The sequence below is a fragment of the Oryzophilus luti genome (genome assembly GCF_059726245.1).
Genome location: NZ_AP040874.1, coordinates 3,482,501 through 3,540,020, shown reverse-complemented (window position 1 = coordinate 3,540,020; position 57,520 = coordinate 3,482,501). Strand labels below are relative to the sequence as shown.

47 protein-coding genes, 1 tRNA gene and 2 rRNA genes (1 of these 50 only partly in view) are annotated in these 57,520 nt (G+C 61.8%); 23 read left to right on the top strand and 27 right to left on the bottom strand.

The genetic code is table 11. The annotated features are described in order from the left end of the window. Positions 1-23: 23 nt before the first annotated feature. Both AC6IZO_RS15100 and AC6IZO_RS15095 read right to left on the bottom strand, forming a co-directional pair. Complete coding sequence (locus AC6IZO_RS15100) at positions 24-437, bottom strand: phospholipase D-like domain-containing protein (RefSeq protein ID WP_497806085.1); 414 nt, start codon at positions 435-437, stop codon at positions 24-26. A gap of 180 nt (positions 438-617) precedes the next feature. After that, the gene (locus AC6IZO_RS15095) at positions 618-3,383 is read right to left on the bottom strand and encodes a PAS domain S-box protein (protein ID WP_497809974.1); all 2,766 of its coding nucleotides are present in this window, start codon (positions 3,381-3,383) and stop codon (positions 618-620) included. 452 nt (positions 3,384-3,835) lie between these two features. On the opposite strand from AC6IZO_RS15095, the gene AC6IZO_RS15090 reads away from it, so the two are divergent. The 3 genes from AC6IZO_RS15090 (at position 3,836) to AC6IZO_RS15080 (ending at position 6,552) form a co-directional block, all read left to right on the top strand. Further along, on the top strand, positions 3,836-4,483 hold the full coding sequence (locus tag AC6IZO_RS15090) for a trimeric intracellular cation channel family protein (protein ID WP_497806083.1): 648 nt from the start codon (positions 3,836-3,838) through the stop codon (positions 4,481-4,483). A gap of 103 nt (positions 4,484-4,586) precedes the next feature. Beyond that, on the top strand, positions 4,587-4,949 hold the full coding sequence (locus AC6IZO_RS15085) for a hypothetical protein (RefSeq protein ID WP_497806081.1): 363 nt from the start codon (positions 4,587-4,589) through the stop codon (positions 4,947-4,949). Between the two features lie 178 nt (positions 4,950-5,127). Then, on the top strand, positions 5,128-6,552 hold the full coding sequence (locus AC6IZO_RS15080; protein ID WP_497806079.1) for a sodium:solute symporter family protein: 1,425 nt from the start codon (positions 5,128-5,130) through the stop codon (positions 6,550-6,552). 18 nt (positions 6,553-6,570) lie between these two features. On the opposite strand, the gene AC6IZO_RS15075 is transcribed toward AC6IZO_RS15080, so the two are convergent. The 5 genes from AC6IZO_RS15075 to AC6IZO_RS15055 all read right to left on the bottom strand — a co-directional run bounded on the left by AC6IZO_RS15075 (position 6,571) and on the right by AC6IZO_RS15055 (position 9,892). After that, positions 6,571-7,146 (bottom strand): Swt1 family HEPN domain-containing protein, encoded by a 576-nt coding sequence (locus AC6IZO_RS15075; protein WP_497806077.1) that lies wholly within the window; start codon positions 7,144-7,146, stop codon positions 6,571-6,573. Between the two features lie 7 nt (positions 7,147-7,153). Further along, positions 7,154-7,777: a DUF5343 domain-containing protein gene (locus AC6IZO_RS15070; protein ID WP_497806075.1), complete on the bottom strand. Its 624-nt coding sequence runs from the start codon at positions 7,775-7,777 to the stop codon at positions 7,154-7,156. A gap of 177 nt (positions 7,778-7,954) precedes the next feature. Continuing rightward, positions 7,955-8,581 carry a LysE family translocator gene (locus AC6IZO_RS15065; protein WP_497806073.1) on the bottom strand — a complete coding sequence of 209 codons (627 nt, stop codon included), beginning with the start codon at positions 8,579-8,581 and terminating at the stop codon, positions 7,955-7,957. A gap of 91 nt (positions 8,582-8,672) precedes the next feature. Next, positions 8,673-8,762, bottom strand: a tRNA-Ser gene (locus tag AC6IZO_RS15060). Between the two features lie 185 nt (positions 8,763-8,947). Further along, a complete protein-coding gene (locus AC6IZO_RS15055) occupies positions 8,948-9,892 on the bottom strand; it encodes an HD-GYP domain-containing protein (protein WP_497806071.1) in 945 nt (314 codons plus the stop codon). A gap of 320 nt (positions 9,893-10,212) precedes the next feature. Between AC6IZO_RS15055 and AC6IZO_RS15050 the strand changes: the two genes are divergently transcribed. Beyond that, positions 10,213-11,670, top strand: a complete 1,458-nt coding sequence (locus AC6IZO_RS15050; RefSeq protein WP_497806069.1) for a CapA family protein — start codon at positions 10,213-10,215, stop codon at positions 11,668-11,670. A gap of 67 nt (positions 11,671-11,737) precedes the next feature. Here AC6IZO_RS15050 and AC6IZO_RS15045 read toward each other — a convergent pair whose 3' ends face one another. Further along, entirely contained in the window at positions 11,738-11,938 is a 201-nt protein-coding gene (locus AC6IZO_RS15045; protein WP_497806067.1) for a cold-shock protein, read from the bottom strand. A 256-nt stretch (positions 11,939-12,194) separates the two neighbouring features. Here AC6IZO_RS15045 and AC6IZO_RS15040 point away from each other — a divergent pair, with 256 nt between their 5' ends. Next, positions 12,195-12,776: a hemerythrin domain-containing protein gene (locus AC6IZO_RS15040; RefSeq protein WP_497806065.1), complete on the top strand. Its 582-nt coding sequence runs from the start codon at positions 12,195-12,197 to the stop codon at positions 12,774-12,776. Here the strand turns inward: AC6IZO_RS15040 and AC6IZO_RS15035 are convergent. The 4 genes from AC6IZO_RS15035 to AC6IZO_RS15020 form a co-directional block, all read right to left on the bottom strand. Beyond that, entirely contained in the window at positions 12,773-14,491 is a 1,719-nt protein-coding gene (locus tag AC6IZO_RS15035) for an ArnT family glycosyltransferase (RefSeq protein ID WP_497806063.1), read from the bottom strand. The genes AC6IZO_RS15040 and AC6IZO_RS15035 overlap by 4 nt on opposite strands. A 56-nt stretch (positions 14,492-14,547) precedes the next feature. Beyond that, positions 14,548-15,780: an ABC transporter permease gene (locus tag AC6IZO_RS15030; protein WP_497806061.1), complete on the bottom strand. Its 1,233-nt coding sequence runs from the start codon at positions 15,778-15,780 to the stop codon at positions 14,548-14,550. A 63-nt stretch (positions 15,781-15,843) separates the two neighbouring features. Beyond that, positions 15,844-17,079, bottom strand: coding sequence for an ABC transporter permease (locus AC6IZO_RS15025; RefSeq protein ID WP_497806059.1), 1,236 nt, complete (start codon positions 17,077-17,079; stop codon positions 15,844-15,846). Positions 17,080-17,161: 82 nt separating this feature from the next. Further along, positions 17,162-18,715, bottom strand: a complete 1,554-nt coding sequence (locus AC6IZO_RS15020) for a hypothetical protein (protein WP_497806057.1) — start codon at positions 18,713-18,715, stop codon at positions 17,162-17,164. Between the two features lie 206 nt (positions 18,716-18,921). Between AC6IZO_RS15020 and AC6IZO_RS15015 the strand changes: the two genes are divergently transcribed. Further along, positions 18,922-21,747 carry a tetratricopeptide repeat protein gene (locus tag AC6IZO_RS15015; protein WP_497806055.1) on the top strand — a complete coding sequence of 942 codons (2,826 nt, stop codon included), beginning with the start codon at positions 18,922-18,924 and terminating at the stop codon, positions 21,745-21,747. A gap of 7 nt (positions 21,748-21,754) precedes the next feature. Here AC6IZO_RS15015 and AC6IZO_RS15010 read toward each other — a convergent pair whose 3' ends face one another. Continuing rightward, positions 21,755-23,482: a tetratricopeptide repeat protein gene (locus AC6IZO_RS15010; protein ID WP_497806053.1), complete on the bottom strand. Its 1,728-nt coding sequence runs from the start codon at positions 23,480-23,482 to the stop codon at positions 21,755-21,757. 151 nt (positions 23,483-23,633) lie between these two features. Further along, complete coding sequence (locus tag AC6IZO_RS15005) at positions 23,634-24,320, bottom strand: lipid-binding SYLF domain-containing protein (RefSeq protein ID WP_497806051.1); 687 nt, start codon at positions 24,318-24,320, stop codon at positions 23,634-23,636. Positions 24,321-24,528: 208 nt separating this feature from the next. On the opposite strand from AC6IZO_RS15005, the gene AC6IZO_RS15000 reads away from it, so the two are divergent. The 4 genes from AC6IZO_RS15000 (at position 24,529) to AC6IZO_RS14985 (ending at position 28,243) form a co-directional block, all read left to right on the top strand. Continuing rightward, positions 24,529-25,956, top strand: a complete 1,428-nt coding sequence (locus AC6IZO_RS15000; protein WP_497806049.1) for a DUF389 domain-containing protein — start codon at positions 24,529-24,531, stop codon at positions 25,954-25,956. A 95-nt stretch (positions 25,957-26,051) separates the two neighbouring features. Further along, complete coding sequence (locus AC6IZO_RS14995; RefSeq protein ID WP_497806047.1) at positions 26,052-26,456, top strand: hypothetical protein; 405 nt, start codon at positions 26,052-26,054, stop codon at positions 26,454-26,456. Between the two features lie 128 nt (positions 26,457-26,584). After that, the gene (locus AC6IZO_RS14990) at positions 26,585-27,472 is read left to right on the top strand and encodes an LOG family protein (protein ID WP_497806045.1); all 888 of its coding nucleotides are present in this window, start codon (positions 26,585-26,587) and stop codon (positions 27,470-27,472) included. 3 nt (positions 27,473-27,475) lie between these two features. Continuing rightward, positions 27,476-28,243, top strand: a complete 768-nt coding sequence (locus AC6IZO_RS14985; protein WP_497806043.1) for a DUF4184 family protein — start codon at positions 27,476-27,478, stop codon at positions 28,241-28,243. A 98-nt stretch (positions 28,244-28,341) separates the two neighbouring features. Here the strand turns inward: AC6IZO_RS14985 and guaA are convergent, their stop codons facing one another. Further along, positions 28,342-29,916, bottom strand: a complete 1,575-nt coding sequence (guaA, locus tag AC6IZO_RS14980) for a glutamine-hydrolyzing GMP synthase (protein WP_497806041.1) — start codon at positions 29,914-29,916, stop codon at positions 28,342-28,344. 45 nt (positions 29,917-29,961) lie between these two features. Next, positions 29,962-30,903 carry a hypothetical protein gene (locus tag AC6IZO_RS14975; RefSeq protein ID WP_497806039.1) on the bottom strand — a complete coding sequence of 314 codons (942 nt, stop codon included), beginning with the start codon at positions 30,901-30,903 and terminating at the stop codon, positions 29,962-29,964. Positions 30,904-30,984: 81 nt separating this feature from the next. On the opposite strand from AC6IZO_RS14975, the gene AC6IZO_RS14970 reads away from it, so the two are divergent. Together AC6IZO_RS14970 and AC6IZO_RS14965 are read left to right on the top strand one after the other, a co-directional pair. After that, positions 30,985-31,917 carry a deoxyribonuclease IV gene (locus tag AC6IZO_RS14970; RefSeq protein WP_497806037.1) on the top strand — a complete coding sequence of 311 codons (933 nt, stop codon included), beginning with the start codon at positions 30,985-30,987 and terminating at the stop codon, positions 31,915-31,917. Positions 31,918-32,005: 88 nt separating this feature from the next. Continuing rightward, positions 32,006-32,953 (top strand): aldo/keto reductase, encoded by a 948-nt coding sequence (locus AC6IZO_RS14965; protein WP_497806035.1) that lies wholly within the window; start codon positions 32,006-32,008, stop codon positions 32,951-32,953. Positions 32,954-32,987: 34 nt separating this feature from the next. Here AC6IZO_RS14965 and murJ read toward each other — a convergent pair whose 3' ends face one another. Beyond that, a complete protein-coding gene (gene murJ, locus AC6IZO_RS14960) occupies positions 32,988-34,580 on the bottom strand; it encodes a murein biosynthesis integral membrane protein MurJ (protein ID WP_497806033.1) in 1,593 nt (530 codons plus the stop codon). A 136-nt stretch (positions 34,581-34,716) separates the two neighbouring features. On the opposite strand from murJ, the gene AC6IZO_RS14955 reads away from it, so the two are divergent. After that, positions 34,717-35,265 (top strand): inorganic diphosphatase, encoded by a 549-nt coding sequence (locus AC6IZO_RS14955; RefSeq protein ID WP_497806031.1) that lies wholly within the window; start codon positions 34,717-34,719, stop codon positions 35,263-35,265. 93 nt (positions 35,266-35,358) lie between these two features. Here the strand turns inward: AC6IZO_RS14955 and AC6IZO_RS14950 are convergent, their stop codons facing one another. Then, positions 35,359-37,608 (bottom strand): peptidylprolyl isomerase, encoded by a 2,250-nt coding sequence (locus AC6IZO_RS14950; protein WP_497806029.1) that lies wholly within the window; start codon positions 37,606-37,608, stop codon positions 35,359-35,361. A gap of 227 nt (positions 37,609-37,835) precedes the next feature. On the opposite strand from AC6IZO_RS14950, the gene AC6IZO_RS14945 reads away from it, so the two are divergent. The 3 genes from AC6IZO_RS14945 (at position 37,836) to AC6IZO_RS14935 (ending at position 41,126) form a co-directional block, all read left to right on the top strand. Further along, a complete protein-coding gene (locus AC6IZO_RS14945) occupies positions 37,836-40,259 on the top strand; it encodes a M1 family metallopeptidase (protein WP_497806027.1) in 2,424 nt (807 codons plus the stop codon). Positions 40,260-40,397: 138 nt separating this feature from the next. Next, positions 40,398-40,712, top strand: coding sequence for a hypothetical protein (locus tag AC6IZO_RS14940; RefSeq protein ID WP_497806025.1), 315 nt, complete (start codon positions 40,398-40,400; stop codon positions 40,710-40,712). Between the two features lie 96 nt (positions 40,713-40,808). Then, a complete protein-coding gene (locus tag AC6IZO_RS14935; RefSeq protein WP_497806023.1) occupies positions 40,809-41,126 on the top strand; it encodes a hypothetical protein in 318 nt (105 codons plus the stop codon). A 66-nt stretch (positions 41,127-41,192) separates the two neighbouring features. Here AC6IZO_RS14935 and AC6IZO_RS14930 read toward each other — a convergent pair whose 3' ends face one another. Then, positions 41,193-42,347: an acyltransferase family protein gene (locus AC6IZO_RS14930; protein ID WP_497806021.1), complete on the bottom strand. Its 1,155-nt coding sequence runs from the start codon at positions 42,345-42,347 to the stop codon at positions 41,193-41,195. A 73-nt stretch (positions 42,348-42,420) separates the two neighbouring features. Further along, positions 42,421-42,828: a MerR family transcriptional regulator gene (locus AC6IZO_RS14925; RefSeq protein WP_497806019.1), complete on the bottom strand. Its 408-nt coding sequence runs from the start codon at positions 42,826-42,828 to the stop codon at positions 42,421-42,423. A 505-nt stretch (positions 42,829-43,333) separates the two neighbouring features. Between AC6IZO_RS14925 and tdh the strand changes: the two genes are divergently transcribed. After that, entirely contained in the window at positions 43,334-44,386 is a 1,053-nt protein-coding gene (gene tdh, locus AC6IZO_RS14920; protein ID WP_497806017.1) for an L-threonine 3-dehydrogenase, read from the top strand. Positions 44,387-44,666: 280 nt separating this feature from the next. Further along, complete coding sequence (locus tag AC6IZO_RS14915) at positions 44,667-45,917, top strand: NAD(P)/FAD-dependent oxidoreductase (protein ID WP_497806015.1); 1,251 nt, start codon at positions 44,667-44,669, stop codon at positions 45,915-45,917. Between the two features lie 171 nt (positions 45,918-46,088). On the opposite strand, the gene AC6IZO_RS14910 is transcribed toward AC6IZO_RS14915, so the two are convergent. Then, positions 46,089-47,261 carry an acyltransferase family protein gene (locus AC6IZO_RS14910; protein WP_497806013.1) on the bottom strand — a complete coding sequence of 391 codons (1,173 nt, stop codon included), beginning with the start codon at positions 47,259-47,261 and terminating at the stop codon, positions 46,089-46,091. Between the two features lie 124 nt (positions 47,262-47,385). Between AC6IZO_RS14910 and AC6IZO_RS14905 the strand changes: the two genes are divergently transcribed. From AC6IZO_RS14905 to AC6IZO_RS14895, 3 genes are all read left to right on the top strand, one after another. Then, a complete protein-coding gene (locus tag AC6IZO_RS14905; protein ID WP_497806011.1) occupies positions 47,386-48,597 on the top strand; it encodes a glycine C-acetyltransferase in 1,212 nt (403 codons plus the stop codon). Between the two features lie 250 nt (positions 48,598-48,847). Next, entirely contained in the window at positions 48,848-49,063 is a 216-nt protein-coding gene (locus AC6IZO_RS14900; protein WP_497806009.1) for a hypothetical protein, read from the top strand. A 223-nt stretch (positions 49,064-49,286) separates the two neighbouring features. Next, positions 49,287-51,095, top strand: a complete 1,809-nt coding sequence (locus tag AC6IZO_RS14895; protein ID WP_497806007.1) for a M2 family metallopeptidase — start codon at positions 49,287-49,289, stop codon at positions 51,093-51,095. Positions 51,096-51,312: 217 nt separating this feature from the next. Here the strand turns inward: AC6IZO_RS14895 and AC6IZO_RS14890 are convergent, their stop codons facing one another. Continuing rightward, positions 51,313-51,843, bottom strand: coding sequence for an NUDIX domain-containing protein (locus AC6IZO_RS14890; RefSeq protein WP_497806005.1), 531 nt, complete (start codon positions 51,841-51,843; stop codon positions 51,313-51,315). Between the two features lie 75 nt (positions 51,844-51,918). Here AC6IZO_RS14890 and AC6IZO_RS14885 point away from each other — a divergent pair, with 75 nt between their 5' ends. Further along, positions 51,919-52,587: a thiamine phosphate synthase gene (locus tag AC6IZO_RS14885; protein ID WP_497809972.1), complete on the top strand. Its 669-nt coding sequence runs from the start codon at positions 51,919-51,921 to the stop codon at positions 52,585-52,587. 119 nt (positions 52,588-52,706) lie between these two features. On the opposite strand, the gene AC6IZO_RS14880 is transcribed toward AC6IZO_RS14885, so the two are convergent. From AC6IZO_RS14880 to AC6IZO_RS14870, 3 genes are all read right to left on the bottom strand, one after another. After that, positions 52,707-53,054, bottom strand: a complete 348-nt coding sequence (locus AC6IZO_RS14880) for a phage holin family protein (protein ID WP_497806003.1) — start codon at positions 53,052-53,054, stop codon at positions 52,707-52,709. A gap of 83 nt (positions 53,055-53,137) precedes the next feature. Beyond that, positions 53,138-53,560 (bottom strand): c-type cytochrome, encoded by a 423-nt coding sequence (locus tag AC6IZO_RS14875; protein ID WP_497806001.1) that lies wholly within the window; start codon positions 53,558-53,560, stop codon positions 53,138-53,140. Positions 53,561-53,903: 343 nt separating this feature from the next. Beyond that, the gene (locus AC6IZO_RS14870; RefSeq protein WP_497805999.1) at positions 53,904-54,287 is read right to left on the bottom strand and encodes a hypothetical protein; all 384 of its coding nucleotides are present in this window, start codon (positions 54,285-54,287) and stop codon (positions 53,904-53,906) included. Positions 54,288-54,420: 133 nt separating this feature from the next. Between AC6IZO_RS14870 and AC6IZO_RS14865 the strand changes: the two genes are divergently transcribed. Then, positions 54,421-55,218 (top strand): hypothetical protein, encoded by a 798-nt coding sequence (locus tag AC6IZO_RS14865; protein WP_497805997.1) that lies wholly within the window; start codon positions 54,421-54,423, stop codon positions 55,216-55,218. 86 nt (positions 55,219-55,304) lie between these two features. On the opposite strand, the gene rrf is transcribed toward AC6IZO_RS14865, so the two are convergent. Both rrf and AC6IZO_RS14855 read right to left on the bottom strand, forming a co-directional pair. Further along, a 5S ribosomal RNA gene (gene rrf / locus AC6IZO_RS14860) occupies positions 55,305-55,422 on the bottom strand. Positions 55,423-55,597: 175 nt separating this feature from the next. Continuing rightward, positions 55,598-57,520: ribosomal RNA gene (locus tag AC6IZO_RS14855) — 23S ribosomal RNA — on the bottom strand (it continues 1,023 nt past the right edge of the window).

The following is a 57,520-nucleotide window of genomic DNA, read 5'->3' as shown; positions in this document are numbered from 1 at the left end:
TCTGGCGTTTCTTTTGAGAGTACCTATACATAATTTCCACGTGCACATAACGTGGGCGACCAGTTGGCGCTGCCGGTACGCAGCTCGCGGCCATCGAGCAGGTAGGCTTTCAGGTGCATCAGTTCCCTTGTGCCCTTCACGCGTATCTGCACGTTGCGCTCGCCGGAGAACATTTCCATGACCGGGCCACGCTTGCTCTTGCGGTCCTGCTCCTGCTCGTACTGCTGCTGGTCGCGGTAGATGCGCACCTTTACGCCGGCACGGGCACGCTCCAACACTGCCTGCGCCAGATACTCATCGGTGAAGGCGTACATGGCGATGTCGATGCTCTGTTGCGCGCGCTGAATGTGGTCGCGGTCGATCGATTCCAGGTTTTCGCCGGGCGAGAAATGCTCCTCGGCCTGCCCGGCCTCAACCTTGGCGGGGCCAAGCGGCATACGGACCTGATTGCAAGCGGTGAAGCTGAAACTGAAGAGAATGAACAGGAGGAGTGCGAAGCAACCACGTTGCGCGAACTTCATGCTACGAGTCTACACGCAGAGGTTGTGGCTTTCTCCGACGCGCGCGCGAACAAAAAGACCGGCGTGCGCGTCGGAACATCTCCTTGTGTGACCATCTCAGTTCTGGCCGATCACTTCGTCAATCTTGCGCAGCAGGGACGCACGGGAGAAGGGCTTTTGCAGGTAGTGAACCCCTGGGTCGAGCACGCCACGGTGCACGATGGAGTTCGGGGTATAGCCGGACATGAAGATCTCTTTGAAATGGCAGCCGCCCTCGCGCAGCCGCTCGGCAAGATATTTGCCATTGCCGCCCTTGAGCACCACGTCGGTCAACAGGATTTCAATTCCGCTGTGTTTTGCGAATGCGGCGTCAAGCGCCTCCTGCGGACTCGCAGCGGCTATCACGGTATGGCCAGCGCTGTGCAGAAACTCATCGATCAGCCGGCGCAGGTCCGGGTCGTCTTCCACCAGCAGAATTGCGGTCTTGCGGGAAGCCGTCGCCTGCATCTTGGGATCGGGCGCAGTAGCCGCTTCGTCCTGCGACGAAGCCTTGGGGAGATAGATCTTGAAGCAGGTGCCCTTTCCTTCCTCGCTGTAGACCCACACCATGCCGCCGGCCTGCTTCACGATTCCGTACACCATGGCAAGGCCCAGGCCGGTGCCCTGCCCCGGGCCTTTGGTGGTGAAGAATGGGTCGAAGATGCGTGTCTGCACCTCCTGGCTCATGCCGACGCCGTCATCGGAGACGGCGAAGAGCACGTAGTCTCCGGGCGGTACCAGCGGATGCGTCTTCACATACTCGCCGCCAAGCTCGACGTTCGAGGTTTCCAGAGTCAGCAGGCCGCCATCAGGCATGGCGTCGCGCGCATTCACCACCAGATTCATGATGACCTGCTCGAACTGCGAGCGATCTACCTTGACCGGCCAGAGCGCGTCGCACAGCGAGACGTTGACATCAATATCCTCCCGCAACAACCGCCGGGCCATCGGAAGGAAGCCTTGAAGAATGGCATTGAGCGATGCAATAGCGGGTTGCGTTACCTGCTTGCGGCTGAAGGCCAGCAACTGGCTGGTCAGTTCGGCGGCGCGCTGGGCTGATTTCATTACCGCCTCCGCCCGTTTCTGCTGCCCGCCACTTACCTCCTGCAAGAGCATCTCCACCTGCACCATGATGACCATCAGGAGATTATTGAAGTCATGCGCGATGCCTCCGGCCAGGGTCCCAATGGCTTCCAGCTTCTGCGCCTGTTGCAGTTGCGCTTCCGCGTGCACGCGCCGCTGGCGTTCTTCCTCCGCCGTAAGGCGATTGCGCACCGAGGCAATGCCAAAGGAAAGGTTCCCGGCAAGGTTGGAGAACAGCTCCAGTTCCTCATGGTCAAAGGACGCAACGTCCTCCGAATAGACGGTAAGCACCGCGACGCATTCACCGCCCACCAGCAGCGGCAGACACATCACAGAGCGGAATCCGTATTCCGCCGCAAGTGCATGCCAGAGTTTGAGAGTTGGCTCTTCCGGATAATTCTGGACAACGGTCGTCCTGCGCTCGCGCACGGCCGTGCCGATCGGCCCCCTGCCATAAGGATCATCTTTCCAAGTTGCCGTAACGCGGCCAGCGTACTCGCTTCCGCGGCCTGCGGCAGCTACGGCACGGATGCGGCATTCGGGCAGTTCGTCCGGGATGCCGATCCAGGCCAGGGGATAGCCCGTTTCTTCCACAATCACCTGCACAGCACGGTGGAATAATTCCTCTTCTTGAATCTCTTCCGACTGCATGAGAACACGGTCCACCGCATTGATCGCACGCAAGGCACGATTGGTCCGGCAAAGCTCGCGCTCCATTTGCCTGGATTGGGTCACATCACGAACATTGACGACCGCCGCAATAACCGCACCACGCTCATCACGCATTGGGACAAAACTGTAGCTTCCAATCCAACTCTCTCCCGTATCCTTGCGTCGCGTGAGGAATTCAAGCTGGCTGCCCGACTCGCCGGCCAGGGCACGTGTAATCGGACGGCAGTCCCGCGGCACGGGCTCCCCATCGGGATAGAAGATCTCAATAAGCCGGGAGCCCTCGGAAACTGTAGTTGGGAAAGAGGGGCGGTCGGGGAAGCGCAGAAAGCTCCCGAAGGCGTCATTGAACTCAAGAACCCGCCCCTCTTGATCGCAGATGAGGAAGCCATCATTCATGCTGTCGATCGCGCTGCGCAGCTTGGCTTCATTTGCGAGCGCCTGCGCCTCCGCACGCACACGCTCGGTAATATCCAGCTCCGTCTGCAGCAGGCATCCGCTCAGCTTATCGAGAGTCCACTGCACATCCACCACGACTTCTGCGCCGTCCCGCGTGGTGCGGTGGAGCACACCGCGCCAGTGCGGATCGGTAGCAAGCCGCTGGTTGATCTCTTCCAATTCGCAGGGGTAGCGTGTCTGGAGCAGTTCGCGCGACTGACGGCCCAGCGCCTCCGCACTACTCCATCCATACAGAGTTTCCGCGCCTGCGTTCCAGAATAGGAAATTATGTTGAAGGTCGGTGATCAGAATCGGCTGGGCCGACGACTCAACCAAGCGGTCGCGCAGGGCGATGGCCTCCTCATTTTCGCGCCGATTGCGGTCAATCCACCAGGATGACAGGATCAGCGTGCCCGTAAAGATGACGTCCTTGACCACCCCTGCGCGCCCCAACTGCAGACTATAGAAGGGCGCGATGAGAAAGTAATCAGCCGAGAGCGCAGAAAGCAATGTGGCCACCACGGCTCCGCCAAATCTCCCATACCAGAGAGACAGAAACACCGCGGGCAGAAAGACGAGGAATGGCGCTTCACGGCTGATGGGGCCAAGCAGCAGCGCTGCCACCGTGCTGGCCGCCACTGCTGCCGCAGCCATCAGGTAACGCCGCGCGCCATGAACATTAGGAGCAATCGACAAAGGCACTCTCCAAAACACCATCCCCGCAAGGTGGCCAGCCATTCGCACAGACGGCGCAGCGTTCGTGCCTCGAACCTGAATGGCGGGGTACCCCTCGCACGCCGGGGGATGCGCTGTCCTTCTCGCTCGGGTAACAGCGCCAGGAATCAGAATCCCGCGAAATGCGGCATTTCCCGCAGAAACCGACGGCGATAAACACACGCGGATTCCTCATTTGGATTGCAGGCCGGAAATGAGATTGCATTTCCTCCTGCATGCCGAAGAAACGAATCTGCCTCTCGAAGCCTCAATCGAGTTCTGCCGGACCAGAAACACCGGACCAGAAGCATCTGTGCCAATTCAATCTGCGCCAGTCCCGAGCAACCTGCCAGCCACTGCCGGTGCACACGAAGCGTTGGCATAATGGAGATATGAAGTTGATTCGCCTTGACGGATTGTTTTTCGCGGTCGAGTTTCTCGGCGTCTTTGCCGGCGCCCTGAGCGGCGCTCTCTACGCCATCCGTCACCCGCGCTACAAATACGACCTGATCGGCGTCTTCGGCCTCGCGTTCGTGGTGGCGCTCGGCGGCGGCATCACCCGCGACGTGATTCTCCAGCACGGCGTTCCACTCGCCTTTGAAGACGAACGCTACATGGCCATCGCCTTTGTTGGCGCTCTGATGGCCATCGCCTTCGGGCACCGCATGGGACCAAGCGTAAGCCGCGCCATCGATGTCGTCGACGCCTCCGCGCTCGGCTTCTTCGCCATTGCCGGCACCACACGCGCACTCAACGACGGCCTCATCGTCGTTTCCAGCATTCTGCTCGGTCTGCTGACCGCCGTTGGCGGCGGCCTGCTGCGCGACGTTCTCTGCGGACGCACGCCGAGGGTCTTTGAGCGCGGGCAGTTCTACGCCATTGCCGCGCTCTGCGGCAGCGCCACCTTCCTCATCTGCGACGCTGTGCACTTCAGCCGCGCCACCAGCACCGTGGTGGGCACTCTGACCTGCTTCCTGCTGCGTCTGCTCTCCATGCGCTACAACTGGCGCACCAGCCACATTGGAGCCCGCGAAGCTTAATCTCTGCGCAGTTTCCGCTTCCGGCTACAATGGCTTGGTGAAGTCGGCCCAGTGGCCCTTCTACTTTTTGCCAGAGGTCTTCATGCGGAAATCTCTACTTTTCTTGACTCTGATGGTGCTGCTGGCCATCGCACAATCGGTGGCGCAGTCCGCGCCGCCTTCTCACAACATCATGGGAGACCCCAACCGTTTTGCCGACGCGCACCTGGCGGGCCTGGATGCGCAGGTGCACCTGACCGACGAGCAGAAGGCGCGGATCCGCCCGGTCTTCTTCGCCGAAGGACAGAAGCTGATCGCCATCCTGAGCGATGCGTCGCTCAACCCCGACCAGCGCGGTCTGCTCATCCAACAAATGCACTTGCAGACCGCAGAGAAGGTTGCCTCCATGCTGACGCCCGAGCAGCGCAAGCTTCAGCCGAAGGCCCCGCCCACTGGCGGACGGACTTCGCACCCCGCACAGATTTGATCGTTCGTCGCGGAGCCGGCAACAACAAGGCATAAGATAGAAGGCGCGGACTTGTCCGCGCCTTTCTGCTTGGAGCACGATCCGGTGGCGCGCGGCGCGCCAATTGCGCCGCGCCCGTGAATTGTGCGAAGCTCTCAGGTTTTGCAGTTCATTCTTCACGCTCCGAGAGGGAGTGAACTTGCCCCACTATTCATTCTTATTCGGCATTGCACTGGTTTTTCTGGCGATTACGGCCGTGGCCTTCCTTGCCGCCCGCAAGGTGGAATCCGCCGAGGACTTCGCCGTCGGCGGGCGACGCGCCAGCGCCGGTCTGGTGGCTGGCAGTTTGATGGGCACCATGATCGGCGGAGCCTCCACGGTCGGCACCTCGCAGGTGGCCTTCCGCTTCGGACTCTGCGCGTGGTGGTGGTGCCTGGGCGCGGGCATCGGCTTTCTGCTGCTGACCAGCGGCATCGGGCGTCGCCTTTATGAGACCGGTGCAACCACCGTGCCCGAACTGCTTTCGCGCAGCTACGGAAACCGCATACGGCCCTTCGTCGCCATCTTCACCTCGCTCGGCATTCTGTTCAGCTTCATTGGAAACAGCCTGGCCTTCGTGGCCCTGTGCAGTTCCACGCTGCACACGCGCGCGCTCACCTCGGCGCTGCTCGGCATGGTGCTCATGCTGGTCTATGTCATGTTCGGGGGCGCGTGGGGCACAGGCATGGGAGGCATGCTGAAGGTCGCGCTGGTCTACGTTTCACTGGCCTGCTGCGCCGTGGTGGCCTGGCGGACATTGGGCGGCCTCGGCGGGCTGACCGCGAGCTTCCCTGCCTACCCGTGGTTCTCACTCTTCGGGCGCGGCTATGCGGTGGACGGCGCGGCGGGCTTCTCCATGCTGCTGGGCGTGCTCTCCACGCAGAGTTACTTTCAGGCCGTGGCTTCCGCGCGCGACTGGAGCGCGGTGCGCAAGGGAGCGTTCCTCTCGGCGCTGGCGACTCCGCTCATCGGGCTGGCCGGAGTGCTGATCGGACTCTGCATGAAGGCGCACTTCCCGGCCACCGCATCGGCCGAGGCGATGCCCGCCTTCGCTCTGCGACTGCTGCCGCCCATGCTCTCCGGCGTGGTGCTGGCCACGCTGCTGGTCACCATCGTCGGATGCTCGGCCGGACTGGCGCTGGGCATCTCCACCATGTTCTCCGTGGACATCTATAAGCAGCACCTGCGTCCGTTGGCGACCGGGGCGGAGATTCTGCGCGTGCAGCGCGGCACGCTGCTGGTGACCTCGCTGGTGCCGCTGTGGTTCGCCGCGGGCAACTCCGGTGCAACCATTCTGGACTGGAGCTTCCTCTCCATGAGCCTGCGCGGATGCACCGTGCTCTTCCCGCTGCTGGGCACGCTGTTCTTCCCGAAGCTGGTGCGTCCGCTGGCCGGAGTGGCGGCCGCCTGCGTCGGCCCGCTGACCGCGTTCTGCTGGCACCTGCTGCGGCCCAGAGGCATGGACCCGCTCTACCCCGGCCTCGCCGCCAGCCTGCTCGCGCTGGTCGTCCTCAGCCTGCTGCTGGCGGACACGCCCGCCCCCGAAGCATCCTTGGAGCGCGCCGCCGAGAGTGAGCCGGAGTAACTTGATTCTCCGTAGCTGTTACGAACCGACCTGTCGAATCCAGTCGCGAATCGAAGTACCTACGCGCTCTACGTCTTGCGCTCCTAACTCGCCGCTGTGCATAATCACATTCCGTGAACGTTCAAGGGTTGTGATGATTTGACGAACCCAATCTTGCGATTGGAGATAATTCTCAAAATGCTCCCAATTCTGGCTGACGATTGAACTGAGGTCCCCAAACTCTGTGTAATTAATTGGTTGATCGCCACGCGGTGTGTGCCAGCGGACTTTGGTTTCGTCGTCGCGACGAGTCTCGGCTTTGGTTCGAATCCTTTCCGAAACTGCAACGGTCCACCAGTCAGCCCCGATGCTTTCCAATAACCGCTTGGAGACAAACTCGCGTACGGTGTTCTCAAATGCTGCAATCGCCACGTAAACAGTCGCCATGCGTCGAGCCTTACAAACCAAGTCCTCATCCAAAACATCAATTGGAAGCCTCTTTGATAGTTCCGGGTCAAGGTCTCCATTTGTGTGTCTTCTCAATCGCTGGGTCTTGTCTAGCGTCTGGTCAGCAAGAAGCCCCCTAAACACGAACGAATACAATTGGTCATTCATTAGCACCTCACGCTAGGTGCCGCCGCAGCGCTTGAAAGATTGCATCGTAAACGGCTGGGTCACGCGACTCAGGAAGATGGACCTGAATGTTGTAATGAAGCTGGAGATTGTCGCGGGAAACGGGCTTCTCATCAGATGGAGCAGATGGGGATGCCTGTTGGGGGATTGTCGCGGTCACCGGTTCCACGACAGTGGCGATGGCGGGCGCATCCCAGTCAGCAAGGTCAGCAAGAGCCTTGAATGTGTTCGCCATCAAATTAAGTACGTTGTCAGACTTCTGCCCAAGAGTAAGTGTTTTGAGTTTGTTCTTGACCTCATCGACAGTCATTTCCTGAGCTTTGAGGTTAAGAGCAAACAAATCCTCGTAGGCCTCCCGCAGAGCATCCGCTAAAACACGCCCCGATTGGGTTTGGTCCAAGAATAGATAGTATCGCTGTGTAGGCGTTCCAGACTCATCAATGAATCCAAGACCCTTTAGAACAGCAATAAATAGTCTGTCGTTGCTGCTTGAAAATTCAAGATTGGTGAGGAATTTGTTAGTGAATCGCTCGGGGGCTTTTGCTGAGCGTATAGCATTTAGAAAAGATTCGAGATTCTTGGTGGTCACTAGGTACGCATTCGTCAAAGCCATTACTTTCCAAGCTCCACGGTGGAATTGACTGCGCTATCGATTTGGCACGGATTGTACTCTCTCTGCCCGGCGTGGACCTTATCCGCAGGTTGTTCGCAAAAATCGGGCTCCGGCACTCACGAACAGACTAAGCCCTCAGCGTGACGAGTGCGAATGAATTCTCGGATGGCGGCGTCTCTACTTCGTGTCTCCGAAGGCGACGAAGGCGCCCAGGCCCATCATGGCGACGCCGGAGGCGACGCGCTGATTGCGGCGGAAGCGCCAGCTTGAGCGCAGGCGCGTGCCGATGGGCGCGGCGAAGGAGACCACCAGCAGGTCGGCCGCCGTGTTCAGCGAGACCGACAGCACGCCGAGCAGCAGGAACTGCACCACAAGGTGTCCGCGCGCGGGATTCACAAACTGCGGCAGGAACGAGAGGAAGAACAGCGCCGTCTTGGGGTTGAGCACTTCGGTGAGCACGCCCTGCCGGAAGGCGTGGTTCGCTCCGCCGGCCTCGGCCGGCTCGTCCATGGGCACGTTGCGCGTGCGGATCATGCGAACACCGAGCCACACAAGGTAGAGCGCGCCCGCGTATTTGACCACGGCAAAGGCCGTGGCCGAGGCCGCCAGCACCGCCGAAAGTCCGAGGGCCGCGGCCACCACGTGGATGAGGCCTCCGCCGAAGGTGCCAACCGCCGAGAGCATGCCCTCGCGCTTTCCACCGGCCAGCGTGCGCGCCAGCACGTAGAAGATTCCGGGGCCGGGCGTGACCGCCAGCAGCGTTGCCGCCGCAAGGAAGAGAACGAGCAGGTGGGTGTCCAACATCCGGGGATTATAGCCTGCGGTTGGCGGCAGCGGAACCCGCTCCGCGCAAGGAATCTGCGCTTCGGTTTTGAATTGAAATGGAGGAAGGCGCTGGCGGAGGGTGAGGGATTCGAACCCCCGTTAGGGTTACCCCTAAAGCGGTTTTCAAGACCGCCTGTTTCAACCACTCACACAACCCTCCGCGCCGGGCTTGTTCTGGTTGGGATGGGCCTGCCCACATTGTACGACGAGCGCAGGCTGCGGCAGAAATGGAGCCGCGTGCTTTGCGAGTGGCCCGCCCCGGACATTGACGCCTCAGCCGTTCGACGCAAAACAGAAAGGGCGTGGCCGCAGCCACGCCCTCAAAACCAAGGAACCTTGCAGACGCTACACCACCACTTCAGGAATTTCGAGCATGCGCTTGTGGAATGCCTCGAGGAAAGCGGAGACCACCTGCGGGTCGAACTCGCGTCCGGCGCCCCGCTCGATGATGTCACGGGCTTCGAATGGTGACGAGCCCTTGCGGTACGGGCGGTCGCTGATGATGGCATCGTAGGCATCGGCCACGGAGAGGATGCGCGCTTCCAGCGGAATCTCCTCGCCCTTCTTGTCCGTGTAGCCGCTGCCGTCGTAACGGTCATGGTGGCTCAGGATGATGGGCAGCACGCGGCGCAGCGAACCGCCAACGGGCTCCAGCATGTCCACGCCCCGGGAGACGTGCTCGCGCATCTCCTCGTACTCCTCGGCGGTCAGGCGGGCGGCCTTGTAGAGAATGTCGCGACTGATATCGAGCTTGCCAATATCGTGCAGCAGCGCAGCGGCCCGCACGTCCTCAATGCGCTCCTCGCCAAAACCCATTTCAGCGGCAATGCGGGTGGCATAGATGGAGACGCGGTAGGAGTGGTTCTGCGTGTACTTGTCCTTGGAGATGAACTGCCGAAGGATCATCAGCACGCCCTGGTAGGTCTGGCGCAACTCGCGGATCTTGGCCAGGTTGCGCTCGTAGAGCGTGCCCATGGCGATGGCCGTCAGGATCAGCGTACCGGCCCAGACAGCCAGCTCGTACCACTTCTCGCCGCTGAGCACCATGCCGCGCGAGGCCAGTACGTCGGGGTTGTAATACGCGATCAGGATCACCAGCAGAATGCTGGCGAAAGCGGTTGAAATCGCGTGACGGCGACCATAGGAGTACGCGGAGAAAATTGTCGGCAGGCTATAAATGCCCAGCAACATGCCATGTTCGCCGACCGCAAAATTGATCAGTGCGGCGATCACAAACAGCGACAGAATCACCCATAACTCACGGTTTACTTCTGATAGCTTGCGCGACATGACGTCCTTTACGCCCAACCCTGCCCTCTCTTTCGCCCAACAAACCACTGCTTCCAGCGCCCGGCTGGGCCGCGCTTGAAACGAAATTGCAGGCGAAAGTGAGTGAATCGTAAGCCATTCGCTCCGCTACGCGCAAGATTTTCCACCCCATCGATGGGCCATTGTACCGCCGTGCTCCAGTTCTTTTGGAAGAGGCGATCTTGATTCCCCCATCCGCGTTTCCGGCTCGGCTTGGGGCCTTCGGCAGACCTTTGTATACTTGTTGGAAATGGCGCGGCCCTGCGGACACGCCAACAGGGGCAGCCATTTCAAACATGCGCATGCGATTTTCTCTCCGGCTTTTGGCTTCCGCGCGGCTTCAGGCCGCCTTCGTGCCCCTGCTCTGCCTGCTCGTCGTGCTGGGCGCCTCGTTCCACCTGGGGCACGTTCAAACCGTGGCCGCCGAAGCCGAGTACGCCGGACGCGCCACGCGCCCCGTGGCCCTTGCACGGGTCAGCTTTGCCGCCGCCGGCGATGTGATTCCCCACCAGGCCGTGCGGGCCGCCGCCGACGCCCAGAAGGCTCCCGATGCCGCCGCCAACCATGACGGCTGGGACAACCTGTTCGGCGAGGTCTCCGACATTTTCCGCTCGGTCGATTACGGCTTTGTGAATTTGGAGACTCCAGTTGCGCCGGTGCACTCACACGGTACACGGCCCTTCCTGTTCAACGCTCCCGTGGCCCTGCTGGATTCGCTCAAGGCGAACAACGTTGGCGTGGTCAGCTTTGCCAACAATCACGCCATGGACCAGGGGTGGGCCGGCTTTGGTGAAACCGTGGAACAGTTGGCCGCGCACAAGATTCTCGGCGCCGGAGCGGGGGCCAACGCTGTGGCTGCCTGGCAGCCGGTCATCGTGGAGAAAAACGGCGTGCGCGTTGGTTTCCTGGGTATGACGCGGTGGCTCAACGGCGGACGCAACCCGGAAGACGCCAAGGCTCCGCACGTCGCCTATTTCCCCTATAAATCCGATGCTGCCGCCTCGCCAGGCATCGACGAAGCTTACGTGCTGGAGGCGGTGAAGCGCGCTCGCCAGCAGTGCGACCTGCTCGTGGTATCGATCCACTGGGGCGTGGAGTACGCAGTGGCTCCACGCACCGATGACGTGGAGTTGGCGCACAAAATCATGGAGGCCGGGGCCAGTCTTATCCTTGGGCACCACCCGCATGTGCTACAGCCAGTGGAAACCTATCGCACGCAGGACGAGCGCAACACGGTCATCGTCTATTCGATGGGAAACTTCCTCTCCAACCAGTCCCGCACCTATGTTGACGGGCTGATGCCGGACCGGACCGGCGACCCGCGCGACTCGCTGATTGTGCGCTTTGCGGCGGTGAAGAAAGACTATGGCCCGGGCGGCACGCGCGTGGAGCTTGGCGATTTCGGCATTCTGCCTGCATGGACCGAGAACAATAACCTGGCTTTACAAAGCGGACGCGACCGCTCACCGTTGATTCGTCCGGTTTTGATGGACCGCGAAATTCCGCGGCTGGAAGCGCGCATTGATGCCCTCGAGAAATCCTGTTCACAGGCGACTTCGCCGAGCGAAGCCGGAGCAGATGGAAAAGCATCCGCGGGGAGCGCACCGCCCGCGGCGCCCTGCCAGCTCGCTGGCGAACAGAAGCGTGAGTGGCTCTCGCTCGAAAAGCAGCTCGACACCCTGCAGCATCGCCGCGAGGTGCTGCTCCAGCGCACGGGCGACGACTACCTGATCGCTCCGCCACCGGCAAAGGCAAAGTAGCTCTCACGAGCAAAACGAAGGGCGGCCCGAAGGCCGCCCTTACTGAACTGTAGCGTTTCTCGTGACCTTACAGAGCGGTCACGTTCTCTGCCTGCCAACCCTTCGGTCCCTGTACGACGTTGAACTGCACGGCCTGACCTTCTTTAAGGCTGCGGAAGCCGTTGGTCTGGATAGCCGAGAAGTGAACGAACACATCCTCGCCGTTCTGGCGGCTGATGAATCCGTAGCCTTTCGCGTCGTTGAACCACTTAACGATTCCTTGTTCCATGGTGTTGCGAGTCCTTCTTGTGTTGAGATCGCTGAGTGAATCGGAAGGTGCTGGAGAGGCAGGTACTTTGGGGTAGTACAGAAACTGCTCCGAGCGGACGTCCAAATCAAACGCGCCCACATTATACCCTGACTCTTTTTAAATACACGCGAAAACATTACGCGTCTTGTATACGGAATTTCCAGCCGCGCCGATCTGTTTTTCATGCTCCAGAAACCGCAAAAATCCTCCCCTTGGCGTACGTTTTCGGGCGATAATGAAATTCACGGTCAATTTCAATATGCTGAACCAGATCACGCCGCACGCCTCCTCCGCCGCTGAGTCTCCCCTGCAGATGCTCCTCGATTGCCACCAGCGCATCCGCCACTTCTGCGCCCTGGCGCAGAAACTCGCCGCCACCGAAAATGCTCCCGTCGCGCAGATTGCGCAGGCCGCCGCCGAACTTCACCGGTACTTCTCCATCTCACTGCCGCTGCATGAGGCCGACGAGAACCTCTCGCTGCACGTGCGGCTGCGCATGTGCGCCCCCGAGGACAAGGACGCCGGCGACAGCTCCAACGCCATGGTCATCCAGCACCAGACCATCGACGATCTTGTGCTGCGCCTGCTTCCCTACTGGGAACGTCTCGCAAAAGACCCCATCGCGCTCGCCGGCTTTGCCCCGCAACTCACCGAGCACAGCAACCGCCTCGCCGAGTTGATGGAAGGCCATTTGAAGATGGAAGAGGAGCAGGTCTTCCCGGCCATTGCGCGGCTGCTCAGCGCCGAAGAGCAAGAGGGCATGATGGCCGAGATGCGCTCGCGCCGCCAGACCATCGAGGGTTCGCAACCGGCTTAACGCCTGCGGTAGATGACGTAGTTGTCCAGCGACTCAACCTGCTCGAATTCCGGCAGCAGTTCGATGACTTTGTGCAACTCGGGGAATGGCGTTTCCCCAAGTTGCAGGTCGCGCTTCAGGATGATCCAGCGCACGTCGCGCTCACGCGCCAGCCGCGCAATCTGCCCGGCGGAATACGGGTTCACGGTGTGGTCGAACATGGTGGCCGGGAAGCGCGTAAGGCGGCCGGTGGTGAAGTAGAACAAGTCTTCGCCGGGCAGGCAGAGCACCTGCTCGTCGCGAGGGATGGCGTGGTCGGTGTAGCGCACCAGTTCTTCAAAGTCTGCGATCCAAGGCCCACGCATGGCGAGGCCCTTCAACTGCGGCAGCGTTGAGTGCGCCAACTCTCCATCCATGTTCACGTAACTCAGCCGTTCCTCACTCCGCACATAGAACGCACCCGCCACAATGAGCAGCGCGGCAATCGTCGCCGTCAGCGGAAATGCCAGATTCTTTGCACGTGGCGCAACTTCAGACAACGAGGCTAGCGAGCACGCCACCAGCACCATCAGCAGAGGCCACAGCGCGTAGGTGGAACCCCAGAGCTGCTGCGATAGGAACGCCCCGTGCACGGCCACCAGCAGCACCACGGGCAGCCAGCGACGAACGCCGCGCAGCTTGCAGATGGCAAGGACACAGAGAACCAGTGCTGCGACCATCACCGGCGGCCACACGTCGAGCAGCCGCTCGGCCCGCTCGGAGTCGTCGGAATCCAGCGCAAGGTAGAGAACCGCCCACACGAAGGGCGCACACATCATTACCACGGACGTCGCGCGCAGCCAGCGGCGCCCGGTTCTTGCCGCCAGCACCGCACCTGCAAGCATCAGTGCGAACAGCGGCCACATCCACCAGGTGGAGTAGACGCCGAGCATCAGGGACCAGCCCGGCAACCGGCGCTGCGCCGCGAACTGCAAGGTCCAATGGATGTAATTGCCCAGCCCGACCGTTGCGGCAATCGTAGCCAGCCCTGCGGCGAGCGCCACGGTCGCACCGGCCACCACGCAACCCCGCCGCCGCGTGGCTTCCCGCTCGCCTGCGCGCCACCCCCGCAGCCACTCCAGCTTGATGGCAGCCATCATGGCGACGGCAAACAACAATCCTACATTCTGCTTGATGAAAATAGGCAGCACCACCAGCACGCCAGCCGCAAAGGCCATCCAGCGCGGCGAAGCCTGCTCTTCAATGCGCAGCAGCATCCACACGGCCGCCAGCATCGCCAGCGTGCAGTCAGGGTCATAAAACGGATGTGGAAAGATGCAGTAGATGCCGAGCATACATAGCGGCGCGGCCAGTGCCACGGAGGCCCACCACGCGTGCGCCACGCGTTCTGCCAGCAGACGCAGCAGCACACGCCACGCCAGTACCGTAGCCAGTCCACCCACCAGCGCCGCGTAAGCAATGTGGTGCCAGTACACGCGCCCGAACAAACGAATAATCAGCGACTGCACGAGAAACGTGAACGGAGCGTAGGGGAAGGCAAAATCGCGGTACGGCAGTTGCCCGCTGGCGATTCGCGTGGCGTTTTCGAGGATGTAGCTGACGTCCCACAGAACGGTCAGCCTCGCGTTCTGCCAGAGAACGACCGTCGCCGTGGCGGCAAACAGCAGGGCCGCCGCGCACCAATCGCGAGCGCGCCAGCGCAACTGCCCGTCGCCGTCGATAGAAGAAAAGGCCATCGCTCTATTGTCGCCTGCGATGGCCTATCTGAGAACCTTGGTGCGAAAGTTGTGCGTTATTCGTAGCGCAGGGCTTCCACCGGGTCGAGGCCAGCGGCCTTGGTGGCCGGGTAGATGCCAAAGAACAGACCCACGCTCATGGCGGCCAGCACGGCCACGCCGATGGCCCAGGTCGGCACCGCCGCCGGAATACTCGGCAACAGGAGGTTGGCCAGCCCCACCAGTGCGAGCGAGAAGATCACGCCCGCCACGCCGCCCATGCCTGTCAGCACCACGGCCTCTACAAGGAACTGGCGCACCACATCGCGCTTGCGCGCGCCAATGGCCTTGCGCACGCCAATTTCATGGGTACGCTCGGTCACGGACATCAGCATGATGTTCATGACGCCGACGCCGCCCACCAGCATGCCCACGGAAGCCACAGCGATGGTCAGCAGGGCGATGGAGCCCATGATGCTGCGGAACTGGTTCGAGATCGCCTCGGCCGAGCTGATGCCGAAGCTGTCCGGCTTGTTGAAGGCGTCTCCACGCGTGCGCCGCAGCACGCCGGTGACCTCATCCTGCGCCTGCGGCTTCTTGCCGGAATAGGCCTGCGCGGTCAGGAAGTTCTCTTTGTCCATCGGGCGATGCTTGCGATAGCTCCAATAGGGGACGATGACCTGCTTGTCGGCGTTGGAGTCGCGCAGTAAGACGCCTTTGCGCTTCTCCAGCACGCCCACCACATGGAAGGTCATACCGGCGACCTGTATCTCCTTGCCAACCGCGTCGTGGGCCGGAAACAGCGTGTCGGCCAAATCGTAGCCAAGCACGGCCACGTCCATGCGGTGATCGTTTTCGGTCTCCGTGTAAAAACGGCCCTGCTCCATGTGCGCGTTCTGCACCGACTCATAGGACGGTGTGGCGCCCTCGAACTGGATGCTCGTCACCTCGCGGCCGTTGTACTTTGCGGTCGGGATGAACACCTGCGTACCGGGCGTCCAACTGGTGGAATCCAGCTCGACGCAGACTTCCTTCACCGAGGGAGCGCCCTCGCGGATGGCCTGTGCGTCTTCGTAGTTCAGCGGCTTGCGGATGCGCAGTTCCTGCGGCAGGCGGCCCATGTGGATGCCCGGCTCGAACTTGTAGATCATCAGCGTGTCAGTGCCGTAGTCTTCCAGCGCATCACGCAGGTCCTTGTCCACGCCGTACATCACGCTGAAGACCAGCACCAGCACCACCACGGCGATGAAGACGCCGAGCACCGTGAGCGCCGAGCGCATCTTGTGCTCGCGCAGTGTTTCCAGCGCCATGCGCGTGTTCTCGTTCATTTGGAAAAACCGCCGCAGTGACTTCATTCGTTCCCCTGATCTTTTCTAGGCATCTGCCCGCAGTGCTTCAATCGGGTTCAGCTTTGCCGCCTTGCGCGCCGGGTAGACGCCGAAGAACAAACCCACGCTGGCCGAAACCACCAGAGCCGTAATCACCGCCGAAATCGGGACGCTCATCGGCAGCGGCGTCTTGGCGTTCAAAATGATGGCCGCAATCCACGCCAGTGCAACCCCAATGGCGCCGCCCATGGCTGACATCACCGCCGACTCCACGAGGAACTGCGTCAGGATGTCTGACGTGCGCGCTCCCAGCGACTTGCGGATGCCAACCTCGCGCGTGCGCTCCGTCACCGAGGCCAGCATGACGTTCATGATGACGATGCCGCCGATGACCAGGAAGATGGAGACGAAGGCCACCATCGCACCCGCCATCGTGCCGGTCAGGCTGTGCCACAGGTCCATCAGGTTGTCGGCGCCGATGACGCCGAAATTGTCCTCTTCCTTGAAGCCCAGGTGACGCCGCGCGCGCATCAGCATGCGCGCCTCTTCCTTGGTCTGCTCCAGCATCTCCGGCGCCTGCGCCTGTATGTTGATGCTGAACCGGTCGGTGTGCGTGCCGTGCATCTTGAACCAGGTCTGCAGAGGAATGTAGATGAAGTTGTCCTGCGGCTGGCCCATCACCTCGCCGATCGGTTTGGCCACACCCACCACCTCGAACTCATTGCCCATGACGGTGATGGTCTTGCCCAGGGGGTCCACGTTCGGGAACAGCTTCTTCACCACGTCAGCGCCGATCATGGCCGCATAGGTGCGGTGATCGTTGTCATTGTCGTTGATGAAACGGCCGCGCTCGACTTCCTCGGTGGACATCTCAATGATGTTGGCCGTGGAGCCATGCACCACCACGTCTTCCGCCGTGTTGGCGCCGCGGCGCACCGTGTCATTCGCGCGGCAATCCAGGCCCACGTTCTTGGGCAGCTTCAACCCGTCGCGCAGCGCCAGAAAGTCCTCATAGGTCAACTGGCGATTGCGTCGGACGGCCTTCACCCAGTCCTCGTCGCTGTTGATAATGCCGAAGCGCGACACCATGAAGACGCCGTTACCCATGTTGGCCACACGGTCGGCAATGTACTGGTTGGTGCCGTTGATGAGCGCCACCACAAGAATCAGCGTGGAGACCGCCAGGATGACGCCCAGCAGCATGAGGAACGAACGCAGCTTGTGCGCCCGCAGAGTCTGGAAGGCGATGATGGTCGGTTCTCGTAAGGTCAATCGGCGCATGACAATCCCTGCCAGCTTGTACGCTGGCCAAAGGCAAATCGTTCCCTGAAATTGCGTTACGCCTGCGCCCTCCGGCGGGCGGCTACTTCAGGCGGCAGACGCGCACCTTTTCATTCTGATATGGGCACTCGGCGAATTCCGCCTTGCCGACATAGCCGCGCACCTGCACCCGGCCGTCACCGTACTGGTGAATGTAGGGATACTCCAGCACCACCCAGGTGACGCCGAACTGCCGCTTGAGCTGCGCGAAGTCCTCTGTGCCGAACTGGTTGAACCTCGCCAGCGCGTGCACCTCGCGCGACCAGCGCGGCGCCATCGACGGGAACAGGCAGGCAACGCCCGAATCCTTGTCCCAGTCGGCCATATTGCCGCGCTCGGAAAGCGCGCGAAAGCCATGGTAGTCCTCGCCATAGGCAATCTGGAAGTGGCGATCAAGCGCAAAGTAGGCATCCTTGGGGGTGTGGGTGCGAACCCAGTTGAACGATTCCACCCAGGCATTACCGGTCGGCTGGTTCGGCCACTCGATGTGGTGGGTCTTGGGGAACAGGTCACGTTGCGCGTACCACATGCCGGCGCAGAACGGCAGTACCAGCACGGCCCATCGCCACCAGCGCCGCTTCATCCACAACTCCGCCGCCAGCCCGCCGAACAGCAGCACCATCACCAAGTAGACGGAGTGGAACATTCGCAGGGGCTGATAAGAAGTCAGGCGCTCCAGACGTGCCGGGGTAGTTAATACCAAGGTAACAACCAGGGCGAAGCATCCCAGCAGCGACGTGCGTAGCGCCAGGCTGTGGACCGCCGGGCGGCGGTTCTTGGCCCAGCGCGCCAGCAGGTAAAGAATCACGATGGGACCGATGATGCCCAGCCACTCGTACCACTCCCAGCGGAGCAGGTAGTGCTGGCGCTTGATGCGTGCCGCCTCATACCACTCTGGCGGAGCGCTCTGGAACAAGGTGGCCAGCGGCGTCAGCAGTACAGTGAAGCGGATGGCCCGCTCGCCGAAGCGCTCCAGTGGCAGCACCAGAAAGGTGAGGAAGATGAGGCCGTAAAACGCCATCTGCACATGGATGACGGTCGCCATCGCCACCAGCAGCAATGCGGTCGCCGAACGATCCAGTGAAAGCCGCTTGTCGCGCTCACCGGGCAGCAGCACGCTGGCACCGATCAGCACCAGCGCCGTGGCCAATGTTCGAGGGTGCAAGTGCTGATCTGCCAGATAGATAGCAACACCGGCGACGGGCAGCGTCAGGAGTACGGCGACCGCCGTCACGGCCCCGGCACTCCCCTCCGGCTGGAAGAAGATGCGCCGCGCCACCAGCCAGCAGCCGCACAGGAACAGGAAGAGGCTCAGCAGATGCCAGGCAAATTCCATGGTTGGCAGGCTGCACCCCGTGGCCCGGACACTGGCGGCCACGATCTCATCCATGAGCGTTGGCCGGGTCTGCGGCTCAAACATGATGGTGTCGTGCGGATAAAGGGCGGGGTCTAAATGCTGGCGCACCGCAGGCAGGTAAATTGCTTCGTCTTCAATGCCCAGGTGATAGCCGTGCACCAACAGTGCCAAGGCAGTCAGGCAGAGCAAAAAGAGCGCAGTCAGGCAACGCGAGTTCAAACGCTCGGCGTGGGTCAGCATGGGAGGTCAGGTTTGAAGCTACTGTTCCTATTGCGGCCTGTCAATCGGACAACATCACAGGCGCACCTTCGTTCGGGCAGGGCCATTGGGAACCGGTCTTTGGGGGGTTACTCTGTGATACTGTTACCAGCAGATTTGGCCCTGCCCCCGAAGGGCCTCTCCACGAGCGAACTTCGGACTCCGCACTCGCGCATTTGGGGAAGACGATGCTTGGTTTTGGATTCAACAAAGAACGCACCCGCGCCACGGCTGAAAAGTACGTGCAGCAGAACAAGCTGCCGCAGGCGATTGCCGAATACGAGAAGCTGATCAAGCACGACCCGACCGACCTGCACGTGCTGAATACGATTGGCGACCTTTGCGTCAAGCTGAACCAGACGGCGCAGGCCGTGCAGAATTTCCGCACCGTGGCCGAGAGCTACGCCAAGGATGGCTATGCGCTGAAGGCGATCGCCATCTTTAAGAAGCTGACCAAGGTCGACCCCAAGGCGCTGAACGACGTGGAGCGTCTGGCCGAGCTTTACGCGCAGCAGAAGATGTCGAACGAGGCGCGCCAGCAGTTCGCCATCCTGGCCGACGCGCACACGCGCGGCGGGCGTCCCGCCGAGGCCATTCGCATCCTACGCCGCATCCTCACCTTTGATCCGGAAAACTCCGCGCTGCAGATGCGTCTTGCCGAGTTGCTGGTGCAGACCGGCAGCAAGCGCGAAGCACATGAATTGTTGATGAAATCAGCGGTGATGCTCTACGAGCGCAAAGCTCTGGAAGCCAGCCGCGACGTGCTGGGCCGCATCCTGGCCATTGATGCCGAAGATGTGCGTGCGAAAGAGATGCGCGCCAAGATCCTGGGCGAGCTGGGCGAGAACATGGCCGCCATCGCGCAATATGAGGCCATCGCCGATCTCGATTCGCGCCCCTCGGCCTTGCGCGGCCTGCTCCGGGCGCAACTGCAGCTTGGGCAGATGGATGAGGTCAACGCCGTTGCACGGCGCCTGCAAACCGTGCACCAGGACAGCTCCGGCATCCTGCAGCTGGCCGAGCGCCTCTTCACCGACGGCAAGCACATGGAGGCCCTGCGGCTCATTAATGAGTTCTCCGAGACGTTGCTGGTCAACAACTCGCAGGCCATTGCCATGTACCTGCACAGCAGCGTGGCCAAGGTAAAGGACGACCGCGAAGGACTCGATATTCTGCAGCGGCTCTTCCAGCGCTCCGGCGACCTGTCCCAGATGGGAGAGTTGACCGAGCTGCGCGCTCAGCTGGCCACCAACTCCGGCGACCTGCAACTGGCCCGTGATCTTTACTACGAACTCACGCAGGCCGAGCCCGATAATTCCCTGCATATGCAGAGCTACCGCCAGCTCTGCGCCAAGCTCGGCGGCCCCAGCCCCAACGACAAGCATCACGCGCTGACCGAGGACAACGAAGCCGCCATGATGATGGTGGATGGCCCTCTGGTGCAGACCTATGCGCCGGAGGTGGAAGAGGTCATCCGTGTGTCGTTGAGCGAAGCCGAAATGTGCGAGAACTACGGCGCCCCGGCGAATGCTCTGCCGGTGCTGGAGTCCGCACTGCGCCGCGCTCCGGAGGACGTGCGCCTCAACACCACGCTGGCCAGCATCTATACGCGGCTGGAGCGCCCCGCCGATACCCGGCGCTGCTACACAACGCTCTACAAGGTTTACAACCAGAAGGGACGGCTCGAGGAGGCACGCCGGTTCGCCGCCATGGCTGGCCTTGAACCGGCACAGGCCGCTGGCATCTCCGTGAAGGTGCAGCAGCCGGAGATTCCTGCATCCACCGTCACCAAGCCCGCAATTCCCGAGTTTATGATTGAGCCGGCGGCACCGCCTCCGGTTCCCGACCCGGTCTCCTACGGCGAAGTCGAGGAAATCGACCTCTCCGATGAATGGGACAGCGTCCATCAGCAGGAGATCAAGGGAACAAGCGATGTCCCCGTTCAGACGGCGCCAGCCGTTGAGTCCGTCTCCGAACTGGTGGAGGAGATACGCTTCTACCTCACGCAGAATATGTGGCGCGATGCGCAGAATGGGATTGACCGGCTGACGCAACTCGCCCCCGGACACCCTGCACTGCCCAAGCTGCGCCAGCAACTGACGGATGCGGGCCTGCTTTCAAATCCTCCGGCCAGTGCTGCCGGAAAGATGGCGCTGGTGGTTGAGGAAGCACCTGAAGAAGTAGCCCCACGGACTCCCGAACCTGTTCCGGCTCCGCCCGTCGAATCGGCCTGGCAGCCACCCGTCATCGAAGAACAGCCGTGGACTCCCCCGGCACCTACGCCGGAGCCGCCTGTGGTACAGCCCTTGGTGCCGCCGGCCGAGATTTTGCCGGAGGTAGCCGCAGCACCGGAACCTGCGGGGTTTGGCGATTTCGCCGCCGAACTGGATGCCTCGCTCGGTGACGCATTCGACCTCGCGCCAGTCGCTCCGCCGGCTCCTGCTGCCGCTACAACGGTGCCAGTGGTCAGCCCCCCTGTTGTTCCACCGCCCCCGGCATATGCCGCGCCGCAAGCATCCGCTCCGGTTGAAGCTCCGGTGCCGCAGATTGCCGCCTCCGCTGACAACGCCATGTTCGCCGACCTGATCGACGAATTCGAGGAGGGCGCCGCTCCGGAAGAGGAGGTCGACCTCGACCGCCACTACGAGCTAGGCATGGCCTATCGCGAAATGGGGTTGTACGACGAAGCCATCGGCGAGTTGCAGAAGGTGTGCTCCTCCGCCGAGGCCGGGCGGCCTTTCGCGCAGTTGCTGCAGGCCTACACGTGGCTGGCGCACTGCTTCGTGGAAAAGAGCCTGCCCGAAGCCAGCTTTAAGTGGTTTGAACGTGCCCTCACGGTTGCCCCTGACGAGCAGAGCCGCTCCGCCGTGCGCTATGACCTGGCCTGCGCGCTGCAAAACGCCGGGCGCATGCAGGATGCGTTGACGCAATTTCTGCAGGTGCTGGGCAACGATATCGATTTCCGCGACACGGCAGACCGCGTCCGCGAACTGCGGACGCAACTGGGCAGCTAGTCGGCAGCTATTGACGGAATGGTGAGGGTTGCCCCGTGCGCAGGGCCTCCAGCGCGCGGACGACCTGCCCGTTTGCAGGATTGATCCTCAGCTCTTCCGAGAAGGCTTGCTCGGCCGCGCTGCGGTTGCCCAGCGTCCAATGGGCAAAGCCGAGCATGGCATGCGCGTGCGGCCCCTTGGCGTCGAGCGCAATTGACTTCTTCGCTGCTGCCAGTGCACCGCTGGCATCGCCGGACTCGAGACAAAGTTCACTCAGCAGTGTCCACTCCTGCGCAATATCCGGGTTCAGGTCCATCGCACGGCCAAGGGCATCTGCTGCCGCCTTGCGGCTCCCGGCCTGATGGTAGGCGTTCGCTAGCTCCAACTGGAGCCGCGCATTCTGCGGCAGCAGCGCCACCGCGCGTTCCATCAACGGAACGCCATCGCGCAGGTTTCCCTTTTCCAGGTAGGTCATGCCAAGGTCTACAACGGCTACCGGGTTGTTAGGTGCAACCTCGACGGCATGACGGTAAAGCAGCAGGTTGCTGCCCCACGGCAATAGGTTGACCGAGAGCACCGCAAGATAAGTGGCCGCAACCGCCGACGCAGCCCAGCCCATGGATTTCGCCGACACTCCCTTGCGCGCGATCAACTCTTCCGCCGCCAGCGCCAGCAGCAGGCAGAAACCGACGCTCGGCAGGTAAAGATAGCGATCATGCACCCACTCCCCGGCGGGAAAAGCATTCATCTTGAGCACGGCCGGAGCCAGCGGCAACGCCACCCATAACAGGCAGGCAAGCACCGCGCCACGTCTGTCGCTATGACGAACCCAAAGGGCAAGCAACGCCACCAGAACGAGGAGCGCCAGCGTGACGGCCCAGAACTGCGTCTGCGCCGCACTGCGTACGATGGCAAAGTTCTGGTAGAGAGCCAGATGCCACGGCAGAACGAGCTGGCGAAAATAGAACAGCGCCGCCGACGGCATGCTCCACAGCAACTCCGCGGGAGACATGCTATGCATGGCCTCCGCGTGCAACACCGCGTGGCGCACCAGCAGATACCCTCCCGCCAGCAGCACATAAACCGGAAGCAGCATGGCCGCTCGACGCCGTGCAGCCGGGGCAACCACCGGCAGCATGGCCGCCAGCAAAAGCGGCAGCATGACGCCTGATTCCTTCGACAGCATGGCCAGCGCCGCCAGCACGACAGAGATCGCCGCCGCACGCGCGCCGCCTGTTTCCGCAAATTCCAAGTACCACAGCGCACTGCTGCAGACGAGCACCGTCAGCAGAGGGTCGGTCACACCGGAGACCCACGCGACGGATTCAATGTGCGCTGGATGCAGCGCGAACAGCACTCCGGCGGCGCAGGCCGCAATTCGTCCGACGCCCAGCCGCATTGCCAACCGGCACACCAGCACCGTGGCCAGCACATGCAGCGCCACGGAAGTAGCGTGCCAACCCGTCGGCTCCGCGCCGAACAAGGCGTAGTTGAGCCGCAGCCACAGCATGAAGACCGGACGGTAGTAAGGCAGAAAGTTGAACAGCCCTGCCCAGATGTCTGTGTGGAAATAGCGCAGCGTGGCGCTCCAACTGGCCAGCGCTGGGTTGCCGGCCACCTGCACGGCGTCGTCGCTGACAAAGCCAAAGGCCAGCGTGCCTACATATGCGAGAACCGCGCAGACAGCCGCCACGATCTCGGCAGCCCAGCGCTTGCGCAGCAGTTCCGGCAGCGATGCCTCGTTCGGTTCGCTCATGGCCGTATTGTAGCGAAGCGTACGCGGCACAAAGCGCAAGGCGTCCGCATGGTTCAGCCGAAGAACCATTGCATACAGGGTGGTCGGGTGAAATCTCTGAAGGCGGGAGCGGGTTGGCCCGCCCGGCACAGCGCCAGGCGGGCTGTTCCGGTTACTTGCTATGGTGCGGAGACTTCTTGTTCAGCGTGGAAAGCAATACTCTCGCCGAAGCAGGCGCCTTTACCGCATTGCCCAGCACAATCTTCTTGGCATCAATCTCTCTGCCATAGAGCTTCTTGATTGCGCCATTATCGGGCCGCAGCGTGGAGCCTTCCAGCGAGATGCCCGCGAACAGGCCGCGCGAGCGCGAGTAGCTCAGGATCTCCGCGCGCATGGTCACGTCGGTGGCGGCGGCGGCATCGCGCCCCTTGGGCCCGGCGGCAGCGGCGGCATCCGCGCCCAGCTTTACCTTGCCGGTAAGAATGCCATTTGCCCCGCGGTCATTCATCACCAGCAGCACAAAGTCCGTGGCCTGCCCGCCGAGTTGCAGCCCAAAGCTTCCGCCCTCCAGGGCGATCATGGCCGGAGCTCCCCAAGACCCCTTGAAGTTGTTGGTGCGGCACGTCATCACGCCGCGCCCGTAGTTGCCACCCAGTCCGATGGCGAACTTGATCACCGAAGGCAGAACAATCACGCAGTCGGCCTGATTCAGGATCGACTCCGGAATTCCCTCCGGAATGTTCAGAATCTCCTGCATCACCTTGCCTGCGTTCTGAACCCGCTCTGTTTCCTTCTCAGAAGCCCAACTGGTTGAAATCGCCAGGCACACAAGCGCCAATAACGCTGTCAATTTCTTCACTGGAATCTCCTTTCCGCGTTCCTCGAAAAGCGGTTGTCGCGTTCCATCCCCCGCATCGTCGGAGATGACCCTCTGTTGCAGCCTCCAAAGTCTAATCCAAACTGAGGAGATTCGGGGAGCCTGCCTTCCCGCGGGGACAGTGGATAGACCGACAGAAGGCTGGCTCTCGGGCTCAAATGGAATAGAATCTCAAGCTCGGAGGAGCCTTGTGACCGACCAGACATTGACGCCTACCACCTGGGCGAGACTTCAGCACTGGCTGCGGATCGTGCCGGAGAGCAAGCCTTTTGTCTATCAGCAGATTGCTGAATCCGCTGATCCCACGAACCTGAACTACTGGTTGGAAATCATCTTCGCTGCCGGAATCGCCACCTTGGGACTCGTCCTCAATAGTCCAGCCGTCATCATTGGCGCCATGCTGATTTCGCCACTGATGGGCCCCATTATGGCCACGGGGCTGGCACTGGCCGCCGGAGATCTGTATCTGGCCGCGAGAGCCGTGGGCACGCTTCTTATCAGCATACTGGTATCCATCGGGCTGTCGGCATCCTTCGTCTGGATGCTGCCCTTCCACTCGGTCACCGGGGAGGTGCTGGCGCGCACCAACCCCAACCTGCTCGACCTCGGCGTGGCTTTGTTCTCGGGCCTGGCAGGCTCCGTGATGTTATGCCGCATGGGTTCCGGAAACCAGGCGACCACGCTGCCCGGTGTCGCCATCGCCGTGGCCCTCATGCCGCCGCTCTGCACCGTGGGGTTTGGGCTGGGCAACGGCGCGGACACGACCATCATGCGCGGCGCCGGATTGCTGTTCCTGACCAACCTGGTGACGATCGCTGCCAGCGCCTTTCTGATTTTCGTGTTGACCGGCATGAATTCACCGGAGATATGGACCGATGTGGAGCACTTCCGCCGCAGCCGCATTTTCGCCCGGCGCATGCTGCGTGGCCCATTCGCCCGGCTTGTCACCGGCGCAGGACAAATGCGGTGGCGGCTGGTAATGGTACTGGTACTGGTCGCTGCAATCGCCCTTCCCCTGCAAAGCGCCCTGCACCAGGTGGCAACCGAAGCCGCTGCACGCACGGCGGTGCAGGAGGCCGTAAAACACCTGCTTCCTGCCGGGGCCGTACTGTCGCGGCAAGTGGAAGTCGGACGCAGTTCCGTGCTGGTTCGCCTCGTCTCCACAAGCACTGTTCCCGAGGATACGGTGCGGCAAGCTGAAATGGATATTTCAAGGCGATCGGGCCTCAAGGCGGAAATCGCGGTTTCCACGGTGGCGAGCCAGAGCGAATTGACGGAGCTGATGCAGCGCCTCACTCCGGTGGCCCAGCCGCCCGCGCCTTCGGCACCCAAATCACTCGCAGAAATTCAAGCGGAACTGGTGGCGCGTTATGCGCCGGCGATCAAAGCAGCCTGGCCCCAGGAGATTCCCCTTCAGGCATTCAACATTCAGCTTGATGCCAATGGCGCCACGGTATTCGCACGCTATGAGGCCAGACGCCCGCTGGATCCTGTGGCTCAGTCTCTAATTGAAAAACAACTCCGCGAGCAGCTTGCGCTTCCCAATCTCACGCTCATGGCCGAACGTGTCTCCCCCGCAAAGACGCGATCGGCGAAGAGCACTGCGGGAAAGAAATAGTACGGCACCAATCCGAACGCCGCTTCCTGAGGGACGCGTGACAATTGAGGGACCGCCCCTGCACGAAACCCCTCGCTCGACGTAGAATCCTAACCATGGATTTTCAGCGCCCGGCAGGAGACCACGGTCTGCCCGACGAGCCCGCCCAGCCCTACTCCGCACCTGCACCGCGGGATCAGTCTCCCATGGCTGAATTCCACGGCATGCCGCGCACGGATTTCTCAACGCCCGTGACGCCGGTGGCGACTGTCCCCATCTGGGCGCAACGGCTGTTGCTGGTGCTGGAAGTGGTCGTGGCCGTGTGGGCCGGCATTGTGCTGACCGTGCTGCCTTGGACGCCTTTCTGGGCTTCCAATCCGCTGCTTCGTCATCTGCCGATCCTGAAGCTGGTATTGTTGAACAACTTCACACGCGGCGTGCTGACCGGCATCGGCCTACTCGACATTTGGATCGGAATCTTCGACGCCATCTACTATCACGACACGCCCACGCGCCGCTGAGCACTTTTCCGTACAACCGCACGGAGGTTGCGACACCACAGCGCGGGCAAAGTCGCGCTGCCGTGGAAAACGCAAAACTCACGGCGCAAAACTTGTGTATCCTTGCTCCCCGGAGCGTCTAATTCCCTATGGACGAACACAAGAAGAATCATTTTGGCCGCGCGGCGCTGGCGTATGAGAACGCTAATTTTCTGAACAGCCCCGATGGCCGCCCGTTGCGCATCCTTTCCGAATACATGGAGCCTCTGGCGCGGTTCCGCCATGAGCACGTGCAGGATACGGTCGTCTTTTTCGGCTCGGCTCGCTTCCACAGCCGCAGCCAGGCGGAAGAAGAGTTGCTGCTGCTCGAGAAGCCCTATGGCGCCGCCCCCGCTCCTGAGGAGGAGCAGCGCAAGGTGCGCCGCGCGCAGATGGGCGTGCAGATGGCCCGCTACTACGAAGATGCGCGCCGATTGGCCTACCTGTTGACGCAGTGGAGCATGTCGATCCCTTCGCGGCGGCGCCGCTTCGTTGTCACCACCGGGGGTGGCCCCGGCATCATGGAAGCCGCCAACCGCGGCGCGCGCGAAGCCGGCGGGGAGACGCTCGGGCTGAACATCAAGCTGCCCTTTGAGCAGATGCCCAACCCCTACATCTCGCCCTCCTTGAACTTTGAGTTCCACTACTTCTTCATGCGCAAGCTGTGGTTCGCCTATCTGGCCAAAGGGCTGGTGGTTTTCCCCGGCGGCTTTGGCACGCTTGACGAGCTGTTTGAGCTGCTGACGCTGGCACAGACGGAGAAACTCGCCAAGAAGCTGACGATCCTCATCTATGGCGAGGATTACTGGCGCAAGGTCATCAACCTGGAGGCGCTGGCCGATAGCGGCACCATCTCCGAGAAGGACCTGTCGCTGTTCCGCTTCGTCAATTCACCCGACGAGGCCTTTGAGATTCTGCGGGACGAGCTGACGGAACGCCATCTCGGCCCCGTGCAGGACAAGCCGCACGACGAGGACACGACGAGGACGGGCCACTAGACAATGCCGTTCACTCCCGCCCACGCCGCCGCTTATCTTCCGTTCCGGCGGATGGGCTTTGTTGCGTCTGCGTTCATCGTTGGCACGCTCGCCCCGGACTTTGGCTACTTTGTACTGCTCGGCCCACACCATGTGGGGCATCGCTGGCCGGGTGTTCTGCTTTACACGCTGCCCGCCTCGCTCCTGGCCCTGTGGCTGTTCCACGCGGTACTCAAGCGGCCGCTGGCAGCACTGCTGCCGGTCTCGATGGAAGAGCATGTGAAGCCGCTATTGGGCCCGTTCGCGTGGGGGCCGCCATCGCGCTTTGCGCGCATTGTGCTCTCGGCCGCTGCGGGCATTGCCACGCACATTCTCTGGGACGCATTCACCCATCGCGACAGCCCGCTCGCCGAACGCTGGCCCCTGCTGCTCCGCATGGTGAACGAGCCATTCATCGGCCCGCGCCATGTCTACACCGTGCTGCAACACGTCAGCAGCGTGCTCGGGCTGGTCGCACTCACCGTCTGGTTCGCACTCTGGATGCGGCGAACTCCAGCCACAAACTGCGCGCCAGGGGAGGTTCACCGCTCATCGGCCAGCCGCCTGCTCTTCGTCGCCATGCTCTTTGTGATCGCTGCGGCGTTGGCCTTCGCACGCGTGGTGTGGCTGTTGCGCGTACCCGACGGCAATCCTCTCATCGTACTGCTGGTCATCAACACCATGGCGTTTTTCGCCCTTGAGCTGATCGCCTATGCGCTCTGGTGGAATGGCCGCGCCGCGTTCCGCTCCTAGTACCCTCTCCTCACCAACTGACCGGCCTCATTGAGCGCGTAAAAGCAAAGGGCCGCAGCATCGCCACGGCCCTTCAGCTTCAAACTCCCTTACAAAACCTACTCCCACTCGATGGTTCCGGGCGGCTTCGAGGTGATGTCATACACCACGCGGTTGATGCCCTTCACCTCGTTCACAATCCGGCTGCTGATGGTCTTCAGCACCTCATAGGGCAGCGGCACCCAGTCGGCGGTCATGCCGTCTTCGCTGTGCACGGCGCGGATGGCGCAGGTGTAGGCGTAGGTGCGCTGGTCGCCCATCACGCCCACGCTCATCACCGGCAACAGCACGGCAAACGACTGCCAGATCTTCTCGTACAGGCCCGCGCGGCGGATCTCGGTGATGACGATGTCATCGGCTTCCTGCAGTAGCGCAATGCGCTCCGGCGTGATTTCGCCGAGAATGCGCACGGCCAGGCCGGGGCCGGGGAAGGGCTGGCGTTGCAGCATCTCGTCCGGCACGCCAAGGTCGCGGCCAATGCGGCGCACTTCGTCCTTGAACAGGTCCTTCAGAGGCTCAATCAGCTTGAGCTTCATCTTTTCCGGCAGGCCGCCCACGTTGTGGTGGCTCTTGATGGTCTGCGACGGGCCGCGCACGCTGACCGACTCGATCACGTCCGGATAGAGCGTGCCCTGCACCAGCCAATCGACGTGTCCGCTTTCGCGCTCGATGCGCTGCGCCTCCGCGTCAAAGACCTCTATGAACTCGTTGCCGATGATCTTGCGCTTCTTTTCCGGTTCGGTCACGCCCGCCAGCTTTGACAGGAAGCGATCCGAGGCGTCGACGGCGTCAATATTCAGCCCGAGCTTGGTGCGCAGGTTTTCCTGCACCTTGGCAAACTCGTTCTTGCGCAGCACGCCGTTGTTCACGAACACGCAGGTCAGCCGAGAGCCGATCGCACGATGCACCAGCGTGGCCGCCACGCTGGAATCCACGCCACCGGAGATGGCGCAGATGGCGCGGCCGTTCTCGCCAACCGTCTCGCGCACCTGCGCGATGGTCGACTCGATGAACTTCTTCGGCGTCCACGAGGGCTCCGCCTGGCACACGCCAAAAACGAAGTTGCGCAGCACCTGCGCGCCCAGCGGCGTATGGTGCACTTCCGGGTGGAACTGCACGGCATAGAACTTGCGCGCGGCGTCTTCGATGGCGGCGATGGCATTGGAGGTGCGCGCCACCAGCTTGAAGCCCGGCGCGAGTTTCTCCGCCTCATCGCCGTGCGACATCCAGACCGAGAGCGTCTTGGGCAGCTCGGCAAACAGCACCGACGATTCTTCAACCGTCACTTCGGCGTGGCCGTACTCGCGCTTGCTGGCGGCATGTACTGTGCCACCCAGCTTGTGCGTCATGAACTGCAGCCCGTAGCAGATGCCAAGCACCGGCAGGCCCAGGTGCAACACGCGGTCATCGGCGGGCGGCGCGTCCGGGTCATAAACCGAGCACGGGCCGCCGGAGAGGATGATGCCGACCGGGTTGGCGGCCTTTACATCCTCCAGCTTCGCCGTACAGGGCAGCACCACGCTGTAGACGTTGAATTCACGAATGCGGCGCGCAATCAGTTGCGTGTATTGCGAGCCGAAATCGAGGACGACAATGGCGGGAAGAGCTTGATGTTCCACACTTAAGGTTCGCATTCCGGGCGCTCGAATGTAAAGCCTCTCGCGCCGGGAACACCCGTTTCAGGCCTGTTTTGCCACCACCTCGGCCCCAACGGGCATGGATTGCACCGCCAGCGCAGCATAGGCGCCCATGCGCGCCAGCGCAAAGTAGTCGCTCACCGCACAGTAGACGACCGTCAGCGCCGTGGCCACGCCGCCCGTCACCCACACCGGCGCGGAATTCGCCAGCGGGATGCACACCAACCCGGCGGCACCGAAAACAAACAGGCAGACGATCTCCACCGCCGCGCCGCCCAACCGGATTTCACGCAACGCAGACTTCTGCTCGCGGGCAAACAGCAGCGTCTTGGCAATGGCCGTCAGGGTACCTGCGCCATCGCGCGCCACAAACACCGGGGCAATCACCAGCACCTTGTCCACCGCCGTCCACGCCAGCATAGACACACCGAAGACGAACAGAAAGACCAGCGCGCCCAGCAGGAGGCGGCCCACATCCTGGCCGTCTCCGCGCACGCCGGAGGCGATCAGCGAGGCCCCCACATAGCCGATGAACAGAATAAGTCCCATCATCACGCGCGCCGCGCTAAGGCCGGCCATCGCGCGCCAGGCGGAAGCCTTCCACTCAGGCAGTTCGCGTCCGCCTTCGATGGCGAACCGCCGCGCCAGCGAACGCACGGTTGCCCCGCGCCCGATGGTCACAGCCATGGCCCACAGAATGGCCAGCGCGGGCAGCGCCCAAGCCAGCACGCGCACGAGGATGGGCAACACGTCGCCCAGCATGTCCGTGATGGCGCCCATCATCATCTCCGGGTTGCGCGTGGAGAGCATCTGCTGGTCCATCTGCGTCAACTGCACGGCGTTGACGATGGGCCGCAAGCTCAGGAAAAGGATTCCCATTGCGCCCAGCCCGAATGACCAGCGCCACAGCAGCTCCAGCAGGTACAGGCTCGGCTCGGACTTGATGGCCCGCAGCCCTTCACGCGAGGAATCCGTCGGTCTCATGGCAGCAAGCATACGCCGCGCCGGACGGGGCGAACAGCCCCGCGGTGCTACACTCACAAGTTCCCCGGAGGTTGCATCGACATGCCCCGTGCCATCAGCAAAGGCGCAGAAAAAGACGTTCTCAAGCTCATCCCTGCTCCCGCCGAACCGCCCGTGCGCCCTGCGCGCCGCATCGGCATACACACCTCCACCGCCGGAGGCGTGGAGCTGGCCGCCGAGCGTGCCTACCGCCTGGGCTGTGGCGCATTGCAGATCTTCTCCTCGAGTCCGCGCATGTGGCGTCCGTATGACCTGACGCCCGTGCAGTGCGAGACCATGCGCTCGCTGCGTGCAAAGTACGACTTGAAACCGCTGGTCATCCACGCCAACTACCTCATCAATGTGGCAGCCGTGAATGACGAAATTCTCGAGAAGAGCGTCACGGCCTTTCGTGGTGAGATGGAGCGCGGCCTCGCGCTGGGCGCCGAGTACATCGTGCTGCATCCCGGCTCGTGGCGCGGCAGCACGCGCGAGGATGGCCTGCGCAAGGCCGTGGAGACCATTGCCCGCGCCGCCGACAAGCTCGCCCTCGCAGATGGCGGGCTGACCGTGCTCATCGAAAACACGGCCGGCTCCGAGCACTCCTTGGGCGGCAGCTTTGAGCAGGTTGCCGAGTTGGTGAGCGCGCTGCGCTCGCGCGTGCCCGCAGCCGCCTGCATCGACACCTGTCACACGCACGTCTGCGGCTACGACCTGGTAACCCCCGAGGGCTACGAAGCGACCATGCGCCAGCTTGACGATACGATCGGCCTCTCCAACGTCCCCGTCTGGCATTGTAATGACGCGAAGGCCGCCTGCGGCAGCAAGCTCGACCGCCACGAACACATCGGCCGCGGCACCATTGGCACCGCGCTCTTCCGTCGCCTGCTCAACGATCCGCGCACGGCTCACGCCGCATTCCTGGCCGAGACGCCAATTGATGAGCCGCTCGACGACCTGCACAACGTGCAGGCCCTGCAGCAACTGGTGAGCTAGCCCGGGCGCGCAGGCTGCTACCTTCTCCGCGTTTCGCGCATCCAACCAGAGAGAACGTTACTGTTTTGGTTGCGAAAGGACTTTTGAAATGCAGTTCCGTAAGCTTGGTAATTCCGGACTCGAAATTGTTCCGCTGGTCTTTGGCGGCAACGTCTTTGGCTGGACCGCGGACGCCGCGCGCTCCTTCAAGCTGCTCGACGCCTTTGTGGACCTGGGCCTGAACGCCATCGACACCGCCGACGTTTACTCGCGCTGGGCGCCGGGCAACAAGGGCGGCGAATCCGAGACGATTCTGGGCGAGTGGTTTGCCAAGAGCGGCAAGCGCGACAAGGTCCTGCTGTTCACCAAGGTCGGCATGGACCTGGGCGACGGCAAGACCGGCCTGCGCAAGGCGTACATCATTCAGGCCGTTGAGGACTCTCTGCGCCGCCTGCGCACCGACCACATCGACCTCTATCAGTCGCACCGCGACGACGAAAGCACGCCGCTCGAAGAGACGCTCGAAGCTCACGCTTCGCTGATCGCCTCCGGCAAGGTACGCGCCATCGGCGCTTCCAACTACACGGGCGCGCGGCTGGAGCAGGCTCTGGAAGTGAGCAGGCAGCACAATCTGCCGCGCTATGAGACCCTGCAACCGCAGTACAACCTTGTGGAGCGCGCCACCTACGAGCAGGACCTGGAGCCCGTGGTGCTCAAGCACAAGCTCGGCGTCATTCCTTACTACTCGCTCGCCAGCGGCTTCCTGAGCGGCAAGTACCGCACCGAGGCCGATCTGAAGGGCAAGGCGCGCGGTGCCGGAGCAGGCAAGTATCTGAACGTTCGCGGCCTGCGCGTGCTCTCCACGCTCGACACGCTGGCCGCCGAGACCAGGCACTCGCACGCGGCCATCGCCCTGGCTTGGCTGATCGCGCGGCCCTCCATCACCGCGCCGATTGCCAGCGCCACCACCGTGGAGCAGCTTAAAGACCTGAGTTCGGCCATCGACCTGAAGCTCACGGCCGAGCAGATTGCGGCGCTGAACAAAGCCAGCGAATAGGTTTTCACGGAATAGAGAATGGTGGGAGCCGGGGTCAGCTTCGCCGCAGACGGCGCAGCAACACCTCGGCTCCCGCGCCAACACCCAGCAATCTTGTGAACAGCAGATAGAGCGCGCCAAACGGCACCAGCACGGCGATGCCGGTCAGTACCGGATGCTGCACGGGCATGAAGTACTCAATGGCCGCGCCCGCCACGGCCGCCACCAGCGCCGCCGCCCACAGCTTCGCCACGAACACCACGGGGAACTCCACGCGCCCAATGCGTTCGCGCAGCGCGTGGCGCAGCATCGTAAACTCCACCCAGCCGGCAATGCCCGCCGAGGCCGTCAGACCGGCGACGCCCCAGTTCAACTCAATGTGCAGCAGGCGCGGCGTCGGAATCGCCATTAGGTAGCCCAGCGCCAGCGTAAGCACCACGCGGATGATGGCGAAGCGCAGAGGCGTGCGCGTGTCGCGCAGCGCGTAGAAGGTCGAGGAGTACAGCCGCCCCATGGTCTGCGCCAGCAGGCCCACGCCGGAGCCGGCCAAAGCGGCCCACACAAAGAGCACGTCCGTGCGGCCAAAGCGTCCCGACTGATAGATGGTCGCAGCCACCACGTTGCCGAGCAGCACAAAAGCCACGGCCGAGGGCACTACGAAGTAGGCAATCTTTTCCAGCCCCGCCGCCAGCCTCGTGCGCAGCGTCGCCGCAATCTCCGAGTCGGTCCCCAGGGCGCTCGACATCGCAGGCAACTCGGCGGCCGAGACCGACATGCCGAACAGCGAGACCGGCAGCATGTAAAGCGTTTGCGCGTAGCCGAGCAGCACGTTGCCGTTCGGCAAAAAGCTGGCAAGCTGAAGGTCGATGAAGCCGGAGATCTGGAAGACGCCGCGGCTGATGAACACCGGCACAAACGCCGCAATCACCGCCGCCACGTGCGCCGTGCGCAGCGCAAAGCGTCCGTTCACCGGACGCAGGATGCGCAGCACGCTCGGTATCTGCACACCGAACTGCAACAGCGCGCCCACTACCGTGGCCCAGGAGATGACGTAGGACAGTGGCACCGTGCCGAGCTTGGCCAGCCCGCCCTTCCACAGCAGCGCCACAATAATCGCCACATTCATCACCACCGGCGCGGCGTAGGAGAGGAAGAACTTGCGGTGGCTGTTCAGCACGCCCAGGCACCAGGCGGAGAACACCAGCAGCCCCGTGCCGGGGAAGACGATGCGCACCAGCGCGATGGTCAGCTCGCGCTTTTCGCCCGCAAAGCCCGGCGTCAGAATGGTGACCAGCAGCGGCGCGCACAGTATGCCCAGCCCGACCACGACCGCCGCCACCATGGCCAGCAGCGCGAAGATCGCTTCCGCCAGTTCGCTGGCTTCCTTGTCGCGGCCTTCGGCCCGCAGGCGCGCGTAGACCGGAATGAACGACGCCGAAAGCACGCCTTCGCCCAGCAGATTCTGCAGCATGTTGGGCATGCGGAAAGCCGCATTGTAGGCGTCCGCCGCCAGCCCCGCGCCCAGGTATTTGGCGCGCAAACGCCAAGTCACCAGCCCTGCCAGCCGGCTTAGCAGGATGCCGGCGGCCACCATGGCGGAGGAGCCACGGGCCGGGCGGGGCGCTTTGTTCGTCGTGTTTTCAGCCAAGTTGATGTACCGTATCGCGGGCGTTGCGTGGTGCGAAGCTTGATTCTACCGCGCTCCAGCGCCCCCTTCGGCCCGCGAGTTCGTTACAATAGAGATTCAGCCAACAATCAAGATACAAGGAAGGAAGTTTTTCGCAATGATTCACGCCTGGCACGACATCACTCCCGGAGAAGGAATCCCCAAGGAATTCAACGCCGTCATCGAGATTCCGTTCGGCTCGAGCGTGAAATACGAACTGGACAAGCAGAGCGGACTGATCCGGCTCGACCGCATCCTTTATTCCGCCGTCTACTACCCGGCCAACTACGGCTTCATCCCGCAGACGCTCGCCGAGGACGACGATCCGCTCGACGTGCTGGTTTTCTGCCAGGAGCCCGTCGTGCCCCTGACCATCATGCAGGCGCGCACCATCGGCCTGATGAGCATGATCGACGGCGGCAAGCCCGACTACAAGATCATTGCCGTGGCCACCAAGGACCCCGAGTTCGCCAGCTATCACGAAGCCAGCGAGATGCCGCACCACCGTCTGAACATGCTGCGCCGCTTCTTCCAGGACTATAAGCAACTGGAAGGCAAGCAGGTCGAAGTCGACGAGGTGCTGCCCGCCAGCCACGCATTCCCGGTGATTGAAGCCGCGCTGGCCGCTTATTCCACGCAGCGCCGCAAGGGCTTCACCAACAAATAGCAGCATTGCGAAGCCGCTCCTGCTTCGCTGCGCTTCACGCGCAAAACTTAAGGCGGCCCAAGCGGGCCGCCTTCGTATTTCCACCCTGTCTTTCTAGAACAGGATGAACTTCTTTTTCTTCTTCGAGCTGGACTCCTGATCGTCCTTCGACGCGTCGTCCTTGTTGTCCGTCTTATTCTTGTCCACCGTCTTGTTCTCGGCGGCGGCCTTCTTGTCCTGCTTGGAGACCACAGCCTTTTCGCGGGCCGCGCGCTCTTCGGCCTTCAGTTGCGTATCGCGTTCCTTGGCCTCCTCGCGAATGCGGTCCATCTCAGCCTTGCGGTCTTCCTTGGGGAGGTCTTTCATCCTCTCCTTGGTTTCCTTCAGCTGCTGCCTGGCCTTGGCCTGCTCCTTGCGCTGGAGTTCCTTCAACTCCTTGGCGCTCATGTTGGCGTGCGGGTTCTGGTCTTCCACCACCACGCCCTGGGCCTGCTCGCCACCGGAACCGGAGGCCGCCTGCTTGGCTGCCGCAGCCGCTTCCTGCTTGCGGATGCGCGTCTTCTTGGACTCGCGAGGCTCGCGCTTGGCCTGCTTCTGCTCCTGCTTGGCCTGCTTCTCGGCCTCCTTCGCTTCGTTGGCAACCGGGGCACGGAGGACAGCGCGGCGCTCATTCTCCTGCTGCTTGCGAAGCACCTTGCCTTCTTCCTTCAGCTTTTGTTCCGCAGCCTTGCGCTCGGCCTTCGGGAGCTTCTTGATCTCGTGCTCCTTCTCCTTCATGATGCGGCGCTGCTCGGCCTTTTCCTTCCTCAGAGCAATGCGGCGCTCCTTGGGAGACATCGACTTCAACTGCGCCAGCCGCTCCGGATCGGGCGCGATGGCGCGGGCTTCGGCGCGCTTCTGCTCTATGCGTCCCTTCTTGTCCTCCAGGCGGACGTCCTTCTTGTACTGCTTGCGCGCTTCCTTCTTGGCGTCGGCCTGGTCGGCGTTGCGCTCCTTGATCTCCTCGCGCAGCTTCTTCTCTTCCTGCTTGCGCTGATCCCTGGGCAGCTTCTTCAACGCGGCGAAGCGCTCCTTGTCTTCTTCGCGCTGCTCCTTTTCCTTCGCCTTCAGTTCGGCGGTCAGCGAACGCTGTTCGGCGCGGCTCAACTTTTTGCCCGGCACCGTCACCAGCGCGCTCGATGTAGCGGCGGAAGTCTCCTTGCCCGTCTTCTCCGACCCCGCCTTTTCGAAGCGGCCCATGTTCTTGTTCTTGCGGCTGTACTTGCCCTTCTTCTTTTTCTTGTCGGCGTCGGGGTTGGCGCTGGTGTAAATCAGCTTGGTCTGGTTCGCGCTGGCACCGCTGTCGGTGTAACCCGGCTTGATGTCGATGTAGGCGTCTTCGCGCAGTTTCGTCAGGAATTCACGCAACGCCGGCTGAATCCGGCGCATGTAGAGGTTCTCGTTGATCTGACTTTCGACCTTGTCGAATGGCGGCAGTCCGGCCTGCGTGTGGTCGTTCACCTTCAGGATCAGGAAGCCCTGCTTGGTGCGAAGGACGCCGGTGGTTTCGCCGATCTTCAACGAATAGGTCGGTGTCTCCAGCTCTTTGGCCAACATGCCGCGCTTGAAATATCCAAGATCGCCGCCCTGCTGCGCCGTCGGTCCGCCCGAATACTGCTTTGCCAGGTCCTCAAACTTGGCGCCCGACTTCAACTTCGCCAGAACCTCGTTGGCCCGCGCTTCGGCGGCGTCCAACTGCTCCTGCGAAGGCGGCGGCGCGCTCTTGCCCGCCTTCTGGTCCGCTTCGCTCAGTGGCGTAGTGGGCGGCGCAATCAGAATTTCGCTCAACCGGACGGCTTCCGGCTGGTCCAGTTCCGCCTTGTGCTCTTCGTAAAATTTGCGCGCATCTTCCCGCGTGATGGTGATGTGCGAGCCCACTTCCTGGCTGATCACCTTTTGCGTCAGAATGCCGTTCTTGGTGTTGTTCTTGAACTCTTCCCAGCTGATGCCTTCCGCCTCGGCCATCTTCTGGAGGTCTTCCATGTCCTTGGCGCCCATCTGCTGCCGAAGCTCTTCCAACCGCTTCACGGTCTCCACGTCGGCGCTGATGCCGGCATCCGCCGCCTTCTGGACAAGCAACTGCTGGTCGATGAGGTCGCGCAGATTGTCTTTTTCCCGCTTGTCGATATCAGCCTGCGTGGCGTTCGCATTCTGTTCCCGCAGCTCGCGCAGCATCTGCTCGCGGCTCTTGCGCAGGTCTTCCCGGGTGATGATGGAATTGTTGACGCGGGCGACGATCTCTTCGACCACCGTATCTTCCTGCTGTGCAAACAGAGGCAGGGAGAGTGCGGCAACGGCTAGCAATGAGAGCCAGAACTTTTTCATCCGTATCCTTGTCGCGGTCCCCGGACGCCGGACCGCGGTAAGCCTTCCGGCCCAAACGGCCAGCCTGGTGAGGCGAGCATATCAAGGGCGCGTGCGTCCCTGTATTTTACATCCCCGCCTACACTTACGAGAAACCCCCAATGCTCCGCCGGTCTCGAAATTTATCTGCCCGTCACGGCCTTGCTCTGGCTACACTGGAACCCGCCAGCCGGCATGCACGGAAACTCATGCTGACCGCCTTCCGCAAACTCGCCGTCGCCGCTCTGCTCCTCGCAGGCTTGGGCTTCTGCGCTGTCTTTTCCGCCGCGCAGTCCACCTCGTCAGACGTGCTTGCGCTTTATCGCGAACTCCGCACCGTCGGGCTTGACGAGCGGCAGGTCTACCACATCCGCGAGGCCACGCTCGACCGCGAGGATCTGCACCTCTATTTCAGCGATGGCACTATCGCCTTCACCCGCACGGTCGACGGCCACATCACCGGTGCCTACTTCGAGGGCGAGGGCCAGGTGCTGCTGCGTCCGCCCAACGCCGGAGAGCGCTCCTCGCTCGGCGTTTTCACCGGCCTCGGCATTCTCGACGAGCAGTTCCGCGCCGCCTATCTGCGCTTCAATGACGACACCCCCCAGCAGCTCTCGCCTTTCCTCCGCAACGCGCCGGACGACGCTGCCGATTTTGTTCGCCTGCACAACCAGCAGGCCATCGACTTCGCCCGGCTCGACGGTCTCCGCCTGCTGCTCAGCATGACCAGCCAGTTCCCCGCCGGCACCGACCGCCTGTTGCACTGCAACATGGTCGGACGCCTCGGGGCCTTCAGCGTCTCCTATGATGCGCTGGCCGAGGATCAGCTTGTGGCCGCTCAGGTCACCGGCGAGGGCGACAAGGTCCACTACGATCTCTGGATGGCCTTCCCTGCCCGCCGCGCCCGCGCCCAGCCAGCTTCCGCGCGACTCATCGACCCTTGGCGCGGCAATACCTCGGTCTACACCAACCTCACACGCATTGACGCTCAGTTGCTGCCCCCGGAAGAGTTGCGTGCCACCGCCGAGTTGGAGCTGAGTGTCCACGACGGCGGCCAGCGCCTGCTGGTCTTTGAGCTTTCACGCTGGCTCAAGGTCGAGCAGGTCACCATGGACGGCCAGCCGTTGACCGTGCTGCAGAACGAAGCCATCGAGAGCCGCGCCCTAGCTCAGTTGGGCAATGACTTTGTAACCGTCGCCCTGCCCCGCACACTGCACGCGGGAGAACAGATCAAGTTGCGCTTCACCTACCGCGGCAATGTCATGCAACAGGCCGCACCCGGCCTTGTTTGGGTGGGCGCGCGCGGCACCTGGTATCCCAACCGGGGCATGGAGATGTCACGCTTTGACATGAGCTTCCGCTGGCCCGCCGATTGGACGCTGGTCGCCACCGGCCACCGCACGGCCTACACCGCCAGCGCCACCGAGAAGTCTGGCACCTGGGTCAGCGAAAGCGTGATCCCCTTTGCGGGCTTCAACATTGGCCGCTATGAGCAGGCCACCGCCAGCACCGGCCCGGTCGAGGTCAACGCCTACGCCTCCGGAACCTTTGAGGCAGCGCTCGCCAAGGCTGCGCCCAACCAGCATAAGGAAGGTGCGGCCAACCTTGTTGAGGACGCCCAGCGCCGCGCCGCCCGCATTGCCCAGCGCCAGGCTCAGACCATCCACGACTACGAGCAGTGGTTTGGCGCCTTCCCCTTCCGCTCGGTCTCCTATACGCAACTGCCCGGTGCCATCAGCCAGGGCTGGCCCGGCATGGTCTTCCTCTCCAGCCTCGCCTTCCTTACCGACGCCGAGAAGGAACGCCTTGGCATGGAGGAGTTCGAGCGCATCTCCACCGGCGACTTTATGGCTGACCACGAGACCGCGCACCAGTGGTGGGGAGACCTTGTAAGCTGGCAGAGCTACCGCGACCAGTGGATGATGGAATCGCTCTCCAACTACAGCGCATGGCTGCTGCTGGAACGCCAGTCGCCGCAACGCGCCCGCTTCATCCTCGACGAATACCGCGGCATCCTTTCTTCCAGCACCGCCGAGGGGCGTCGCCAGACCGACGCTGGTCCGGTCACGCTGGGCTTGCGGCTGGAGTCCTCGCGCTACCCGAACGGCTACGTCAACATTGCCTACGGACGCGGCACCTGGCTGCTGCACATGCTGCGCCACATGTTCCATGACGCTTCGCTCGCCGCGAACGAGCAGGACCCCGACGCGCGTTTCTTCTCCGCCCTGCGTACCTTCCGCCAACGCTACGAGCACCGCGCTGCCGACACCCGCCAGTTCCAGCAGGTCTTCGAGGAATTTCTGCCCGACACGCTCTACTACGAGGGCCGCAAGAGCCTCGACTGGTTTTTCCAGGGCTGGGTGGCGGGCGCGGCCATGCCCAAGCTGAAGATCAGTAACCTGCGACTCACCCGCGCTGTGCGCACCACGGCTTCCTTCGTCATTGAGCAGCAGAAGGCTCCGCGCGACCTTGTAACCTCGGTGCCGGTCTATGCGCAGATGCCCGGCGGCACGCTCCAGTTCGTTGCCCGCATCTTTGCCGACGGCCCCACCACGCGCCTGCGGTTGACCGTCCCTGCCGGCACTCAGAAGCTCGTGCTCGATCCTTACTCGACCATCCTGACCGAACCCTAGGAGCATGCCCGCCCACGTAATCCGGTACGGCCCAAGGGGTTACCCTCGGCGCCACCGGGTCTGGATTTCATTTGGACTATTCTCGAGCCGCTGCTAGAGTCTTGCTTTATGGGGAGAAGACAAGAAGTACGTTTTGACATGATGTTCCCCGTCCACTTGTGGGGAATGGACGCAGCGGGCCGTGTCTTCGAGCAGGAAGCCACCACCGTCGACGTCACCACCACCGGGGCCCGCATCACCGGGGTTACGCATGAGCTGCACCGCGGCTGCGTCATTGGCGTGCGCCACAAGAACAGCAGCGCCCGCTATCGGGTCACCTGGGTGGGGAGCACGGCCGACGGCAAAGCCGGTGAGATCGGCGTGCAGTTGCTCGACGTGGGCAAGTTCATCTGGGGACGCGTGATTCCACGCGTGTTTGGCGATCAGCACGACACCGGCAACGCGGAGAACTGAGCCTCTCCGCGCTCCGTTGCGGTTCAAGGTTCGTTCCACCAAGGTGGAATGAACTTTTCCTCTTACTCCGGCTAAGATTTGCCGTCAAACCATCGTATGAAGTTCGCCCTGCGCCGTTTGCTGCTGACCGCGTTGATCCTCTCGGCCATCGTTTATGCCGCCGAGGAGATCGCCATTCGCGCCAACATCCCCACCGGCTACGAATTCAAGGGGCAGGTCATGGTCGAGCACTCCGACGCCGTCAAGCTGAAGAACGGCCGCACCGACTACTACTTTGACGCGCCCGCTCCGGAAGACTGCCTGCACACGTTCTTCCCGCATCAGGGCTTGAAGCCGTGCTGGTACCTGCTGCGCCACACCGACCAGCAGCGCAAGATCGACGCCAGCCCCAAGACGGTCTTTCCGCAGAACTAGCGCCGCTATCGCATTACAAACTGCGAGCGGAATTTCTTCGCTGAGCGTTCACCCCGAAGGGCACACCTATGCTCTGGCATCCAACAATTGCAGAGCCACCATTTGCTTGCGAATGAATTTCCGCACCGCATCCGTCCTGGACTCAAAGAGGAAGTAAGCCAGTTCGCAGTAGAGATAGCCGACCGCCAGTACAACAACTCCTATGCAGACGGACCTTCCGCCGACCTGCCACCGCGCACCTTGCACCAGCCAGGCCGAGAGGAATACGAGCATCGGAAGATGCACCAGATACAACGTGTACGACCGCTGGGCTACGTGCTGTGCCACTCTCGCCAGCCAACCGGTTTTGCTCTCGCTCCGGGATTGCAGCAGGAAATACAGCAGAACTGTACAGGTGATTCCCAGAATGAGGTCCGCCAGTTCCCCGGTCTTGAGCGCGCGACACGCTACCGCCACTCCCAGCGTCAGCAGCACCAGCGCCACCTGCAACCATGCCAGCGCACGCCGCGATAAGTCCAGCGAAGGCATGCGCCAGAGTGCCGCTCCCGCCAGCCAGATCAGGAAGCCGCAGGCAATCTTCCAGTGCAGCAGGGTGAGAACGGCGAGCGCGACGATGAGATACAACACCCGCTTCTGTACCGGCGTCCGCCTGCCCAGCGCAATGTAGAAGCATGGAAACAGAATGTAATAGGGAAACTCGTAAGCCAGACTCCACAATGGCCCGTTCGACCCAAAGCAGGGAACCAGGATGCTCTGCACAAATGTGACGTTGCCGGCAAACGTCGTCCACGTCAGATTTTCAATGACCGGAACACTGACAATGTTCTGCCCGCCCTGCCCGTGGTACACCGCAGCCAGCGAGAACCAGTGCAAGCCCGCCCAATCGAGTGCTCCGCCCAGAAGCAACGCGGGCAGAAGAACCGTCCAAAGGCGGGTTAACCGCTGCAGCAGATACTCTTTCCATGACCAACGGCCTTGCTCCATCATGCGCATGACGCTGGAACCAACCAGGTAGCCGCTCAGCACGAAGAACACCACCACCGCCTGGTGTCCCAGCCCGGTGATTGCATACACGGCCTTCCACATGATGCCCTGCAGGTTCGACTTCGAGAAGTCCTCGAAGAAGAGATTGCGCCAGTGGCTCAGGAACACCAGAAACGCGGCCACCCCACGTAGCGCATCCATGTAGACGGATGCCTCCGTCGACGTGTACTTCGACATCAGGTTCTCCCGTTCTATTCCCTAAAGAACGTAGAAATTTGGATCTTGCTTTTCAGCTTGTGCTTTTATCTTCTCATCGCGAGTGCGATGTATTCAGGATATTCAGGATTTCTGCCAGCCCGGCGCGGACGCGCCGCAGGCCGTCGCGGTTTCCTGCCGGGGTGAGGAATGGAAGCGAAGGCGTTTCTTTCGCGGCCTTGGCGTCGGCCTTCAGCTTTTCGCGAGCGCCTGCGATGGTGAAACCTTCCTCATGCAGCAGCCGCTTGATGACCAGCACGTTCTCCACGTCGCGGCGGCGGTACATGCGCTGCCCCGTGCTGCTCTTGGTTGGCTTCAGTTGCGGGAACTCGGTCTCCCAGAAGCGCAACACGTACGGCTCCAGTTGCGCCAGCTCCGCCACTTCGCCAATCCGGAAGTACAGCTTCTCCGGTATGACGACGTCGTCGCTTTGCTGGCTGCGTTTCTTCTTTGCCGTGGCCATGGTGTGCAATCCCCGCGTTGCTGAGTCTACCTTGAGACCGGCCTCAGAAGCGAGTGCCCGCCCGCGGATGCTGCGTGCGATGGTTTCCGCCGTATGTAAGAAAGTCTCCGCGAGCCACGCGGAGACTTATGGAAAACCCAATGAAATCGCGAGGGTCTAGCCTCGCAAGGCAAGATACAAGCGCTTCTAGCCTTTGCTGCTTAGCCTGTCCGGCGTTGCCGCCGGGTTGGAACCTTCTCCCTTGAAGGTGCCCTTGGGGCCGTGCAACAGCACACAGCATTTAGCGTGTGAACTATTGCTAGTCCAAGATTTTGTGGTGAGTTGATTCCGTTGTCAATAATTTTCTGCATGCTTTCTTACTGCTTTTCGCAGACTCCGCTCACACACCCCAGCCCATCGCTCACAGCGTCCGCGTTTTCTGGAGTGCTAGAATGCAATGTTTCGCCATCGTTGCCGCAGGTGCTGTCACGCAGCGTGCGCAGCCGTGGTTGGAGAAGTTCTCATCATGTCCAAGACAATGCTTGCTGTGGTAAAGCCTGAAGCCCGCGCCGGCGCGGAGATTCGCGAAGTCAACCTTCCTTCCTTCGGACGTCAGGACGTCCTCATCAAGGTCAAAGTCGCCAGCGTCTGCGGCACCGACCTGCATATCTACAACTGGGATCCGTGGGCGCAGGGACGCATCAAGCCCCCGCTCATTCCCGGTCATGAGTTCTGCGGTGAAGTCGCCGCCATCGGCGATGAAGTCACCGCGGTGAAGGAAGGCGATTTCGTTTCCGCCGAAATGCACGTGGCCTGCGGCAAGTGCCTGCAGTGCCGCACCGGCCAGGCGCACATCTGCCAGCATGTAAAGATCATCGGCGTGGATGACAACGGCTGCTTTGCCGAGTACGTCGTCGTCCCCGAGTCCAACATCTGGAAGCTCGACGCCTCGATCCCGCAGGAATACGCTTCGTTGCTCGATCCGCTCGGCAACGCCGTGCACACCGCGCTCGCCGGAGACCTCGCGGCCAAGACCGTCGCCATCACCGGCTGCGGCCCCATCGGCCTGTTCGCCATCGCCGTCGCCAAGGCCTGCGGCGCCACCCAGGTCTTCGCCCTCGAGGTCAACGAATTCCGCCGCAACATCGCCAAGCAGATGAAAGCCGACTTCGCGCTCGATCCGACGCATGACGACGTGCGCAAGATCGTCTCCGAAGCCACCGGCGGCACCGGCGTCGACGTGGTGCTCGAAATGGCCGGACACAAGGACGCCATCAAGCTCGGCTTCGACGTTCTCCGCCGCGGCGGACGCATCTCGCTGCTCGGCATCCCGTCGCGCCCCGTCGAACTCGACCTCGCCAACGACATCATCTTTAAGGGCGCCACGGTCAACGGCATCAACGGACGCCGCATGTATGACACCTGGTTCCAGATGACCGCCTTGCTCAAGGCCGGCAAGCTCGACCTGCATCCGGTCATCACCACCCGGCTCGACATGCGCGACTTCTCCAAGGGCATGGAGATGCTGAACTCCGGCAAGGCCAGCAAAATCCTGCTCTACCCGGGCGGCGTGAAGTAATCGCCGCGCGATGCGCGTCGCGCGCATCGTTCCTGCATTTCGCTCTACTCCGAAGCGCCGCCCCTCAGCGGCGCTTTCTGTTTGGCCAACATCCAATTTCCCATCTGGGTGCCCCAGGTTCGCCGAGCCCGCAGTTGGTGAGGCTAACCTGGGATGCGGCAAACGTTCCTTCCGTGCCCCACTGCTGCCCGCTGTTGGCAGAAGTGGGCCCGCGTACAAGGCGTCGCGCACGTCTAATCCCTAGCCCCTTTGCCCCATCCTCTGCTTTAGAATTGATGCGATGCATACAGACGTTCTCATTGTTGGCGGAGGCCCCTCGGGCAGCGTGGCGGCCATCAATCTGGCGCGCGCCGGAGTACGCACGCTGCTGCTCGACCGCGCGCAGTTTCCGCGCGTCAAGCCCTGCGCCGGAGGCCTGTCCACGCGCGTCTTCACGCGCTTTCCGTACCTCAAGCCGGTCTTTGACGCCGTTACCATCAGCTACTGCAACCGCATCGTCTTCAACGCGCCCAACGGCGAGCAGGTTGAGATCCACGACGACAAGCCCTATTACGGCATGGTGCGCCGCATTGAGTACGATGCCGCGCTGCTGAACCATGCGCGCCAGTGCGGCGCCCAGGTGCGCGAGCAGTGCGACGTGCGCGACCTTGAATACGGCAGCGACAGCGTTACCGTCATCACCAGTACGGGCGAACGCATCTCCGCGCGCCTGCTGCTTGGCTGCGACGGCGTCAACAGTGTGGTGGCCCTGCGCAGCGGCCTGCGCCAGCCATGGCGCCAGGACCAGATCGCCATCGACACCACCGAGGAGACCTCGGCCTTCCGCTGCGAGCCCGGCACCATACACATCTACTACTGCCTCGGCGGCGGATACGGCTATGCCTACGTCTTCCCCAAGCAGGACTTCGTCAACCTCGGCATTGGCTACCTTGCCAGTGACAACCGGAAGCACGCGCGACCACACCCGCACCAGCAGCACGCTGAGCTTGTTTCATGGTTGAATGAAAGGGGCATCATCCAGGGCGCATCGCATGAGGCCGAGCTGCGTTCGTATCCCATCCCGATGGCCGGACCGATCACGAACCTCACGCGCGAGCGCACGCTGCTGGCGGGCGATGCCGGCGGCTTCGTCAACGGCTTCAGCGCCGAGGGCATCTTCTACGCCATGTCCAGCGGAGAGCTGGCCGCGCAGGTGGCGATTGAGGCCATGCGCGAAAACTGCTTCACGGCAGATATGCTGCACATCTACGATGAACGCGTTGCGCAGGGTATTGGCGCGGACCTGCGCAAGTCCGTCGATGTCGGCGAGCGCCTGTTCACCTCGCCCGCGCGCGTCAACTGGATCGTTGCCGAGGCCCAACGCAACCCGGCCGCCGCGCGTCTCTTCGCCGAATACGCCTCCGGGCGCATGGAGTACAAGGCCTTCAAGCGCGCGCTGCTCACCACGGCTCTGCCATTCTTCCTGCGCAACACCGCAGCCCGCTGGTGGCGCAGGCTGCGCGGCACGGAGCACGCCGTCACGTCCGCGTAGGCGCGCACAAATTCACACGCCACAGGCTCTCGCGAGAGAGCCTTTCATTTCCCTTGTCATCCTGAGCGCAGCGAAGGACCCCAGCGGCACACCGCTCCCCATGCGGTTCAGGGTTTCTATTCCACTTCGCGCCCCGCCTCCACGGTCTTTCGGTTCTAGCAAGTTCGTCTCTTACGAGCGCGCCGGGCCTGCCGCGCGCAGCCAGCGGTTCAGTGGCTCCGAGTACCCGCGCGCAATCGCCGCGCCGAGAACGCCCGCCAGCACAACGATCCCCGCATACCAGGCCAGCGCCCACATCTTTCGCGTGTCCCACACTTGCATCATCCGCAGCCCGGCAAAAACGATCATCATGTGCGTCAGATAAATCTCATAGCTGTTGCGCCCGAACCAGCGCACCGGGGCCAGCACGCGCCAGCCTCGTCCGCCGAGTTGCACGGCTGCGGCGCACATCAGCGCCGTCCCCAGCGCCAGCAGCGAAACGTCCAGCCCCACGCGATAGATTCCCAGCGCTCGCACCTGCGGTTTGTAGACCATCAGGAAGATCATCAGCGCCGCGCCAGCCAGCTTCACCGCAATCCATCCAGCGCGCTTCCACTCGGTTTCACGCACGGCCAGGGCGGTCATGCAGCCGATGGCGATGGCGTCCATGCAGGAGAGGTACCCGTTGTCCGCCCAGTATTCGTTGGAGGTCCACAGCACGCGCGCATACGGCCCCGCGAGCACGAACGCCGCAAGCACCGCGAGAATCGCCATGCGCCGCCGCGCCAGCAGACACACCAGCGGCAGGCCGATGTAAAACGTCTCTTCAATCGAGAGCGACCACAACACGTCCCAGTTCGCGGGCAGGTATCCGCGCTGCGCTTCCAGCCAGTTCAAGTGGAAGGTCAACGCCGCCACCACCGCGCGGCCCAATGTTCCCTGCTTGGCGTGTATGACGTACTCCGGCACCTGCGCCCAATGCAGCACACTCAACGCCAGCAGCAGTGCCAGCAGGCACGGCGCAATGCGCGCAAAGCGCAGCCGGTAGAAGCCCGCCACGTCGATCTTCTCCAGCGCGCCCCAGCGTCGAAGGCAGGTGGTGGTGATCAGGAAGCCCGAGATGGCGAAGAAGACGATGACGCCGTTGTAGCCGTTCCAACCAAGGTCGCTCACCAGAAACGGCGGCAGCCACTGCGCCAGCACGGTCTTTTTCAGCGGCACGCGCAGGTTGATGTGGTGGATGACGACGAGGATGATGGAGAGCCCGCGCAGCACGTCAATGCCGTCCACGCGCCTGCTGGCGCCTGCGCTCTCAGCCGTGAAGAAGCTCCGTAACTTTGTGGCCGTACCCTGCAGAACAGACATTGCTTCCAGCCTACGCGAGCGCCTGCGCGCGCGGCAACGCGCCGACTCCGATTGATAACCCGTTTCGTTCTCCGCCGCGAATGGACTACCATAACTTGTCGCCGATCTTCGGCCGGAGCTGCCCATGTCCACGCAGACACGCACCAATCCGCTCGCTTATCTCACTGACGAAATCAACGCTCTGAAGCAGAAGGGCACGCACTTCCGCCTGCGCATTCTCGAGGACGTGCAGGACGCCGTCTGCACCTATGACGGCCACAAGGTCATCAACCTGGCCAGCAACAACTACCTCGGCCTGACGGCGCACCCCAAGCTTCGTGAAGCCGCACTGGAAGCCACGCGCAAGTACGGCGTCGGCTCCGGCGCCGTGCGCACCATCGCCGGCACCATGAAGATCCACATGGAGCTTGAAGAGAAGATCGCGCGCTTCAAGAACGTGGAAGCCTGCGTCGTCTTCCAGTCCGGCTTCACCGCCAACTCCGGCACGGTCTCGGCCATTCTCGGCAAGGAAGACTTCATCATCTCCGACGAGCTGAACCACGCCAGCATCATCGACGGCTGCAAGCTTTCGCGCGCCAAGATTCTTGTCTTCCGCCACAAGGACCTCGCGCACGCCGAGGAGCAGCTCGCCAGTGTCAAGGACAAGCCCGGCCGCAAGCTGCTCATCACCGACGGCGTCTTCAGCATGGATGGCGACATTGGTCCGCTGCCCGGCCTGTGCGATCTGGCCGAAAAATACGGCGCCATCATGATGGTCGACGACGCGCACGCCTCCGGCGTCCTCGGACGCAACGGCCGCGGCTCGGTCGATCACTTCGGCATGCACGGTCGCGTCGATATTCAGGTGGGCACGCTCTCCAAGGCCATCGGCGCGCTCGGCGGCTACGTCTGCGGCTCCAAGGACCTCATCGACTACCTCTACCACCGTGCCCGCCCGTTCCTGTTCTCCACCTCGCATCCGCCGTCAGTCGCGGCCACCTGCATCGCCGCCTTTGACGTGCTGGAGCAGGAGCCCGAGCGCATCGAGAAGCTGTGGTCGAACACGCGTTTCTTCAAGAAGGAGCTCGGTCTGCTCGGCTTCAACATCGGCGGCGTCAACACGCCCGCCAGCGAAACCCCCATCACGCCTATCATCATCGGCGACGGCAAGGCCACCATGGATTTCTCGCGCGAACTGTTTGAGCAGGGCGTCTTCGCCACCGGCATCGCCTTCCCCACGGTTCCCGAGGGCAAGGCCCGCGTGCGCACCATCGTCACGGCCGCCCACACCGAGGAACACCTGTCGCAGGCGCTCGACGTGCTCAAGAAGGTCGGCAAGAAGATGGCGCTGATCTAGTTTGTTCACGCAATCCGCAGGCTTGTATCAGGGCGCGTGGGGCCTTCCCTGCGCGCCCTTTCTCTTGCATGAAACATGACCAAGGGTGCCCCAGAGCCTGTTCTGAGTTTGTCGAAGGATTCGCGGAGCAAAGCTGGGGGAAGAAGCCGTGCCTCCCATTTCGAAGCATGACGGAGATTTGGCTGAACAGAACAAATCAGAAGGTAGAATCTAAAGTTGCGACCAAGGAAGAAACGAGGCCAACGACCGAATGGATGATTGGGGAAGCATCTATGAGATGGGATATTGGATCTGTTTCGCAATTGTTTTTGTCGGTTGCTGGATCTATTGCATCGCCACCTATGGGTTTCTTTTTGGTGTTGGCCTCGGTTGGCTACCTAGCGCCATCGTTGCGGGAATCATCAGTTTTTTCTGGCCTATTCTCTTGGTCGGTCTATTGGCGATCATCTATCTTCTGCGAAAGTAGAGACTGCCTCTTCGCGCCCCATGCCTTCTTCTTCACGCATGGAATATGTTCATTAGAGCTTCTATAAGGTCGCAACGCATCTTCCCGATGTACCGTGCGCTATTCCGCGCCCAGTTCTCGAAACTTGAAACCCGAAGCTCAAAACTCATTTACAATCGCCCCGTCCGGAGGATGCATGAAAATCTCACACGTACTCCCCCTCATCTTTTGCTTTGGAGTGCTTATGGTTCCAGCCAGTACCGCGCAAACCAAATCCAAGCCCACCGTCGCCGAAGCTGAGAAGTTCATCAACCAGACCGAGCAGGAACTTGCCGACTGGTCCGTGAAGCTCAACCAGTCCAACTGGGTCAACGAAACCTACATCACCGAAGACACCGACGCCATCAACGCCGACTACAACGAGCGTTTCACCGGCTACCAGACCGAGCTTGCCGAAAAGGTGAAGCGGTATGACGGCCTCAAGCTGCCTCCCGTGCTCGCCCGCAAGTTCCTTCTGCTCAAGCTCGGCCTCTTCTCGCTCAGCGATCCCAAGGACCGCGCTGAGAACGCCAAGCTCGCCACCTCGCTGCTCAGCGACTACGGCAAGGGCAAGTATTGCCCCACCACCGGCAAGTTCGCGGGCAAGTGCCTGCCCATCGGCGAGATCGAAAAGGTTCTGGCCGAGAGCCGCGACCCCGAAGAGATGAAGGAAGTCTGGACGGGCTGGAGCGCCGTGGGCGCGCCCATGCGCCAGCGCTATGAAAAGTTCATCGCCCTGCAGAACAAGGGCGCGCGCGAGCTCGGATACAAGGACATGGGCGCCTTCTGGCGCGCGGGCTATGACATGCCACCTGACGAGTTCTCCGCCGAGTTGGAGCGCCTGTGGAAACAGGTGGAGCCGCTCTACCAGTCGCTGCACGCCTACGTGCGCACGCAGTTGGTGAAGCAGTACGGCCCCACGGCGGTCGATAGCAACGGCCTCATCCGCGCCGACCTGCTCGGTAACCCGTGGGCGCAGGAGTGGGGCAACGTTTATCCGCTCGTGGCACCCAAGGAAGGCAAGGGCACCGGCTACGACCTGACCGAGTTGCTCAAGGAGAAGAAGATCGACGAGTTCGGCATGGTCCGCTACGGCGAAAACTTCTTCAAGTCGCTCGGCTTTGAGCCGCTGCCCAAGACCTTCTGGGAGCGCTCGCAATTCCTCAAGCCGCGCGATCGCGAAGTGGTCTGCCACGCCAGCGCCTGGGACCTTGACGATAAGGACGACCTGCGCCTGAAGATGTGCATCAAGATCAACGACGAGGACTTTGTCACCGTCCACCATGAGCTTGGTCACAACTTCTACCAGCGCGCCTATAAGGGCCAGCCGCAGCTCTTCAAGGGCGGCGCCAACGACGGCTTCCACGAGGCCATCGGCGACACCATCGCCCTCTCCATCACGCCGCAGTATCTCAAGCAGGTTGGCCTGCTGCCCACCGTGCCCGACTCCGATGACACCGCGCTGCTCCTGCGCCGCGCCATGGACAAGGTCGCTTTCCTGCCCTTCGGCCTGCTCATTGACCAGTGGCGCTGGAAGGTTTTCAGCGGTGAGATCAAGCCCGCCGACTACAACGCCGGATGGTGGCAACTCCGCGGCAAGTATCAGGGCATCGTCCCGCCGGTCGCGCGCACGGAAAACGATTTCGATCCGGGTGCCAAGATGCATGTCGCCGGCAACGTGCCTTACACGCGCTACTTCCTCGCCGCCATTCTGCAGTTCCAGTTCTATCGCGGAATGTGCCGCGAAGCCGGTTACTCCGGACCGCTCCACCAGTGCTCGTTCTTCAATGACAAGGCCGCCGGAGCCAAGTTGAACGCCATGCTCGAACTCGGCCTCAGCCAGCCCTGGCCCGTCGCGTTGAAAACCCTCACCGGCGAAGACAAGATGGATGCCGGAGCCATGATGGAGTACTTCGCACCGCTGAAGAAGTGGCTCGACGAGCAGAACGCTGCCGCCGGCACCAAACCCGGTTGGACCGTCCCCGCCAACGTGCAGGCCGGCCCGCAACACTAACCGAGTCCGGGTGCCCCGGGTTCGCCGAGCGTTCTTTGCGAGGCTAACCTGGGGCGCGATTCCTCCAAGAAGAAAGGCCACCGTTCGCGGTGGCCTTTCTTCTCGCTGAAGCGTCATCCTGAGCGCCGCGAAGGATCTGCTTTTTCGGCCTCTCCATCACTTGATTCTCCGCCGCCGTTCGCACCGCACGCGCCAGTGGATCGGGCAGCCCTGTTCCCTACTTCGCGGACTTCATCCGGTACAGCCCCCACGCCGCCAGCGTGCAGCAGTCGGCAATGCGGCCGTCCTTCATCCTCTCTTCAAACTCCGCAATCTTCACCTTGTGTACCTGCAGGTCGTGCTCTTCGGGGTCGGGGCTTCGCTCGCCCTGCGACAGCCCCGTCGCCAGATACACGTATTGCTTCTGGCGGGCAAAGCCATAGGCAATCCACATCCACCCGAGGTATTCCATCTTCTCCGCTCGCAGCCCGGTTTCTTCCATCAGTTCGCCGCGCGCCATCTCTTCCGGGTTCACGCCAGGGTCTTCCCAGCCTCCCTGCGGAAGCTCCATGGAACGCTGCTGCACCGTGTAACGGAATTGCTCCACCAGGTACACATCATCGCCGTCGATGGGGATGATGATCGCGCATGGGTCCTTGTCCACCACACCGTAGATGCCCGGTCGGCCGTCGCGCTCAATCTGGTCTTCGCGCACCCGCAGCCAGTGGTTGCGGTAGACCTCACGCGTCGAAATCGTTTTGATGCTCATCGCCCTCGCCCTCTGACATCCGCACAAATTGTCGCATGTACCTTGCTTTTGACTTCGGCGTTATCCTTGTGGGTCGTGATTCTTTACTACATCACCGATCGCCGGCAGCTTGGGCGCACGGAGTCCGAGCGCATGCCTGCCCTGCTCGCCTGCGTTGCGCACGCCGCCGCCGCGGGGGTTGACTATATTCAGCTTCGCGAGAAGGATCTTGGCGCCGGTCGCCTGCTGCGCCTCGCCCGCGAGTTGCAGCACGTCATTCGCAACGAAGGCAGCCGCACGCGCCTCCTCATCAACTCGCGTCTTGACGTCGCGCTGGCCTCTGGTGCCGACGGCGTTCATCTCACCTCCAGCGACGTTTCGCCCGAAACCGTGCGCTTCATCTCCGCGGCTTCCTCGCGCCCGCGCAAGCTGTTGGTTTCCGTTTCGTGCCACAACGCGGAGGAAGTGCGCGCGGCTGCCACCGCCGGTGCCGACCTTGCGCTCCTTGCTCCGATTTTCGGCAAGCGACTTGACGATGGTTCGGAGCTACCAGGCATCGGCATTGCGCCCATCGCTGAGGCTTCTCGTGATGAGCAGGCTGGCGCGCTCCACTCTTCGATTCCGGTGCTCGCCCTCGGAGGCGTCAATTTCTCCAATGCAGCGGAGTGCATTGCGGCAGGTGCTACTGGAATTGCCAGCATCCGCATGTTTCAGATGGGTGACGTGGCCGAGACCGTCTCGCGTCTGCGCTCGCTCTCCCGGTAGCTTGCCAGCCTCGCGCACCGCACGCTGTCCGTTTTCTGTCGAGAGCAAACTTTGCCGCCAAATAAAAAGCCCGGCGTGCATGGGCAGCGCCGGGCGTTGTTCCTTTGGAGTGTCTTCCGTCAGTTTTCTTTCGGAGTCAGCCACTTCACAACCATCTGCAGCAGGCTCAGCACGAGCGCGCCCCAGAAAGCCGGTAGAAAGCCCGTGACGCGGAAGCCGTGCACAAAGTGCGATGCCAGCATCAGCATCGCCGCGTTGATGATCAGCAGGAAAATGCCGAAGCTCAGGATCGTCAGCGGGAAGGTCAGCACTTTCAGCAGCAGTCCCAGTGTGCTGTTCACCAGCCCGATCACCAGTGCCGCAATCAATGCCGCCTTCAGGCCCGTCACCACAAAGCCGGGCACCACGTGCGCCACCACCAGCAACAGCAGCGCGCTGATCAGCCATCGAAGTAGCAGTCGTCCCATGCCTGTATCCTAGCCTGATTCGCGTTCGTCCGCATCCGGACTCTTCGGGCATGCGGCGCGCTCGCCGAAATGCGCTTCCCCGGTTACTTCTCCTGCATCTTCGCCAGGTATTCCGTCAGGTTGTGGATGCGCTGCGCCCGCCGTGCCGTGGAGTGCCCGTCGAGTTTGAGGAACACAGGTCCCCAGACCGGCATGTCTTGGTTGCCGTGTGCCGCCGGACCACGGCCTTCGAGAACGGCTTGCACGTGGGCGCGTGGAAATTTTCCTTCTACGGCCAGCTTGGTCAGGTCCGGGGTGGCGTTCTTCATTGCCACTGCCGCCGGGCCATCTCCCTGTCCGGTCAACCCGTGGCAGCTGGCGCAATAGGCGCGGTACATCTCCGCTCCATTCGCCGGAGACGTGTACTTCACGGCTGTACGTTTCACCGTCTGTGCGGCGAGCGCGGCCGTCAGAGTTGCGAGCATCAGGAGGAACAAGCTGACTTTGAAAACGTATGATGGGCGCATAGGCCTCTCCTCATTGGCCGGAGCCGCGCCGGGTGCTCCCGCGAACCAGCCCACGCACTGCCTGTCGCAGCCGCTTCGCCTGAGTCTCCCGCTCCCTGCTCCGGTCGCGGGACGCCGAGGGGTGGCATCCGGTCCCTTCGCGGAACAGGCCACATTACGCCCAAATATTCCTTAGTCAAGCGCCGCCATCACATCCGGGGGTGCGCTCCCAGCACAGGGCGGTGACGCGCTGCACCACAGATGGTGCATGACGTTTACTCTTTTGATTCCCTGTCTTTTGCGGAGACAGCAATGCCCCGGCAAGGCGTCTGCCTCACCGGGGCACCGGTTCTTTCCTGATCTCCTAGAGCGTTTCTCCGCTTTCCGGGGCATTCCCGTTGCGCACCCGCGCCTTTTCCATACGCTCCGCGCGGCGCCGCTCCACTTCCTGGATCAGCTCGCGAACCTCCGCGCCGTAGGGTCCATAGGGTTTAAAGTGCTTTTCGTCGAACAGCCGCTTGATGCCGCAATCGGTGCACACCTGGTAGCTGTAACCAGTGTGCTCAAAGCGTACCGGCCAGCTCATGTTGCGGTGCCAGCATCCGCGCAGCAGCACTGCCGCCACCGAACCAAGGCCCGCCAACGCGATGCCCACCGGAAACGCCCAGTGCACGCCCTTCCGCTTTGCCGGCACTGTGTCGTGATTCTGCGTTTGTTCCAAACTCCGAATCTCGTTCTGCTCGTTCATACCGGTCACCTCGCAACAGCATATACCTGGTCCCGCCGGAACGCAGCAACGGAGCTACCTCCCGTGAATTTCATTTGCACTTTCAGTAAACGCAGGCGCACCATGCCTTTTCTTCATACTTGGGGGAGCAATCGTGCTTCAACTCAGCCTGCGTGGAGTTCTACTGCTTGCGTTCAGTCTGGTACTTGCCTGCCCCTTCGCGTTCGGGCAATCAACAGACAAGCCCGCTCCGAGGGTCATCCATGTCTTCGTCGCGTTGGCCGATAACCTCCACCAGGGCATCGTCCCCGTTCCCTCGCGGATTGGGAATGGCGACGATGCGGAACACAATCTCTATTGGGGCGCCGCAAATGGAGTGAAGACTTTCTTCGCCCGCAATGCGGACTGGCGGCTGATCAACTGTACAGCGGGGTATAAGTTTGAGGTCCTTGAGCGCTGTATCTTCCGCCACCGTTCGGCCGCAGTCTTCCTGGTTGCCGACGCTTACCGCGGCGAACGAATTCAGCAGACGATTTCCGACTTTCTTGATGCTGCCGCCGGAGTGCAAGCGCAGCAACTCGTTGTTCCCGAAGGCGTGATTCAGGCCGGTGGCGGGGCACAGCTCGTGGCTTACGTCGGCCATGATGGGCTAATGGATTTCCAGTTGAAACACTATCCGTACCCACACAATCATGCCCGCCGCGACGCCATCATTCTCGCCTGCGCCAGCAAGCCCTTCTTTCGGAATCCACTTCGTTCAGCCGCGGCCAATCCTCTGCTCTGGACTACGGGGTTGATGGCCCCCGAGGCTTATACCTTGAAGGCGGCTTTGGATGGCTGGATGGTCGGCGAGAGCGGGGAACAGATACGGGAGCGTGCCGCCATCACCTATGACAAGTATCAGAAGTGCGGCATTCGCGGCGCGCGGAAGCTCTTTGCCACCGGCTGGTAAGCCTCACTCTCTTGCGTCCTTTGGGAATTCAACTTTCTGCGCAAAACGGAAAAGGCTCCATGCGGTTAGCATGGAGCCTTTATTTAATCCGGCGACGACCTACTCTCCCACACACTTAACGCGTGCAGTACAATCGGCCCTGCAGGGCTTGACTTCCGTGTTCGGGATGGGAACGGGTATTTCCCCTGCGGTAAGATCACCGGAAACTTGATGCGTCGTTTCCGTGACGCAAACTTGAAAGATCGTGATCGCCTGCTGGCGATGTTTCACGACTGAACAGCATTGAGTGTTGCATGGATTGGGAGCAATTTCACTCCCGCCTTGCGCCGTCCGCAGTTTCTCGGACTTTTTGGGGCAAGGCATGCGCCGTGTAAATTTTATGGTCAAGCCGAACGGGCGATTAGTACTGGTAAGCTATACGCGTCACCGCGCCTGCACATCCAGCCTATCAAACAGGTGGTCTTCCTGTGCCCTTCTTCATCCTTTTGGATTGGGAGATCTCATCTTGAGGAGTGCTTCCCGCTTATATGCATTCAGCGGTTATCACAACCGAACTTCGCTACCCAGCCATGCCGTTGGCACGACAGCTGGAACACAAGAGGTTCGTCCATCCCGGTCCTCTCGTACTAAGGACAGGCCCTCTCAAATCTCCTACGCCCACACCAGATAGGGACCGAACTGTCTCGCGACGTTCTGAACCCAGTTCACGTACCGCTTTAATAGGCGAACAGCCTAACCCTTGGAACCTTCTACAGCTCCAGGATGCGATGAACCGACATCGAGGTGCCAAACCACTGCGTCGATATGAACTCTTGGCAGTGATCAGCCTGTTATCCCCGGCGTACCTTTTATCCGTTAAGCGATGGCCCTTCCATACAGAACCACCGGATCACTATGACCTGCTTTCGCAACTGCTCGACTTGTAAGTCTCGCAGTAAACCACGCTTATGCCATTGCACTCGACGGCTGATTTCCAAACAGCCTGAGCGTAGCTTCGTGCGCCTCCGTTACAATTTAGGAGGCGACCGCCCCAGTCAAACTACCCGCCTCACTATGTCCCTTTCCCGGTTTACGGGAAGAGGTTAGAATCACAGCATTCACAGGGTGGTATCTCACCGTTGGCTCCGCCAAGCCCGAGAGCCTGACTTCAAAGCCTCCCACCTATCCTGCGCAGTCAATGCCATAATTCATAGTGAAGGTATAGTAAAGGTGCACGGGGTCTTTCCGTCTAGATGCGGGAAACCGGCATCTTCACCGGTACTACAAGTTCGCCGAGTCACTCGTTAAGACAGTCACACGATCGTTACGCCATTCGTGCAGGTCGGAACTTACCCGACAAGGAATTTCGCTACCTTAGGACCGTTATAGTTACGGCCGCCGTTCACCGGGGCTTCAATTCAAAGCTTCGCTTGCGCTGACTTCTCCTTTTAACCTTCCGGCACCGGGCAGGCGTCAGCCCCTATACGTCGTTTTCGACTTAGCAGAGACCTGTGTTTTTGTTAAACAGTCGCCGTGTGCGATTCGCTGCGGCCTCCTCGGGCTATAAACCCTACCGAGGCACCCCTTCTCCCGAAGTTACGGGGTTAATTTGCCGAGTTCCTGAACGAGTGTTCTCTCGAGCGCCTTTGGATATTCTCCTCGTCTACCTGTGTCGGTTTGGGGTACGGTTCCCACAATTTCTCCTTAGAGGTTTTTCTCGGCAGCGTGAACTCATCGCGTTTCCCCCATACGGGGTACTCCTTTGCGTCTCATCCTTGACCTGGCGGATTTCCCTACCAGATCAGACTTACACGCATCGCACCACATAGCCATAGGTGGCGGCGATTATCCTTCTGCGTCCCCCCATCGTAATAACGAAATCATGGAAGTTCCGGAATATTAACCGGATGTCCATCAGCTACGCCTTTCGGCCTCGCCTTAGGGACCGACTAACCCTGAGCGGATTAACCTTCCTCAGGAAACCTTAGACTTTCGGCGCGGAGGGTTCTCACCTCCGTTATCGCTACTTATGCCGGCAGGGTCTCTTCCACAGCAGTCCACGAGTCCTTACAGTCTCGCTTCAACCCGCTGAGAATGCTCTCCTACCACGCGCTTGCGCGCATTCGCTGCTTCGGTGTCCAGCTTGAGCCCCGTTGAATTATCGGCACCGGACCGCTTGACCAGTGAGCTATTACGCTTTCTTTAAAGGATGGCTGCTTCTAAGCCAACCTCCTGGCTGTCTGGGCGTTCCGACATCCTTTCCCACTTAGCTGGAACTTTGGGACCTTAGCAGGCGATCTGGACTGTTTTCCTCTCGACGACG

What these genes read in the sequence shown, in the direction of transcription:
- AC6IZO_RS15100 (WP_497806085.1), bottom strand. Translation starts at nt 437, where the DNA reads ATGCCGCTTGGCCCCGCCAAGGTTGAGGCCGGGCAGGCCGAGGAGCAT.
- AC6IZO_RS15095 (WP_497809974.1), bottom strand. Translation starts at nt 3,383, where the DNA reads ATGGCTGCGGCAGCAGTGGCGGCCAGCACGGTGGCAGCGCTGCTGCTT.
- AC6IZO_RS15090 (WP_497806083.1), top strand. Translation starts at nt 3,836, where the DNA reads ATGAAGTTGATTCGCCTTGACGGATTGTTTTTCGCGGTCGAGTTTCTC.
- AC6IZO_RS15075 (WP_497806077.1), bottom strand. Translation starts at nt 7,146, where the DNA reads ATGAATGACCAATTGTATTCGTTCGTGTTTAGGGGGCTTCTTGCTGAC.
- AC6IZO_RS15070 (WP_497806075.1), bottom strand. Translation starts at nt 7,777, where the DNA reads ATGGCTTTGACGAATGCGTACCTAGTGACCACCAAGAATCTCGAATCT.
- AC6IZO_RS15065 (WP_497806073.1), bottom strand. Translation starts at nt 8,581, where the DNA reads ATGTTGGACACCCACCTGCTCGTTCTCTTCCTTGCGGCGGCAACGCTG.
- AC6IZO_RS15055 (WP_497806071.1), bottom strand. Translation starts at nt 9,892, where the DNA reads ATGTCGCGCAAGCTATCAGAAGTAAACCGTGAGTTATGGGTGATTCTG.
- AC6IZO_RS15050 (WP_497806069.1), top strand. Translation starts at nt 10,213, where the DNA reads ATGCGATTTTCTCTCCGGCTTTTGGCTTCCGCGCGGCTTCAGGCCGCC.
- AC6IZO_RS15045 (WP_497806067.1), bottom strand. Translation starts at nt 11,938, where the DNA reads ATGGAACAAGGAATCGTTAAGTGGTTCAACGACGCGAAAGGCTACGGA.
- AC6IZO_RS15040 (WP_497806065.1), top strand. Translation starts at nt 12,195, where the DNA reads ATGAAATTCACGGTCAATTTCAATATGCTGAACCAGATCACGCCGCAC.
- AC6IZO_RS15035 (WP_497806063.1), bottom strand. Translation starts at nt 14,491, where the DNA reads ATGGCCTTTTCTTCTATCGACGGCGACGGGCAGTTGCGCTGGCGCGCT.
- AC6IZO_RS15030 (WP_497806061.1), bottom strand. Translation starts at nt 15,780, where the DNA reads ATGGCGCTGGAAACACTGCGCGAGCACAAGATGCGCTCGGCGCTCACG.
- AC6IZO_RS15025 (WP_497806059.1), bottom strand. Translation starts at nt 17,079, where the DNA reads ATGCGCCGATTGACCTTACGAGAACCGACCATCATCGCCTTCCAGACT.
- AC6IZO_RS15020 (WP_497806057.1), bottom strand. Translation starts at nt 18,715, where the DNA reads ATGCTGACCCACGCCGAGCGTTTGAACTCGCGTTGCCTGACTGCGCTC.
- AC6IZO_RS15015 (WP_497806055.1), top strand. Translation starts at nt 18,922, where the DNA reads ATGCTTGGTTTTGGATTCAACAAAGAACGCACCCGCGCCACGGCTGAA.
- AC6IZO_RS15010 (WP_497806053.1), bottom strand. Translation starts at nt 23,482, where the DNA reads ATGAGCGAACCGAACGAGGCATCGCTGCCGGAACTGCTGCGCAAGCGC.
- AC6IZO_RS14995 (WP_497806047.1), top strand. Translation starts at nt 26,052, where the DNA reads ATGGATTTTCAGCGCCCGGCAGGAGACCACGGTCTGCCCGACGAGCCC.
- AC6IZO_RS14990 (WP_497806045.1), top strand. Translation starts at nt 26,585, where the DNA reads ATGGACGAACACAAGAAGAATCATTTTGGCCGCGCGGCGCTGGCGTAT.
- AC6IZO_RS14985 (WP_497806043.1), top strand. Translation starts at nt 27,476, where the DNA reads ATGCCGTTCACTCCCGCCCACGCCGCCGCTTATCTTCCGTTCCGGCGG.
- guaA (WP_497806041.1), bottom strand. Translation starts at nt 29,916, where the DNA reads ATGCGAACCTTAAGTGTGGAACATCAAGCTCTTCCCGCCATTGTCGTC.
- AC6IZO_RS14975 (WP_497806039.1), bottom strand. Translation starts at nt 30,903, where the DNA reads ATGAGACCGACGGATTCCTCGCGTGAAGGGCTGCGGGCCATCAAGTCC.
- AC6IZO_RS14970 (WP_497806037.1), top strand. Translation starts at nt 30,985, where the DNA reads ATGCCCCGTGCCATCAGCAAAGGCGCAGAAAAAGACGTTCTCAAGCTC.
- AC6IZO_RS14965 (WP_497806035.1), top strand. Translation starts at nt 32,006, where the DNA reads ATGCAGTTCCGTAAGCTTGGTAATTCCGGACTCGAAATTGTTCCGCTG.
- AC6IZO_RS14955 (WP_497806031.1), top strand. Translation starts at nt 34,717, where the DNA reads ATGATTCACGCCTGGCACGACATCACTCCCGGAGAAGGAATCCCCAAG.
- AC6IZO_RS14950 (WP_497806029.1), bottom strand. Translation starts at nt 37,608, where the DNA reads ATGAAAAAGTTCTGGCTCTCATTGCTAGCCGTTGCCGCACTCTCCCTG.
- AC6IZO_RS14945 (WP_497806027.1), top strand. Translation starts at nt 37,836, where the DNA reads ATGCTGACCGCCTTCCGCAAACTCGCCGTCGCCGCTCTGCTCCTCGCA.
- AC6IZO_RS14940 (WP_497806025.1), top strand. Translation starts at nt 40,398, where the DNA reads ATGATGTTCCCCGTCCACTTGTGGGGAATGGACGCAGCGGGCCGTGTC.
- AC6IZO_RS14935 (WP_497806023.1), top strand. Translation starts at nt 40,809, where the DNA reads ATGAAGTTCGCCCTGCGCCGTTTGCTGCTGACCGCGTTGATCCTCTCG.
- AC6IZO_RS14930 (WP_497806021.1), bottom strand. Translation starts at nt 42,347, where the DNA reads ATGTCGAAGTACACGTCGACGGAGGCATCCGTCTACATGGATGCGCTA.
- AC6IZO_RS14925 (WP_497806019.1), bottom strand. Translation starts at nt 42,828, where the DNA reads ATGGCCACGGCAAAGAAGAAACGCAGCCAGCAAAGCGACGACGTCGTC.
- tdh (WP_497806017.1), top strand. Translation starts at nt 43,334, where the DNA reads ATGTCCAAGACAATGCTTGCTGTGGTAAAGCCTGAAGCCCGCGCCGGC.
- AC6IZO_RS14915 (WP_497806015.1), top strand. Translation starts at nt 44,667, where the DNA reads ATGCATACAGACGTTCTCATTGTTGGCGGAGGCCCCTCGGGCAGCGTG.
- AC6IZO_RS14910 (WP_497806013.1), bottom strand. Translation starts at nt 47,261, where the DNA reads ATGTCTGTTCTGCAGGGTACGGCCACAAAGTTACGGAGCTTCTTCACG.
- AC6IZO_RS14905 (WP_497806011.1), top strand. Translation starts at nt 47,386, where the DNA reads ATGTCCACGCAGACACGCACCAATCCGCTCGCTTATCTCACTGACGAA.
- AC6IZO_RS14900 (WP_497806009.1), top strand. Translation starts at nt 48,848, where the DNA reads ATGGATGATTGGGGAAGCATCTATGAGATGGGATATTGGATCTGTTTC.
- AC6IZO_RS14895 (WP_497806007.1), top strand. Translation starts at nt 49,287, where the DNA reads ATGGTTCCAGCCAGTACCGCGCAAACCAAATCCAAGCCCACCGTCGCC.
- AC6IZO_RS14890 (WP_497806005.1), bottom strand. Translation starts at nt 51,843, where the DNA reads ATGAGCATCAAAACGATTTCGACGCGTGAGGTCTACCGCAACCACTGG.
- AC6IZO_RS14880 (WP_497806003.1), bottom strand. Translation starts at nt 53,054, where the DNA reads ATGGGACGACTGCTACTTCGATGGCTGATCAGCGCGCTGCTGTTGCTG.
- AC6IZO_RS14875 (WP_497806001.1), bottom strand. Translation starts at nt 53,560, where the DNA reads ATGCGCCCATCATACGTTTTCAAAGTCAGCTTGTTCCTCCTGATGCTC.
- AC6IZO_RS14870 (WP_497805999.1), bottom strand. Translation starts at nt 54,287, where the DNA reads ATGAACGAGCAGAACGAGATTCGGAGTTTGGAACAAACGCAGAATCAC.